Here is a 45,431-nt window from a genome sequence, read left to right as displayed (position 1 = left end):
CTGGCCGACGCCTCCTCACGCGGGGGCAGCGATCCGTGGCGCTCCGCGGTGCGCGGGGCGGCCCGGTCCCGGGAGGAGGAGCTGCCCGCGGCGCTGGACCAGGCGGTGGCGGGCGCGGATCTGCGGGCGCGCGGCCGTGCGTGGTGGTGGCCGGTGCTCGGGGCCCTGCAGTGGCTCGCGCTCGCGACCTGGGTCGTGGGGCTGGGCTGGCTGGCCGCGAACGCGGGGCTCGCCTTCCTGGGGCTGCCGGCCCTGCCGGTGCCGATGCTGGAGGACCTGCCGGTGCCCGTGCCGCTGCCGACCGCGCTGATCGTGCTCGGCGTGGCGGCGGGGCTGCTGCTCTCGGCCGCCGGCACCGGGGTCGCGGCGCTCGTCGGGGCGGCGCATCGCCGCCGTGCCCGGCGTCTGCTGGCCCGCCGGGTCCGGGCGGTCGGGACGGAGCTCGTGCGCGAGCCGGTCGAGGCGATGCTCGCCCGGGCGGCAGCCGTGGACGCCGACCTCGACGTGGCATGCGGCACGCGGGGTCCGAGCCATCAGCGCGGCCGTGTAAAATAGGGCGCTGACTGTGGCACGGACTCTCCGTCGCGTGCATCCGATCAACCAGCACCACCCGCAGGCCCGTGCCTGCAGAACTGAGGCATCGATGGGTTCTGTCATCAAGAAGCGTCGCAAGCGCATGTCGAAGAAGAAGCACCGCAAGCTGCTTCGCAAGACGCGCCACCAGCGTCGCAACAAGAAGTGACCTCGAGCCCCCGGACCGGCACCGCCGACCGGGGGCTTCGTGCATCCGGGCCGATCCGGTCGGAGCCGGGGGACTCGCGGCAGGAGGCGGAGGACCTGCGATAGGAGTCGGGGGACCCGCGGCAGGAGGCGGGGATGTCGGCGTGGAGGGGACGAGGGGCGAGGCCCGGTGCCGGTCAGCGCCGGGGCAGGAGGCGCCGCCACCACGGGAGCGGGGCGAGGCAGGCGCGCAGCCGTGCGGGGTCGACCTCGTAGCGGGCGTGGAGCTGCCCGTCGACGAAGACGACCGGGACGTCATCGTTCCAGTCCCGCACGAGCGCGGGATCCTCGTCGATGTCGCGCACCTCGAGCTCGGCTCCGGCGCGGACCGCCTCCGCGCGGACCAGCGGCAGGGCCACCTCGCACAGGTGGCAGCCCTCCCGCGTCAGGTACAGGATGCGGGCGTCGGAGGAGGGGGCGGCAGGAGTCGAGGAGGTCACCGGTGAAGCGTATCGCCGCCCCGGGACGGCGACGGCCCCGGGACGCGCGAGGCGTCCCGGGGCCGTCCGGAGGTCGGTGGGAGGGCGTCCGATCAGGACGCGGCGGGGGCCACGAACTCGGCCTCGATCGAGATGCGGACCTCGTCGGAGACCAGCACGCCGCCGGCCTCGAGGGCGGCGTTCCAGGTGAGGCCGAAGTCCTTGCGGGAGATCCGGGTCTCGGCGGTGAAGCCCGCGCGGTAGACGCCGAAGGGATCGGTCGCGGCGCCCTCGTAGGAGAAGCTCAGCGTCACGGAGCGGGTGGTGCCGCGGATCGTCAGGTCGCCCACGACCTCGTCGCCGTTGATCGCGGTGGAGACGAAGCGGATCTCCGGGAAGGCCTCGGCGTCGAAGAAGTCGCCGGAGCGCAGGTGGTTGTCGCGGTCGGTGTTGCCGGTGGTGATCGATGCCGTCCGGAGGGTCGCGTCGACGGCGAGATCCGTGGCGTCCGCGCTGACGACGAGGGTGCCCTCGACCTCGCTGAACGAGCCGCGGACCTTGGAGATCCCGGCGTGGCGGACGGTGAAGCCGGCGGCGGTGTGGCTCGCGTCGAGGGTCCAGGTTCCGGGGGTGAGGCCGGTGAATGCGGTCATGATGGTGCTCCTGCGTGATGAGTGCGGTTGCGTGATGTGCGCGGCGCGGCGGGCCCTTCGGCTCGCCAGGTCGATGCTTGAAAGCTAAACTAAAAGTGGGTCGGATGCAAGGGTCCGAGCCGGAACATGGCATGTGTGAGGGAGAACACGATGGAGTCGACGGATGGCAGGTCGGTGGAGCCGCGCTGGCTCAGCACCGAGGAGCAGGAGGCTTGGCGCAGCTTCCTGTACGGCGTGAACCTGCTGCAGGGCAGGCTGGGCGCCGCCCTCGAACAGGCGCCGGACATCGACCTCACGATGGGGGAGTACGAGATCCTGGTGCGGCTGTCCGAGGCCCCCGATCGCCGGATGCGCATGTCGGACCTCGCCGACCAGGTCGTGCACTCCCGCAGCCGCCTCACCCATACGGTCGCCCGCCTCGAGAAGCGCGGCATCCTCGCGCGGGTCCGCTGCGTGGCCGACGGGCGCGGGCGCGAGGCCCAGCTGACCGAGGAGGGCAGCGCGCTGCTCGTGCGCGCCGCGCCCGTCCACGTGGCCTCCGTGCGCGAGCACCTGCTCGACGTCATCGGACACGACGACCTGCTCGAGCTGGGCCGGATCCTCGCCCGCACCCTGCCCGATGGCGCGCCCGTGAGCCTGGGCACGAGCCCGGAGGATTCGGAGGTTGGATTGGTACCGTGAGCCGGTCCTCGGCCCGAGGGCCGGCGAGGGCTGCAGGGCCCCGTGCGAGGTGCAGGAAGGATCGCAGGCGCATGAGCACGACGACCGTTCACCTGGTCCGCCACGGCGAGGTCCACAACCCGGAGAAGATCCTCTACGGGCGCCTGCCCGGCTATCGGCTGAGCGAGCGCGGCCAGCAGATGGCGGCCCGCGTCGGCGAGCACCTCGCAGGCGCCGACGTCACCCTCGTGCGCGCCTCCCCGCTGCTGCGCGCGCAGCAGACCGCCGCGCCCATCGCCGCCGCCCACGGCCTCGAGGTCGCCGCCGATCAGCGGCTCATCGAATCCGGGAACGTCTTCGAGGGCCAGCGCATGGGCCACGGGTCCGCGCGCTTCACCGACCCTCGCAACTGGCGTCGCTTCGTGAACCCCTTCCGCCCCTCCTGGGGCGAGCCGTACGCCGAGCAGGCCGCCCGCGTGATCGCCGCCGTCCAGGACGCCCGTGCGCAGGCGGAGGGCCACGAGGCGGTCCTCGTGCTGCACCAGCTGCCCATCTGGCTGACCCGCCGCAGCGCCGAGGGCAGGCCGCTGTGGCATCACCCCGGGCGGCGTGAATGCTCCCTGTGCTCCGTGACGAGCCTGCATTTCGACGATGCGCGCCTGCGCGGCGTCAGCTACGCCGAACCTGCCGGGGACCTCGCCGCCGGCGCTCTCGACGCCACCGGAGGAAAGCTCGTATGACGCCCTCGCAGACGCGGTCCTCCCGCGGGCTCCCCAGCCGCCGGGCCGCCCTCGCCGCGGCCGGCGCCCTCGCCGGCGCGACCCTACTGGCCGCCTGCGGCTCCTCCGACGTCTCGGGCCGCTACCAGGGCGGCGACGAGGACGCCGGATACGTCTCCGGCAACGGCACGACCGCGGAGATCCCCGCGGCCGACCGCGGCGAGCCCCTCGACTTCTCCGGAACCACCTACGACGGCGAGGCGTTCGCGAGCGCCGATGCGCGCGGGAACGTCCTCGTCCTGAACATCTGGTACGCCTCCTGCCCGCCCTGCCGTGCCGAGGCCCCGGACCTCAGGGCCATCGCGGAGGAGTACGCCGAGAAGGGCGTGCGATTCCTGGGCATCAACGTGCGCGACGAGGCCGGGCCCGCCCGCGCGTTCGAGGACACCTACCAGATCCCCTACCCCTCGATCCCGGATCTGTCCGCGGAGATCATGTACGCGCTGCGGGGACAGGTCGCCCCGAACGCCGTGCCCTCGACCCTCGTGGTCGATCCCGAGGGCCGGGTCGCCGCTCGCATCTCCGGCGCGGCGGATCCCTCCGTGCTGCGCGCCATGATCGACACGGTGCTCGCCGGATGAGCTTCAGCGAGATCGGGCAGGCCTTCAGCGCCGCCGTGACGGGCGGCTCGCTGTGGGTCGCCGTCGCCGTCGCCGCCGCCGCGGGCCTGGTCGCCTTCCTCTCTCCCTGCGTGCTCCCGGTCGTCCCGGGCTACCTGGGGTACGTCTCCGGCCTCGGCGCCCAGAGCGCCGCCCCCGCCGGTGGGGGCACGGGACGCCTCGGCGCGGTCGCCGGGCCCCGGCCGGCCGGGGCCGCGCCTCCCGCACGCCGCATGCTGCTGGGCAGCCTCCTGTTCGTCGCCGGGTTCGCAGCGGTCTTCATGGTGCTCGGCGGCTTCGTCGGCGCGCTCGGCTACCTGCTGCAGGGGCACCAGGTCTGGGTCAACCGGATCAGCGGAGCCCTCGTGATCCTCATGGGCCTCGTCTTCCTCGGCCTCTTCCCCTCCCTGAGCGGGGAGCGGCGCCTCGCGCGACGGCCCGATGCCGGGCTGTGGGGGGCCCCGCTGATGGGGATGGTCTTCGGGCTCTCCTGGACGCCCTGCATCGGCCCCACCTATGCGGCCGTGGTCGCCCTCAGCCTCGACGGCGGCTCCGCCCTGCGCGGCGCGATCCTGGCGCTGGCCTACTCGCTCGGGCTGGGCATCCCCTTCGTGCTGTTCGCCCTGCTGTTCCAGAAGGCGCTCGGCGCGAGCCGCGTCCTCTCCCGGCACCGCCGCGGCATCGGCCTCGTCAGCGGCGCCCTGCTCATCGCGATCGGAGTTCTGCTCATGACCGGCCAGTGGACCGTGTGGATGTCCTCCCTGCAGGTCGCCCTCGCCGGATTCGAGCCGGTGGTCTGATGGCGAGGACACCGAGGACCGGGAGCGCGCCCGCCGCGCCGTCCCCGGACGGGCCGGGAGGCGCGCCCGTCCTGCCGCGCCTGGGCCTGCGCGGCACGCTGCTGTTCCTGTGGCGGCAGCTCACCAGCATGCAGACGGCGCTCGTCCTGCTGCTCCTGCTCGCGGTCGCCGCCGTCCCCGGGTCGCTGTACCCGCAGCGGAACGTCAACGCGAGCGACACCGCCGCGTACCTCGAGGAGCACGGCACCTCGGGGAAGATCCTCGATGCGCTCGGCATGTTCGACGTGTACTCCTCGCCGTGGTTCAGCGCGATCTATCTGCTGCTGTTCATCTCCCTCATCGGCTGCGTGATCCCGCGTCTGCTGGTGCACCTGCGGCATCTGCGCGAGCAGCCGCCGCGCACCCCGTCGCGCCTGACCCGCTTCGTCGGCCATACGCGCCGCGAGCTCCCCGGGGCCGATCCGGAGGCGCTCCTCGAGCAGGCCCGCCGCATCCTGCGCCGCCGCCGCTACCGGACCGTCCTCCAGGAGCAGAAGGGCTCCCGCTCCGTCAGCAGCGAGCGGGGCTACCTGCGGGAGACCGGGAACCTCCTCTTCCACGCCGCCCTGCTGGGCGTGCTCATCGGCGTCGCCGGCGGGCACCTGACCTCTTCCCATGGGCAGATCACGGTCATCGAGGGGGAGGGGTTCTCCAACTCGCTGACCCAGTACGACTCCTTCGACTCCGGTCCCTGGGTCGACCGGGAGGACCTGCCCGAGTTCCGCTTCACCCTCGACGAGTTCCGCGCCGAGTACTCGACCGCGCAGAACGAGCACCAGTTCGGCCAGCCCACGAGCTTCGAGGCGGACATCTCCGTGACCTCCCCGGGCGAGGAGACCCAGCCGCGCACCGTCCGCGTCAACCAGCCGCTGTCGGTCCCGGGCGCGAACATCTACCTCCTCGGCAACGGCTACGCCCCGGAGATCACCGTGCGCGACAGCACCGGCGCGGTCGTCGCCGAGGGCCCGATCATCACGATCCCGAGCGGCGACATGGGCTACACCTCCTCGCTCGTGCTGAAGATGCCCGATGCGAAGCCGGAGCAGATGGCGGTCGTCGGCTATTTCCTGCCGACCGGCGTGATCGACGAGAACGGGCCTCACTCGCAGTTCCCGGCGCTGATCGACCCGCAGCTCGCGATGACCGTGTACACGGGCGACCTGGGTCTGGACGACGGCGTGCCCCAGAACGCCTATCAGATCGACGTGGGCCGCCTGCAGGCGGTCGCCGGCGAGGACGGCGCTCCCGTGCTGATCCGTCTCTATCCGGGGCAGGAGTACGCGCTCGAGGACGGCTCCACGATCTCCTTCGACGGGGTGCGCCGCTACGCCGCCTTCGATATCAAGCACGACCCCTTCCAGACGTTCACCCTGGTCATGGCGTTGTCCGCGACGGCCGGCCTGATCCTGTCCCTCTTCGTGCCGCGCCGGCGCGTGTGGGTGCGGGTGACGCCCGGGGCCGATGGTGCGATCCTGGAGGTGGCCGGTCTCGCCCGCAGCGACGATCCCCGCCTGGAGGAGGACATCCGCGATCTCGCGGAGCGTCTCGCCGACACCGCGCCGCCGCCGGCGGCGCACCCCGATGCACAGGAGAAGAACCCGTGAACGAGCAGCTGGCCGAGGTCTCGAACCTCCTGATCGTGGTGTCGATCGTGGTCTATGTGCTGGGCCTGATCGGCTTCTCCGCCGACCTCGCCGCCGCCACCCAGCGGAGCAGCGATGAACGGCTGGCGCGGAAGGAGCAGGAGGGTGCAGCGATGCAGCTGGCCTCCGTCGGCGCCGTCGCGGGCGGTTCCGGCGCAGGAGCCGTGATCGCCGGTGCCGCGTCGGACGCGACCGGGACGGGTGCGCCATCCGGCGGACCGCTCTCGCAGCCGACCCCGCCCCGCACCGTCGGAGCCCGGGGCTTCGCCTACGCCATGACGGTCGTGGCGGTGCTCCTGCACGGATCCGGCATGGTGCTGCGCGGCGTCATCACCGGGCGCGTCCCGTGGGCCAACATGTACGAGTTCTCCATGAGCGGCGCCGCGGTGCTCGTGCTGCTGTTCCTCGCGATCTCCGTGCGCCGCAGGGATCTGCGGCTGCTGGGCACCTTCGTGCTGCTGCCCGCTCTCGTGGTCATGCTGATCGCCCAGACGTTCTGGATCGTCCCCGCCGCGGAGACCACCCCCAGCCTGCAGAACTCCCACTGGCTGGTCATCCACGTCGTGATCGCGATCCTGTCCACGGGCATGTTCGCCCTGGGCGCGCTCATCGCGATCCTGCAGCTGCTCCAGGGCCGGCACGAGACCCTCCTCGCGCGGCGCGCCGCGGACGGCGGCGACCTGCACGTATGGGGCCGTGCCGGGGCCGTCCTGGAGCGCCTGCCCAGCGCGAAGCAGCTCGAGGGCCTCAGCTATCGGATCCACGCGATCGCCTTCGTGGGCTGGACCTTCACGCTCATCTTCGGCGCGATCTGGGCCAGCCAGGCCTGGGGGCGCTTCTGGAACTGGGACCCCAAGGAGGTGTGGACCTTCATCACCTGGGTCGTCTACGCCTGCTATCTGCATGCCCGCGCGACCCGCGGGTTCCGCGGCGGCAAGGCCGCCTGGTTCGCCCTCGCCGGCTTCCTCTGCGTGATCTTCAACTACACGATCGTCAACACGGTCATCAACGGCCTGCACTCGTACTCGGGGCTCTGACCTGACCCTTCCCTCGGCCCTGCCCATCCCCGTCTCGGCCACCATCCCTCGCGCGGGCCCGAGCACATGAGCCTGGCGAGCCGAGATCTGCGGATCTCGGTTCGCCAGGCTCATATCGTCAGGGCGGCGATTGGCCGGGACCGGGTGGCGGGGGACGGCGCCGGGAGGCTGGACGGGGCGGTCTGGGTCGGGAGAGAAGGGGTCAGGGAGCGGGGGAAGAGCCGGGGGCGGGATCGCCGCCGCCGTCCTCGCGCCGGGACCGCTGCTCGCGCTCCCGGCGCTCGCGACGGATGTCCTCGTCGAGCTTGCGCAGGAACTCGGGATCCTCGTCGGGGGCGAGGGGCCGACCGCGACGCGCGCCGCCGTTCCCGTCCGCACCACGGGGGCCGAAAGCCCCGGCGAGCCCCTTCGACCCGGAGGCGCTGGAGCGGTCCTTGCCCACGAGCAGCCAGGTGATCGGACCCACCCACGGGATCAGCACGATCAGCACGATCCACGCCCACTTCGGGATGCCGCGCACGTTCTCGTCCTCGGTCTGGATGCAGTCCGCGAGGGCGAAGATCGACAGGCCGATGGAGACGAGGGCGATGAGCACGCGAGGCATGCCCCGAGTGTAGGCGTCCGGGATGAGAGCGCGGTCCGGATGCCGGTCCCGCCACGAGGGCGAGGGGCTCCGCAGCCGGAGACGGTCAGGAGGGGCCGGACGCGCGCCCGGCATGCGGGGCGAGGGCGGTGCGCAGACCCGTCATCTGCTCGTCCAGGTTCCGCGCGGTGAGCGCGATCTCGCCCATGGTGCGGGAGAGCTCCTCGGGCACCTCGCCGGCGAACTTGTAGCGCAGCTCGTGCTCGGCGCTGGCCCAGAAGTCCATCGCGATCGTGCGGATCTGGACCTCGACCGGCACCTGGAGGGTGCGGTCGGCGAGATACACCGGAACGGCGACCACGAGGTGCAGCGAGCGGTACCCGTTGGGCTTGGGATCTGCGATGTAGTCCTTGACCTGCAGGATCGTGAGGTCCTCCTGGCGACGCAGCGCCCCCGCGACCAGGTAGACGTCCTCGACGTACGGGCAGGTCACCCGCATCCCCGCGATGTCGAGGATGTTCGCGCGGATCGACTCGAGGCTCGGCTCGCAGCCGCGGCGCACGGTCTTCTCGAGCATCGAGTCGATCGACTTCAGCCGCGTCTTCACGTGCTCGATGGGGGAGTGGTCCTCCGTCTGGTCGAACTGCTCGCGCAGGATCGCGACCTTCGTGCTCACCTCGTCCAGCCCGAACTTGTACTCGAGGCGGAAGGAGACGAAGGTGCGCTGGATCTGCTTGAGCATCGCATCGACGTCGAGGGCGTCGGCCTCCGGACCGGCGAGGGCGCGGACGGCGTCGACGGCGTTCGCAGACAGCTGGGAGGGGACGAGGTTCATGGCTCGATTGTGCATGCTTCCCCGGGGAGCGCGCTGAGGGACAGGTCACGGCGGGATCGGCCTCCGGGCGGGCTCGGGCGGGGCGCTGCGCCCTTGCTGCTCCTGCTGCGGGGCGGGCTTCCAGGGGCCCCCGATACCCTGGGAGGATGCGAGACCTCCTCCTGTACTCGGTGCTGCGCCTGGGCATGTTCGCCGCCGTATGGCTGCTGCTCATCTACCTGGGCGGCATGCACTACCTGCTGGCCGGCGCGTTCGCGGCGCTGATCACGATGCTGCTGTCGATCCTGTTCCTGGGCCGTTCCCGCAACGGTGCGGCGCTGCGCTGGCAGGCGGCCGATGAGGCACGCCGCGCCCGTCGGGCCGAGCAGGTCCCCGAGTCCGAGGCCGACGCCGCCGAGGAGGACGCCCTCGTCGACGAGGCCGAGCATCGGGGCTCCGCCGAGCACGGTCCGGCGTCCGCGAGCATGGTGCCCCGGCAGGGGGCTCCCCGCCCCCGGCACGGCACCGGGCCGGATCGTCCAGACGGCGGGGCCGAGGCCTCGGATGGCGGAGCCGGGGCCTCAGGCCGCGGAGCCGAGGACGAAGCCGAGCAGCAGCAGGATTGAGAAGATCAGCTCGAGGCGTCCCGCCGCGCCCAGCACCGGGATGAGGCCGGCCCCGGAGGCGCCGCGCAGCACGACGCGCGCGGGCAGGATCGCGAGCGGCAGCGCGAGCAGCACGAGCGCCGTCCACGGCACCTGCACCATGACCGGTACGAGCAGCACGAAGGGCGCGAGCGTGACCGCGGCGAAGAGGATCCGGGTACGGCGATCGCCCAGCCGCACCGCCAGGGTCGTCTTGCCCGACTCGCGGTCGGTGGGGATGTCGCGCAGGTTGTTGGTGAGCATGATCGCCACCGCGAGCAGGCCGATCGCACAGGCGATCAGCACGGACAGGCCGGTCAGCTCGCCGGTGATCGCGTAGCTCGTGCCGCACACGGCGACGAGGCCGAAGAACACGAACACGAACACCTCGCCCAGTCCGAGATACCCGTAGGGCCGCTTCCCGCCCGTGTAGAACCAGGCGGCGAGGATCGCGGCGGCCCCGGCCAGCAGCATCCACCAGATCCCGGAGAGCGCCACGAGCACGATCCCGAGCAGTCCGCCCAGCCCCAGAGCCAGGAACGCGGCTCGCTTGACCGTCCGCGGGGACGCCGCCCCGGAGCCGACCAGGCGGAAGGGGCCCACGCGCTCGTCGTCGGTGCCGCGGATGCCATCGGAGTAGTCGTTCGCGAAGTTCACGCCGACCTGCAGGGACAGGGCGACCGCGAGCGCGAGCAGGGACCGGGGCACCACGTGCTCCCAGTACAGCCCGGTCAGATGGATCGCGGCGCCCGTGCCGGCGGCGACCGGGGCGAAGGCGGCGGGGAGGGTGCGCGGGCGCGAGCCCTGGACCCATTGCTGGAGCGTGGCCACGGACAGACCTTTCGACGGCGGGGCCCCTCAGGACGGGAGGGGGAGGGCTGCCTCGGCGATGCGGCGCGCGGCGGCCCGGTCGATCTTACCGATGCCCAGGAGGGGCAGCGCGGCGACGGCGAGGACGGCCTTGGGGACCGCGTGGGCCGGGAGGGGCCCGTCGCGGAGGGCGGTGCGCAGGCGCGCGGCGAGCACGGCCGAGGGGACGGCGGCTCCGGCGTCGACCGCCGATGCCGTGTCGTCTCGGACCGTGTCCTCCCGGCCCCTGTTCTCCTGGCCCCTGTCCTCCTGGCCCGTGCCGTCGTGGCCTGCACCGTCCCGACTCGTGACGGGATGAGGCACGACCAGCGCGGTGATCCGCTGTCCCCATTCGGCGTCGGGGACGCCGACCACCACCACGGCCTGCACCTGCCGCGCGAGCGCGGGGTGGGCGAGGATCGCGGCCTCCACGTCCTGGGGAAGGACCTTGCGGCCGCCGGTGATGATCACGTCATCGGCGCGGCCGAGGATCCGCAGGCGGCCGTCCTCGAGCCGGGCGAGGTCGCTCGTGAGGAAGCTGGGGCAGCGGTCCGGCTCCGAGGAGGCGGGGGAGAAGGCGCCGCCGTCCTCGGCCGTGCCGTCCCGGCGCAGGTAGCCGAGCGCGAGGGTCGGCGAGGAGATCCGCAGCCGGCCCGTCCCCGCCTCCCCGTCCTCGAGGAGGAGGTGCACCCCCGGCAGCGGGACGCCGTCGTAGACGCAGCCGCCCGCCGTCTCGGAGGAACCGTAGGTGGTGCGCACCGCGACCCCGGCCGCCCGGGCGGCGGTCAGATCCGCCGGCGCCGTCGCGGCGCCGCCCACGAGCACGCCCGCGAAACGGGCCAGCAGAGCCGTCGCCTCGGCATCGGCGAGGATCCTCACCAGCTGGGTGGGCACGAGGGACGTCAGAGCCGGGAGCCCGGCCGCCTCGGCGCGCACGAGGGCGGTGCGGGCCGCGCGGCGGAACATCTCGGTGCCGAAGCCGGTCGAGAGATCCGGCAGCGGGTCCGGGAGCGCGGCGGCGGCCAGATCCCGCAGCTGCGCGGTCCGATGGGCGCGGGCGATCACCTGGATGCCGGCGATATGGGTGGGCGGCAGCAGCGGGAGCCAGAAGCCGTGCCCGGACAGAGCGCCGGCCGGTCCGCCGAGCAGGGCGGCGGTCGCGTCCTGGGAGGCGAGCAGCGCCTCCCGGTCGAGGGCGACGGCCTTCGCGGCCCCGGTGGAGCCGGAGGTCGGCACGACGAGGACGGTCCGCTCGAGCCGCGGGGGCAGCTGCTCGGGCGGCTCGAAGGGGCCCAGCCACAGCCGCTCCGGCGGTCCGTCGGTCGGCCGGGCCATGATGCGGCCGATCGCCTCCGTGTGCTCCGCGAACGAGGCGGAGGAGCCGTCGAAGGGTCGGGGCCGCAGCCAGCGGACGGGACCGCTCATCCCTGCGGGTGCGGGAAGGCCGACCAGTCGGGGGCGCGGCGCTCGAGGAAGGCGTCGCGGCCCTCGACGGCCTCATCGGTCATGTAGGCCAGGCGCGTCGCCTCCCCGGCGAAGACCTGCTGGCCCATGAGCCCGTCGTCGGCCAGGTTGAAGGCGAACTTGAGCATGCGGATCGCCTGCGGCGACTTGGTCGCGATGGTGGCGGCCATCGCGAGGGCCTCCTCCTCGAGCCGCGCATGCGGGACGACCCGGTTGACGGCGCCCCAGTCGAAGGCGTCCTGGGCCGAGTACTCCTCGGCGAGGAAGAAGATCTCCCGAGCACGCTTCTGCCCCACCTGCCTCGCGAGATAGGCGGAGCCGTAGCCGCCGTCGAAGGAGCCCACATCCGCATCGGTCTGCTTGAACCGGGCGTGCTCGGCGGAGGCGATCGACAGGTCCGCGACCACGTGGAGGGAGTGCCCGCCGCCGGCGGCCCAGCCGTTCACGACGGCGATGACGACCTTGCCCATGGTGCGGATCAGCCGCTGCACCTCGAGGATGTGCAGGCGTCCGGCATGGCCGGCGCGGGCGGCGGCGGAGTCCTCGGCCTCGGCGTACTCGTAGCCGCCGCGGCCGCGGATGCGCTGGTCCCCGCCGGAGCAGAAGGCGTGACCGCCGTCCTTGGGCGAGGGACCGTTGCCGGTCAGCAGGATCACGCCGACCCCGGGGTCGAGGCGCGCGTGGTCCAGGGCGCGGTACAGCTCGTCCACGGTGGCGGGGCGGAAGGCGTTGCGGACCTCGGGCCGGTCGAAGGCGATCCGCACGCAGGGCAGGTCCGTGGCGGCGGCCGGATCGGAGCGGTCCACGGCCCGGTGGTAGGTGATGTCGGTGAAGGCGGGGCCGCCCAGCTCCGTCTCGCCGATGTCCCGCCAGCGCGACGGGTCGAAGCCGGTTGAGACGGGTGCGGGCAGGTCCGCGGGCATGCCGCGCATCCTCAGCTCCTCCACCAGGAGTCGAGGATGCTCACCGGGGTGGTGCGCTTGTGCCGCGAGAGCCGATGCCGCCGCTCGAGCGCCGCGGCGACCTCCTCCGGGATCTCGCGGCCCTCGAGATAGTCGTCGATGTGGTCGTAGGAGATGCCCAGCTCGTCCTCGTCCGCGCGGCCCGGGACGCCGTCCAGCAGATCCGCGGTGGGCATCTTCGCCCACAGCGGCTCGGGGGCGCCCAGGTGCTGCAGCAGGGCGCGGATCTGCCGCTTGTCCAGGCCGAACAGCGGCAGCACATCGGCCCCGCCGTCCCCGAACTTGGTGAAGAAGCCGGTCGTCGACTCGGCGGCGTGGTCGGTGCCCACAACGAGCAGGTTCTGCCCGCCGGCGAGGGCGTACTGGGCGACCATGCGCATGCGCGCCTTCACGTTGCCCTTGTCGAAGTCGCGGATCGGCGAGCCCTGGGCCTCGGAGACCTGGGCCGCGAGCGCATCGGTCGCGGGGGCGATGTCGATGGTCCGCTCGGTCCTCGCGGCGATCCAGTCCATCGCGGCCTGCGCATCGGCCTCGTCCCGCTGCACGGCATAGGGCAGGCGGACGGCGAGGAACTCCTTCTCCACGCCGCGGGAGGCGAGCTCCTCGATCGCGAGCTGGGCCAGGCGGCCGGCGAGGGTGGAGTCGACGCCGCCGGAGATGCCCAGGACGTAGCCGCCGCAGCCGGTCGCCTCGAGATAGTCGATGAGGAACGCGACGCGGTCGCGGACCTCCTGGGCGGGGTCGATGACGGGCCTGACGCCCATCTCCTCGATGATGGCCTGCTGGATCTCGCGCATGGGCTCAGCCTACGTCGTGACGCCGGGGCGGGCCCCGCCCCGCAGGCCCGCCGTGATCGTGCCGTGATCGTGCTGGCGCAGGGCAGGCGACGCGCCCGTACCCTGGAACGGTGACGTCCCCCGCCGCCGAGCCCCGCTCCTCCCGCCTGGTCGTCCCGGCCGCGCTGCGCGAGCGCGGCATCGAGGAGGCCCGGGTCTGGTCGATTCCGATGACGACCCGCTTCCGCCGGATCACGGTGCGCGACGGGGTGCTGCTGCGCGGCCCGGAGGGCTGGGCGGAGTTCTCGCCCTTCTGGGACTACGACGCGGCCGAGTCCGCGGCCTGGCTCGCCTGCGCCCTCGAGGACGCGACCCTCCCGCGGCCCGCGGCCCGGCGCGCGCGGATCCCGGTGAACGCGACGATCCCCGTGGTGGCTCCCGCGCAGGCACGGGAGATCGCCCGCACGATCGGTGCGGGCACGGCGAAGGTCAAGGTCGCCGATCCGGGCTCGAGCCTCGCCGCGGACGCCGAGCGCCTCGAGGCGGTCCGCGAGGCGCTGGGCCCTGCGGGCCGGATCCGCATCGACGCCAACGCCGCCTGGTCCCTCGAGCAGGCGATCGCGGCGATCCCCGTGCTGGACCGGGCCGCGGGCGGCCTCGAGTACGCCGAGCAGCCGGTCGCGTCCCTCGAGGACCTCGCCGCCCTGCGACGCCGCGTGCAGGTCCCGCTCGCCGCGGACGAGCTGGTCCGCCGCGCCGAGGACCCGCTGCGGGTGGCACGGGCAGGTGCCGCGGACCTGCTGGTCATGAAGGTCCAGCCGCTCGGCGGGGTGCGGCGCTGCCTCGAGCTCGCCGAGCGGGCGGGGCTGCCCGTGGTGGTCTCCAGCGCCCTCGAGACCAGCGTCGGCATCAGCGCGGGCCTCGGCCTGGCGGCTGCTCTCCCGCAGCTGCCGCACGCCTGCGGCCTCGCGACCGCCTCCCTGCTCACGGCCGATGTGACGGCGAGGACCCTGCGGTCCCGGGAGGGCAGCATCCCGGCCGAGCGGCCCGAGGTCGACGAGGAGCGCCTCGAGACGGCGGCCGCGACCGCCGGGCGGGCCCGCGCCTGGCAGGAGCGGCTCGAGGAGTGCTCCGACCGGCTCCTCGGCCCAGGGGCCGGGGAGCCCCCGTCCGCCCAGGTCCTACCCTGGTGAGCATGAGCTCAGCGCCCCGGAATCCTGCGCCTCCGATCCCTGCGCCTCCGATCCCCGCGCCTGCGGCGCCCGCAGCCGCAGCGCCCGGGATCCCGGGTCCGTCCCGGGTGGAGGCGCCCGCTCCCACCGGATCCGGCGCCGTCGACGAGGCCGTCGTCATCTGGCGGACGCTCGCGGCCCTGGGCGTGCGCGAGGTGGTGCTGTCGCCGGGATCCCGCTCCGCCCCGCTCGTCTACGCCCTCGCCGATCCGCAGGTCGCCGCCGGGATCCGCGCACACGTGCGGATCGACGAGAGGGCCGCCGCCTTCACCGCGCTCGGCATCTCCCGGGCGGATCCCGCGCACCCCGGGGTCGTCGTGACCACCTCCGGCACGGCGACCGCGCATCTGCACGCCGCCGTCCTGGAGGCGCATCACTCCCGCGTCCCGCTGCTCGTGCTCACCGCGGACCGGCCCGCGGAGCTGCGCGGCACCGGGGCGAACCAGACCACCCGGCAGGACGACCTGTACGGGGAGGCGGTCCGCTTCCGGGCGGACCTGCCGGCGCCCGACCGCGGATGTGCGAGCCCGCTCGCGCTGCGCACCGCCGCGAGCACGCTAGCCCGCGCCCTCGCGATCGCGACCGGCCCCGATGCGGGCCCGGTCCACGTGAACCTCGGCTTCCGCGACCCGCTCGTCCCCCGCGGAGGCTCCGTCCCGTCGCAGGATGCCGAGGAGCACGAGCGGATCGTCCTCTCCCGCCGCCCGCCCGCGCCCGCCCCGGAGCCGGTCCCGGTGCCGCTGCCCGAGCGCACCGTGGTCGTCGCGGGCGACGGAGCGGGACCGGCGGCCCGGGAGCTCGCCGCGGCGCATCGGCTCCCTCTCCTGGCCGAGCCCAGCTCCGGAGCCCGCGAGGGCGACTGCCTCGTGCCCGGCTATCCCGCCCTGCTCGACCGGGTGATGGCCGACCCCGCTCATCCGCTGCGCCCGCGGCAGGCGGTCGTGATGGGGCACCCGACCCTGTCCCGTCCCGTGGTCGGCGCCCTCCTCGGCGCGGACGACGTCGAGGTCGTCGTCGTCGATGCGACCGATCGCTGGGCCGATGCCGCCCGTCGCGCGGGGCTCGTGGTGCCCGCGATCCGCGCCGCGGAGAGCAGCCCCGACCCCGCGGCGGAGGACGGCGCCTACCTCGCCGCCTGGCACGAGGCCGCCCGCGCGCTCGCGGCTCCCGCCCCGGCGGAGCTCCCCTGGCAGACCCGGGCCGCGCTCGCCGTCTGGGAGGCGACCCGGGAGCAGGACGTGCTCGTGCTGGGCTCCTCGAGCCTCGTGCGGGACCTCGAGCAGCATGCCGGCCCGATGCGGGGCACGGTGATCGCCAACCGGGGCCTCGCCGGGATCGACGGGATGATCTCGACCGCGAGCGGCTGCGCGCTCGCCCGCCGCGGCGCACCCGGCCGGGTGCGCCTGCTGCTGGGCGACCTCACGGCGCTGCACGACCTGACTGGGCTGCTCATCGGCCCCGAGGAGGAGGAGCCCGCGCTCGACGTGATCGTCGTCGACGACGAGGGGGGACGGATCTTCACGGGCCTCGAGCACGCCGCCGCCCCGCCCGCCCTGCTGCGCCGCTTCTTCACGACCCCGCACGGCGCGGACATCGCCGGAGCCGCCCGCGCCCTCGGCGTCCGCAGCCGCGCCGTCGCCCCCGAGGAGCTGCCCGCCGCGCTCGCGGAGGACCTCGGCCGGCGCCGCGTCCTCGTCGCACAGCAGAGGCACAGCGGGATCGCATCGGACGCTGGGGATCCGGTGGTGTGATGACCGGCATGTGGAACCCAGACGATGCCCCCACCGGCCCCGGGCCCCGCCCGGAGGAGCCGGCCGCCCCCTGGTCCTCGGCGGATCCGGACCGGCCGCAGCAGCCCGCGACGCCGCTCCCCGCGTCCTCGCCGGGAGCGCCGCCGGCCGCCCCCGGAGGCCCGGACGATCGTCCCTCACCCTCACCCGCACCCGCACCCGCCGCGCGTCGCGGACCCGGCTGGGCGGGCGTGGTCGGTCTCGTCCTGGCCGGCGCGGTCCTCAGCTCCGGGGCGACCCTCGGCGGCGTCATCGCCTACGACTCCCTGCTGAGCCCCGATCCCGCCGTCCCCGGTCCTGTGGCCTCCTCCCGCACCGACCAGGAGACCGCGGCCGTGCCCGTCTCGAGCACGCGCGGCGGGCCCGACTGGGAGGCCGTCGCGGCCGCCGTGTCCCCGAGCACCGTCGCGATCACGGTCGCGAACTCCTCCGGCACCGCCGAGGGAACGGGCGTCATCTATGCCGCCGACGGCACGATCATCACCAACAACCACGTGGTCGCCGGTGGGACGCAGATCCAGGTCGCGCTGACGGACGGCAGCATCCATGCCGCGAGCATCGTCGGCACCGACCCCTCGACCGACATCGCCGTGATCCGCCTGGACTCCCCGCCCGACGACCTGCAGCCCGCCCAGCTGGGCGATTCGGAGGACGTGGCCGTCGGCGAGGGCGTCATGGCCGTGGGCACGCCGCTGGGCCTCGAGAACACGGTCACCACCGGCATCATCTCCGCCGTCAACCGACCCGTGACCACCGCCGGGGAGCAGAACCGGGAGCAGGAGCAGCTGCCCGGCATGCCCGGACGCAGCAGCGAGCAGACGAGCGCCGACGCCACCTACACCTCGGCCCTGCAGACCGACGCGGCGATCAACCCCGGCAACTCCGGGGGCCCGCTCGTGAACGCCTCCGGCCAGGTGATCGGCATCAACTCCTCGATCGCCGGTCTCGCGACCGAGGAGTCGGGGACGGCCGGGAGCATCGGGCTCGGCTTCGCGATCCCCTCGAACACGGCGAAGCTGATCGCGGACCAGCTGATCGAGCACGGCAGCGCCCAGCACGCCTTCCTCGGCGTGACGACCCAGGACGGCTCCGCCACGATGGACGGCGTGACCTCGACGGGCTCGAAGGTCGTCTCGGTCGAGCCCGGCTCCGCCGCGGCGGATGCGGGGCTGCGCGAGGGCGATCTCATCACGGAGATCGACGGGGTGCCGGTCGGCGGAGCCGCGGCGCTCACCGGCGTGGTGCGCGGCCTCGTGGTGGGGGAGAGCTACCCGGTCCGCTTCCTGCGGGACGGCGAGGAGCTCGAGACTCAGGTCGTCCTGGGCGCGGCCGCCTGAGATCCCTCAGACTGTGCCCATGGTCCGATCGGGGTCGCACCGTCCTGCGGGCCCGCTCGTTCCTCGCGGGTCCTCCGGCCGGAGCTCTCCTGCTCAGACTGTGCCCATGGTCCGATCGGGGTCGCACCGTCCTGCGGGCCCGCTCGTTCCTCGCGGGTCCTCCGGCCGGAGCTCCCCCGATCAGACTCCGCGGAGCGCGGAGAGCATCGGCCGGTACTTCGCGAGGACCTCGGCATGCTCGGTGACCGGGTCGGAGGCGGCCACGAGCCCGCCGCCGGCCTGGACCCGGACGGTGCACGGGTCCACCAGATGCGCCATCCGCAGGGCGATCGCCCACTGCCCGTCGCCGTCGGCGGTCATCCAGCCGACCGGCGAGGCGTAGCCGCCGCGGTCGCGGGGCTCGAGCTGGCCGATCAGCGCATCGGCCGCCTCCCGCGGAGTTCCGGAGACGGCCGCGGAGGGATGCAGCCGCGCCGCGACGTCGAGACTGGTCACGCCCGGATGCAGGCGGGCTGAGACGTCGGAGGCCAGATGCTCGATCCCGGGCAGGCGCAGGACGAAGGGCTCGGGGGAGGCGGTCAGCTCCCCGGCAAGGCCCGCCAGGCGCTCGGTGACGGAGTCGATCGCGAACCGGTGCTCCTCGACCTCCTTCGCATCCGTGCGGAAGGCCTGCCGGTCCTGCTCCGGCAGCTCCTCGCCCTCGGCGACCGGCCGCGAGCCGGCCAGGACGCGGCTGAAGACGCGGCCGTTCTCGGTCTGCGCGAGCATCTCCGGGCTCGCCCCGATCACATCGGAGACCCGATACACCCAGGTCGAGGGGTAGCGGGCGGCAAGCCGGCGCAGCAGGCTCGCCGTGTCGACGGGGGTCCGGGTGCGGGCGGTGGAGGATTCCGACAGCACGATCTTCCGGGCGTCGCCGGCGCGGACGTGCGCGACCGCGCGCGCGACCAGGCGCTGATACTCCTCGGGGGCATGATCGGGATCGAGCTCGAAGGGCACGGGCGGCGCGAGCGGGACGGTCGCGAACAGGCCCCTCCAATCGGGCATCTCCTCCTCCGGCGCCGACGGGTCCTCCGCCGGGGCGCCGATGCGGATGCGGGTGAGGAAGGCATCGCCGTCGACGCTCCCCAGCACGAGCCGGGGGATCAGCAGCTGCGAGGGCCGCGGCGAGGAGTCGCCGTAGGAGAAGGAGCCGAAGGCGAGCAGCCCGCTGCCGCGCACGAGCACCTCATCCTCGACCACCGCATGCTCCGCGAGCTCCCGCAGGATCGCGTTCGCGCGGGTGAAGCGGTCGGGTCCCGCGGTGCGGACCCGCACCGCCTCCCCGAGCGCGACCATGCCCTGGCCGTGGTGCAGCCAGACGGCGCTCGCGGCCGTGGGGATGCGCTGGACGAGGTCGACCGGGTCGTCGAGCCGGACGGTGCGCACGGACAGCGCGACCTCGCGTGCGCCGGGGACGGAGGTGAGCTCGATCGTGGACATCCCCGTCATTATGCGCCACGAATCCGGGCGGAGGACGGGCCGCGCGGCGCAGCCCACAGCTCGGCCTCCCCGCCGCGGGCGGGGCCGGGTGCGACGATGGACGCGGCCTCGCCGGGACCGGGACCCGGGTCGCGGCCGCGGAGACCTCCCCGCCTTCCCCGATCTCCCGACCAGGACGTGACGCCCGTGAGCAGCCTTCGCCACCGCACCCTCACGCCGGTGATGACCGGTGCCGTCGCCGGCCTCCTCGCCCTCGGCAGCGCGCTGGCGGTCGTGGTCGTGCCCGCGCTGATCGGTCAGCTCGCCGCGACCCGTTCGAGCATGGGCGTGCTCGAGGCCGTGCTCATCGCCCTGAACGTCCTGGTCATCGGCCATGGCGGGAGCTCGGTGCTCGACACCGGCGTGATCAGCGGCGCCTTCACCCTCACCCCGCTCGGCCTGATGCTCGTGTTCATCGCGCTGACCTGCGGCGGGATGCGTCGCGTGGGGCGCCGCCTCGAGCTGGTGGAGGCCTCGGGCAGCCTGCGGACCCGCGCCGTGCGCGATGCGGCCGCGGCGCTCGGCGCCCAGATCGCGGTGTACGCGGGAGGGCTGGGGCTGCTGGCCGCGCTCGGCCGCAGCACCGAGATGGCGCCCGTCGTGCCGAGCGCCGTGGTCTCCGGGGCGCTCGTGGCGACGCTCGGCGGGCTCGGGGGGCTCGCCCTCGCGGTGCGTCGCGACGGCTCCGACGGCACTGCCCCGGTCCGGATCGTCGACCTGTTCCCCCGGCCCTTCGACGCCATCGCACGGGCGGGCCTCATCGCGCTGCTGAGCCTGGGCGGACTGGGGCTGCTGGCCGTGGTCGCGATGATCTGCCTGCGCCTCAGCGCGGTCGCGAACCTGTTCGCGCAGCTCGAACCGGGCATCGGGGGAGGGATCGTGCTCACCCTGCTGCAGCTGGCGCTGCTGCCGCTCGCAGCCGTCTGGGCGCTCGTGGTGCTGCTGGGCGGCTCGGTCACGCTCGGCACCGGCACGGCCCTGTCGCTCGGCGGGTTCGACACCGGGGTGATGCCGCTCGTGCCGCTGCTGGGAGCGCTGCCCGAGCCGGGACGGGCACCCGCGGGCCTGCTCGCCCTCATGGCGCTGCCGGCGCTCGCCGTCGGCCTGGGCGCGGTGCGCCTGGCCCGGGACATGGCGGGGGAGCCGCTGCGCGAACGGCTCCTCGCCTTCTTCTCCTACCCGGTCGTGGTCGTGCTCGGGGTGCTGCTCGCGGCGGGCCTCGCGACCGGCGGGATCGGCGACGGCCGGCTCGCGCACCTGGGACCGCAGGTCCGCGAGCTGATCTGGCCGCTGCTGGGGATCACGGCCGGGGCGACGGCGCTCGTGCTCGGCGTCCTCGCGAGCGGACTGATCCCGGCCCTCCGCCGCGGCATGGCGGGTATGCGGCAGATGATCGAGGCCGCGGAGGCGAAGGAGGCCGGTGTCCCGACCGGCACCGAGGATCCGGCGGAGGCCGGGCCCGCGCACGACGGATCCTCGGACGGCGGGTCCGACGCGGACCCGTCCGGAGGGGACGAGCAGAGGGACACCGCGCAGGCCGCAGACGATGCCGAGCCGATCGCGGGCGACGCCGAGGACGCCGAGCCGACCGGCACCGAGCCGACCGGCACCGGGTCCGCGGATGCCGGACCCTCCGACCGCGACGAGCGCCCGCGCTGAGCCCTCCTCCCGTCGAAGGGTCTCCCGGGAGACGGATGCACCGGGCTCCGGGCGCCCGGAGCCTTCCTCCCCGCACGGGGCCCGCCCCTCCGCGTCGCCCAGGCGGATCGGATCCGACCAGGGCACAATGGGCCGGTGACCATGCAGACCCCCGCGCCCTCCCCGTCCCCCGCCCCTGAAGGCGCCGAGACCTCGTTCCGGCGCGCCCGGGTCGGGCTGGCGCTCAGCCTGCTGGCCTCCTGGCTGCTGATGCTCTCCCCGCTGCCGTACTCGCTCGCGACCGGGGCGACCGCTGTGGTCGCCGGATACTTCCTGGTGCGCGTCGTGATCGGATCCTGGCGGCGCGGACGCCGGGGGACCGTCGTGGTGGCCGCGCTCTTCGGGGTCCCCGCGGTCGCGCTCATGGTGCTCTCCACCGTGATCAGCGCGCTCTTCTACGGTCCCATGATCGAGCTGCAGGAGTGCCGGTCCCAGGCGATCACCTCGCAGGCCCGCGCCGCGTGCGACCAGCAGAGCCAGGAATCGGTCGCCCAGTGGATCGGCGGCCTGCTCGGCGGCTGACCGCCGGGCGCATCTCCTGTCGCCCCGCGGGAACGGCACCGGTTCCCTCTGCGAGCCGCGTCGCGGCGACACCAGCAGATTCCCGCCCCCTTCCACGATGCGGGACGGCCCCGACCAGCCGTCGGCCCCGGGCGCGAGGGCGCGGACCCCTCGACTAGTCTGGACCGGTGGCACCAGCACCCATCGTCGTCCTCATCTCCGGAACAGGCAGCAACCTCGCTGCCCTGCTCGACGCGTCCCGCGCGGAGGGCAGCAGCTACGAGATCGTCGGGGTGATCGCCGACCGGGAGGCGGCGGGCCTCGCCCATGCCCGGAACGCCGGCATCCCCACCGAGGTCGTGCGGCTGAAGGACTTCCCGGACCGGGACGCCTGGAACCACGGCGTGCGCCTCGCGGTCGACCGCTTCGCCCCGCAGCTGATCGTGCTCGCCGGCTTCATGAAGCTGTTCGGCCCCGAGCTGCTGGAGGCCTATCCCGACCGCATCATCAACACCCACCCCGCGCTGCTGCCCTCCTTCCCGGGAGCGCACGGGGTGCGCGATGCGCTCGCCTACGGCGTCCGGGTCACCGGTGCCACCGTCTTCGTCGTCGACGCCGGGATCGACACTGGCCGGATCCTCGCCCAGGAGGCGCTCACGATCCTGCCGGAGGACGACGAGACCTCCCTCCACGAGCGCATCAAGGCCATCGAGCGCCGCATGCTCGTGGACGTCGTCGAGCAGCTGACCCGCTGATCCATCCCGTGACCCCCTCCGCCCAGCCCACCCCCGCAAGGAGCATCGTGTCCGACAAGCAGCCCATCCGCCGCGCCCTCGTCTCCGTCTACGACAAGACCGGCCTGCCGGAGCTCGCCCAGGCCCTGTCCGATGCCGGCGTCGAGATCGTCTCGACCGGTTCGACCGCCGCGACGATCCGCGCCCAGGGCATCGAGGTGACCGACGTCGCCTCCGTGACCGGGTCCCCGGAGATGCTCGACGGCCGCGTGAAGACCCTCCACCCCCGCATCCACGGCGGCATCCTCGCCGACCGCCGGCTCGAGGACCACGTCGCCCAGCTCGAAGAGCACGACATCGCCCCCTTCGACCTGGTCGTGGTGAACCTGTACCCGTTCGAGGAGACCGTCGAGGCCGGCGGCACCTTCGCGGAGATCATCGAGAAGATCGACATCGGCGGGCCTTCGATGGTTCGCGGCGCCGCGAAGAACTTCGCCTCCGTGGCCGTGGTCGTGGATCCCGAGGACTACCGCACCGCTGCGGAGGCCGCGGTCGCGGGCGGCTTCAGCCTCGCCGAGCGCCAGGAGCTCGCCACCGTCGCCTTCACCCGCACCGCCGAGTACGACGCCGCCATCAGCGACTGGATGCTCGACCAGCTCGCGGAGCTCGACGACGAGGACCTGGTCGGCCAGGACGAGGAGATCCCCGAGACCGACATCCTCGACCTCGACGACGACGACGCGGAGGAGCTGGGCCTGCGGACCCTGCGCTACGGCGAGAACCCGCACCAGCGAGCCCGTGTGAGCGTCCTGGACGACGAGGAGCCGGGCATCGCCGGCGCCGAGCAGCTCGGCGGCAAGGCCATGAGCTACAACAACTACGTCGACGCCGATGCGGCGGCACGCGCCGCCTTCGACCACCAGCTGCCCTGCGTCGCGGTGGTCAAGCACAACAACCCCTGCGGCATCGCAGTGGTCGGCGAGGACGAGGACATCGCGCTCGCGCACGCCCGCGCCCACGGCACCGACCCGGTCTCCGCCTACGGCGGCGTCATCGCCGTCAACCGGACCGTCACCCTCGCGATGGCCCAGCAGGTCAAGCCGATCTTCACCGAGGTCATCCTCGCCCCGGGCTACGAGGACGAGGCCCTCGAGCTGCTGCGCACCAAGAAGAACCTCCGCATCCTGCGGCTGCAGGGCGAGTACCGTCGTCCCCTCGAGCTGCGGGAGATCTGGGGAGGCACCCTCATCCAGGACGCCGACGCGATCGACGCCGAGGGAGACGCGCCCGAGAACTGGACCCTCGCCGCCGGCGAGGCCGCCGATGAGGCGACCCTCGCGGATCTCGCCTTCGCCTGGCGCGCGATCCGCGCGGTGAAGTCCAACGCGATCCTGCTGGCCTCGGGCGGCGCCGCGGTCGGCATCGGCATGGGCCAGGTCAACCGCCTCGACTCCTGCCGCCTGGCGGTGTCCCGGGCCAACACCCTCGGGGAGCACGGCGAGGGCGAGACCGCTCCCGAGCGCGCCCGCGGAGCGGTCGCGGCATCGGACGCCTTCTTCCCCTTCGCCGACGGGGTGCAGATCCTCATCGACGCGGGCGTGCGCGCTGTCGTGCAGCCGGGCGGCTCGATCCGCGACGAGGAGGTCCTCGAGGCCTGCCGCGCCGCCGGGGTCACCCTGTATCTCACGGGGACGCGTCACTTCGCGCACTGAGCCGGAGAGCGGCATGACGCGGAATGGCGGAGTTCACCCCCGAGTCATCTGCGCACCGTAGTCTGATTCCGACAGATGGCAGCGATGGGTCGCCCCTGGGGCGACCCATCGCCGTTCCCAGCCCCCCGAGGAGAACGCACCGTGAAGATCCCCGACAACCAGAGCCTCCGGGAGTACATCGAGCATCTGCGGGAGGAGGGCTACACCGTCCAGGACGGCCATACGCCCGACCCCGATCTCATCGATCCGCAGGGCAATCCGGTGTACACGTGGCAGGAGGGGTATCCCTACGACACCCGTATGGACCGCGAGGACTACGAGCTCGAGAAGTACAAGCTTCAGGTCGAGCTGCTGAAGTTCCAGTACTGGCTCGAGGACAACGATCAGAAGGCGATCATCATCTTCGAGGGGCGGGACGCCGCGGGCAAGGGCGGCACCATCAAGCGCTTCACCGAGCATCTGAACCCGCGCACTGCCCGGACGGTCGCGCTGAACAAGCCGAGCGACCGCGAGCGCGGCCAGTGGTATTTCCAGCGCTACATCCAGCATCTGCCCACCGAAGGGGAGATGGTGCTGTTCGACCGATCCTGGTACAACCGCGCGGGCGTCGAGCGCGTCATGGGCTTCGCGAGCGACAGCGAGTACGAGACCTTCATGAGCCAGGTGCCGCATTTCGAGCGGATGCTCGTGGACTCGGGCATCCACGTCACCAAGCTCTGGTTCTCCGTCTCCCAGAAGGAGCAGCGCACCCGTTTCGCGATCCGGCAGCTGGATCCGGTGCGCCGGTGGAAGCTCTCGCCGATGGACCTCGAGTCCCTGGACCGCTGGGAGGCCTACACGAACGCGAAGGAGGAGATGTTCCGCCGCACGGACAAGAAGTACGCGCCGTGGACGATCATCCGCTCCAACGACAAGAAGCGCGCCCGCATCAACGCGATGCGCTACTTCCTGTCCCAGTTCGAGTACGAGGACAAGGACCACGAGGTGGTCGGCACCCCGGACCCGAAGCTGGTCATGCGCGGCAAGGCCGAGGAGGCGGACGAGTAGGTCCGGCCCTCCGGGCGCCGGACCCGCGGCCGGGTGGGGATCAGCCGTCCTCGCCGGGCCGCCGGTCCTCCGCCCCCGGGTGTCACGGGCCTGGCCGTGCGGACGGCGGCGCGGAGGAACCAGGCGAGTCCGCCCCGGGCTTCAGGGGCCTGACCCCGCCCACCGGCCGCCCCGGCCCGAACCGCGGGCGGCCGGGCTCCGCCTGCTGATCGAGCACGGACCGGCGGATGCGGGCCGGATCCGCGCGGGGTGGTTCGGGGCCGAGGCCGGGGAAGCGCTGCGCGACCGTGCCGTGGCTCACCGCGCTCCCGCTGCAGCCCGTGTCGCCGTCTCAGCGGACGTCCCGGCCCCGGCCATCGTCCACCCCGCCCGCTTCTGGCTCATCCGCGGTCAGCGGCGGTGGTGGTGGGGGCAGAGCTGACCGCCGATGAAGCAGCTCGTGGGGCTTCTGCTTCATCGGCGGTCAGCGGTGGCGGTGATGGGGCGGGGGTGACCGGGGATGGCGCAGATTGCGGGGGTTTCTGCTCCATCCACGGTCAGCGGATGACCGGGGCGGGCCTCTGCCTCATCGGCGGTCAGCGGTCGGGGGACGGGCTGACCGGAGACGGTGCAGACTATGGGCCTCTGCCTCATCCGCGGTCAGCGGCCAGCGGTGACGGGGCGGAGGCGACCGGGGATGGAGCAGATTGCGGGGCTTCTGCCTCATCCGCGGTCAATGAATGGCCAGGGTGGGTCTCTGCCTCATCCGCGGTCAGTGGCCAGCGGTGACGGGGCAGGGGTGACCGGGGATGGTGCAGATCGTGTGGGTCTCTGCCTCATCCGCGGTCAGTGGTGGCGGTTGTGGGGCAGGGGTGCCCGGGGATGATGCAGATTGTGGGGTTTCTGCCTCATCCGCGGTCAGCGGATGACCGGGACAGGCCTCTGCCTCATCGGCGGTCAGCCGTTGCCGTCCCCGGCGGAGCCTGCATCCTCGTCCTCGGCACCGCCGCCGTCGGAGGCCTGCCCTTCGGGGGCGACCGGCTCGCGCAGCTCGGTCTCCGCGGTGACCGGGCCGGTCATGTAGTGCTTGCCGGCGAACATCTGGTTCTGGCCCAGCTCCGAGCAGGTCAGCGTGGTCATCTCCTGCTGGCCGAACCATTCGAGGATCGCGGGGACCGCGTCGATCGTCGGCGCATGGATCTCGTGCATGAGGATGATCGAGCCCCGGCGCGTCGTCGAGGTGACCAGCTCGATGTTCTTGTCGCGGTCCTTGTTCTGCCAGTCCAGGCTGTCGACGTCCCAGATGTGCACGCTCTCGCCCTCGGCGCCGCAGGCGAGATCCGTCTTCTTGCTGCGCGCACCGTAGGGGGGACGCATGACGTAGGGGCGGCGACCGCTCGCCCCGGCGATCGCCTCGGCGGGCCGGGACAGCTGGCTGGCGAGCTTCTCCGGGCTCTGCCGGGTCAGCTGCGGGTGGGACCAGGAGTGCGAGCCGACCTCGTAGCCGTCCGCCGCCGTCTTCGAGACCAGGTCGGGCCACTCCGCGACGGACTGTCCGATCAGGAAGAAGGTCGCGGTGTCCCGGGTCTTCAGCAGCTCCTCGCGGAGACGCTCGTTGAGCTCAGGGGCGGGGCCATCGTCGAAGGTGAGGGCGACGGCCTTCAGCCGGCCCGCGTCGGGGGCGACAGCGGTCGCGGGACGCACGCCCGGTCCGGACAGGGGCGCCAGCTGCGAGACGGGACCGGCGCCGTCGCTCTCCCGGGCGGCCTGGCCCTGCGTGATCACGTCGGGCAGCTCGAACTCCTTCTTCCCGGAGGTCTCCTCGCCGCCGGGCACCGCGACCGCGGCCCGGTCGAAGTCGGCGGGGGAGGCGACGGCCTGGGCGACGGCCGTGCCGAAGTCCGACCACAGCGGCTCGGCATCGGCCGCGGGGATGGTCAGCAGCGCCTCGGCCCGCTTCTCGCCGATGGTCGCCGCAGGCATCAGCACCTGCAGGGACCCGTCCTGCGCCGGGAGCAGGGCGGGGCCGTTGCCCCAGGGGCGCGGCTGCTGCTGGAGCTGCTCGGCGGTCGCGGCGGGGTCCAGGCCCGCTGCGGTCGCGGCGGCATCGACGAGGCCTTCGAACGCCTGCCACTTCTCCGGGGCGATGAGGGCGGGGGAGGCGAGCGCGCGGTCGCCCTCGGCCCGATACCAGATCAGCGCCGTCGAGGAGCCGGCGGCGTCGGTCACGTCCAGGAGGATGCCCAGCACCCCGGCGCCCGCGGCGACGATCCGTCCCGTGACCGTCAGAGCCGCGGGATCGCCCGCGTACAGCGCCTCGCGCAGGAGCTTGTTCACGCACACGTCCACGGCCTCGTTCAGGCCGCGTGCCCCCGGCGCGAGCGGCACGGAGATCGTGCGCTCGATCGGCCCGGAGAGGTCCAGGACGGAGGCCTCGGGCACATGAGCGGCCTGATCGGGCAGCGCGCCGACGAGCGCGCGCAGGTCGCCGGTCGGATCCGGGGCGGGGGGATCCTCGGCCGCGCCGCCCTTCCCGCCGCCGTCGCTCCCGCCCGAGCCGGAGCCCCCGAGCAGCCCCGACAGCGGACCGTCGCCCCCGTCCATCAGCGCGCCGACTCCGACGGCGCCGGCGGCGCCGACCACCACCAGGGCCCCGGTCACCCCGATCACCAGTCCACGACGCGACGGGCCGCGCTCATGCCGTCCGCCCCCTGCATGCTGACTCACTGCCATCCCCCTCGGAGGTTGTCGATCCAGACCTCCCACGCTACCCCCCTCTCCCGGGCCCGATGCAAGGCGACATGCCTCCGCAGGGAGTCGGGGCGGGGGCCGGGAGGGAGGCTGCCGGGGGGCAGCGGGAGGGTCGGGCGGGCGCGGACTCCCACCGGCGCGATGGAGCGGCGGTCCGGGACGGGCTGCCGCGGCAGCTCAGACGGTGCCGTCCGGGTCGCTCAGATCATCCAGGACCAGATGCGACATCTCCCCGGACTCGGTGGCGGGGTCCGCGATCACCGGGATGGTGCCGGTGCGGGTCGCCCGATGCGGGGAGGTCATGCTCGCCGGCGACAGGACCGCCTCCAGATGCGCGGCGTCCAGCAGCCCGGCCTCGAGCACGAGGTCCGCGACCGGGCGTCCGGTCTCCAGGGCCCGGCGGGCGATCTCGGTGGAGGCGCCGTAGCCGATCACCGGCACGAGCGCGGTCACCACGCCGATCGAGCGCCGCACGTAGCCGTCGAGCACGTCCCGGTTCGCGGTGATGCCGCGGATGCAGCGCTCGGCGAGGGTCGTCATCGCCGTGGTCATCACCTGCGTCGACTCGAGGATGTTGTAGCAGATCACGGGCTCGAACGCGTTCAGCTGCAGCTGCCCGGCCTCCGCTGCGAAGGTGACCGTCAGGTCGTTGCCGATCACCTCGAAGGCGACCTGGTTGACGACCTCGGGGATCACCGGGTTCACCTTGCCGGGCATGATCGAGCTGCCCGGCTGCACGGCCGGCAGCACGATCTCGGAGAAGCCGGCGCGCGGTCCCGAGGACAGCAGGCGCAGGTCGTTGCAGATCTTGGAGATCTTCACGGCGATGCGCTTGAGCACGCCGGAGAAGGTGACGAAGGCGCCGGTGTCGCTCGTGGCCTCGACCAGATCGGCGGCCACGATGAAGCGGCTGCCGGTGATGCGGGAGAGCTCCGCGGTCGCCATCTGCGCGTACCGGGGATCGGAGGTGATGCCGGTGCCGATCGCGGTCGCTCCCAGGTTGATCTCCTGGAACAGCTTCGCGGTGCGGGTCAGGCGCTCCACGTCCTCGGAGATCGTCGTCGCCCAGGCCGCGAACTCCTGGCCCAGCGTCATCGGCACCGCGTCCTGCATCTGGGTCCGACCCATCTTCAGCACGTCCGTGAACTCCTCCGACTTCTCGCGCAGCGCCCCGATGAGGGTGTCCATCGCGTCGGCCAGGGCCGGGAACGACAGCATCATCGCCAGCCGCACCGCGGTCGGGTACACGTCGTTCGTCGACTGGCCCAGATTCACGTGGTTGTTGGGGTGCAGATGCTCGTACTGGCCCTTCTCGTGGCCCAGGATCTCCAGCGCGCGGTTCGCGATCACCTCGTTCGCGTTCATGTTCGTGCTGGTCCCGGCGCCGCCCTGGATCATGTCCACGACGAAGTGCTCGTGCAGGGCGCCGTCCGCGATCTCGACGCAGGCCTGCTCGATCGCATCGGCGAGCCGAGCATCCAGCGCGCCCAGGCGCCGGTTCGCGATCGCGGCGGCGCGCTTGACGTGCGCGAGGGCGACGATCAGCTCGGGGAAGTGGGCGATGGTCACGCCCGTGATGTGGAAGTTCTCCTGCGCGCGCAGGGTCTGGATGCCGTAGTAGGCATCGGCGGGGACGTCGCGGTCGCCGAGCAGATCGTGCTCGGTGCGGAACGCGGCGGGGGCGGACGAGGGGATGCTCATCGCGGGGAGTCTCCTGGTGAGGATGTCGACAACGCTGGTGACGCCCGCCAGCCTAGCGTCCCCGGGAAGGCGCCGTAGGCTGGCCCTGTGACCACCCCGCGCTCGCCCTACACCCTGCGTGCGGCCCTGCGCCGTCAGACGGTCCTCGTGCTCGCGCTGCTCGCGCTCGCCGTGGTCGTCGCGGTCGGCGCGAGCGGCCGGGCGCCGCTGGCCGGGCTGCTGCTCGCCCTGCTGCTGGGCGTCCTGGCGCTCCTGCGCGCTGTCGCGCCCACCGCCGTGGTCGGCGCGCTCGCGGTGCGGGGCCGGGTGACGGACGTGGCCGTGCTGGGCCTGCTCGCGGCGGGCGTCGCGGTCGTCTCGGGTGCGCCGAACCTCTAGACCCTCGCGGCCCTCCGCGCGGGTGTGACGAAGCCGTCGGAGGGCGCTGCCCCGCGGGCCCCCGTCCGGGTTCCGGGAGGCGGCGCCGATGTGACACGATCTCAGCCGTGTCCACCGACATCGCCCGACTCCACGCCGTCTTCGATCTCGCGATGAGGATCGGCGAGGGGATGCTGTCCAACGGCGCGGCCGCCTCCGAGGTCACCTCGACCGTGCTGCGCGTGACCAGCGCCGCCGGCCTGCGCAGCGTGGCCGTGCAGGTGACCTTCGACGAGGTCTCGATCTCCTATTTGCCCGATGACCGCTCGACGCCCTTCACCAGGATCCGCGCCGCCGGACACCGCGCCCAGGACTTCGCCCGCCTCACCGCCTTCGAGGAGGTCACCGAGGGGTACGTCGCCGGGGACATCCCTCTCGAGGAGGCGCGCGCCCGGGTCGCGGCGATCCCGCTGGAGAAGCCGCATTACCCGTTCCTGCTGGTCGCCGCGGGTTTCGCCGTCATGGGCGGGGGAGCGGCGCTGAGCTTCGGCACCGACCTGGTCGTCATCCTCTTCGCGACCCTCGCCGCCGGTCTGCTGACCGTCGTCGTGGACCGCCTCTCCCGGCTGCGGCTGCCGCTGTTCTACGGGCAGGCCGCCGGCGCCCTGGTCGGCATGCTCGTGGCCGCGGTCGTCTCCTTCGTCCATCCGGGCGTGAACTCGTCCGTCGTCACCGTCGCCTGCATCATCGTCCTGCTCGCGGGCCTGACCTCCATTGGCGCCATGCAGGACGCGATCACGGGCTGGTACGTGACCGCCTCGGCCCGCATCCTCGAGACGATCATGCTCACGGTCGGCGTGGTGATCGGCGTGCGCGCGGGCATGGTGCTCACGGACCTCATGGGCGCGGACCTCTCCGTGACCACGGCGATGCCCGTGACGCTGACCTCGGCGCTCATGGTGCTCGTCTCCGGTGCCGTGATGGGCCTCGGCTTCGGGGTGGCGACGTACGTGCCGCTGCGGCTGCTGGGCTGGGGCGCGGCCGGGGCGGCCGCCTCCTCGGTGATCTCGCACGGGATCGTGGGCCTCGGCATCGACCGGGTGTGGTCGGTCGCGGCGGCCTCGCTGGTGGTGGGCGTGATCTCGGTGATCCTCGCCCGTCGCCTGCGGGCCCCGGCGCTGCTGTTCGTGATGGCCGGCGTGGTCCCCCTGGTCCCGGGCAGCCGCATCTACCGCGGGCTGCAGGGCCTGGGGAGCGATGTGGTGGAGGGATCCGTCGAGCTGATGAGCGCGGCCGGGATCGCGATCGCCATCGCCGGCGGGGCCGTGCTGGGCCAGCTGCTGGCCTCCCGCCTGCTGCGCCCGCGCACCCGCTCCGCCGTGTCCTTCACCCCGGTGATCGCGGCGCCGTTCACGACCCTGCGTCGGCGCCGCCTGTCGATGGTGCCGCGCCGTCGGCGCCTGCGCACCGCCCCGGAGATCAGCGTCGAGCCCTCGACCATGACGGGGGAGATGACCAGTCTGCCCCCGGAGATCGCCGATGCCCTCGAGGCCGACCTCGATCCGCCCGAGCACGCCGTCCGCACGACTCCGGCGCCCGGACAGGGCTGGGAGCCCCGGCCGCCCGGCAGGCGCCCTGAGGACGGGACGGCGGAGGCCTCGGGCCCGTCCGCGGACCAGCCGCCCCAGCACCGCTGACCGCGTCCGCGACATACTGGAGGACAGGGGAGCTGCCCGGTGCGGCCCCTGCCCGCCCCGACCGGAGCCCCGGCCGGGCCCGCCCGCCTCGGCACGGCCGCTGACGCCGTGCCGTCGCCCCCCTCTCGTCCCGGAAGGACCCCGATGAGCGCGCACGCCACCCCCCGCCCCGACCTCCTCTCCGCCGCCCCGGAGCGGGCCGACGCGCTCGCCCGGGTCCGCACGCTGTTCGAGGAGACCTTCGGCTCGGCTCCCGACGGCGTGTTCTCGGCGCCCGGCCGCGTCAACATCATCGGCGAGCACGTCGACTACCAGGACGGGCTGTGCCTGCCGATGGCGATCTCGCATCGCTGCTTCGTCGCCGCGGCCCGGACCTCCACGGGACTGCTGCGCATGCGCTCTGCGCAGGCCGAGGGCGTGCTCGAGGTCCCGATCGCGGAGCTGGACCCGGCGCGGGCGGGCGGCTGGACCGCCTACGTCGAGGGTGTCGTCTGGGCTCTCGCCGCGCGGATCGCCGAGACCGAGGGGACCAGCGGCGCGGGGCTCGACCTCGTCGTCGACGGCTACGTGCCCCTGGGGGCGGGGCTGTCGAGCTCGGCCTCCCTCGAGTGCGCGGTCGCCGAGGCGGTCACGGCCCTGCTGGACCTGGGGACGACGCCGCTCGAGCGGGTCCGCGCCTGCATCACCGCGGAGACCGACTATGCGGGCGCCTCGACCGGAGGCCTGGACCAGTCCGCCTCGGTGCTGTGCCAGGCGGGGCACGCCCTGCTCCTGGACTGCCGCGACTTCTCGACTCGTCCGGTGCCGTGGGACCTCGCGGGCCAGGGTCTCGCGCTGCTGATCACCGACACGCGGGCAGAGCACTCCCATGTCGACGGCGAGTACGTGGCCCGCCGCCGGGACAGCGAGACGGCCGCGCGCCTGCTGGGCGTCCCCACCCTGCGCGATGCAGAGCACGCCGGGCCCGAGCAGCTCGCCGACCTCCTGGCCCGCATCGACGACGCGACGATCCGCCGTCGTGCGCGCCACGTGCTCACGGAGATCGAGCGGGTCCGCGAGTTCGACCGCGTCCTCGCCTCCGGCGGCGTCCGCGAGAACGTCGCGCGGCTGGGAGAGCTGCTGAACGCCTCGCACGACTCGCTGCGCGAGGACTACGAGGTCACGGTGCCGCAGCTCGACGTCGCCGTCGACGCCGCCCGGGCGGCGGGAGCCCACGGCGCGCGCATGACCGGCGGCGGCTTCGGGGGCTCCACGATCGCGCTGGTCGAGGCCGATGCCGCGCTGGACGTCGCGGCCGCGATCGAGGCCGCCTTCGTCGAGCAGGGCCTCGCCGCGCCCGTGTTCTTCCTGGCCCTCCCCTCCGCCGGCGCCGGCCCCGAGGTCTGATCCTCAGGTCGGCCGGTTCCGTGCCCGGGTCGGAGCGAGGGAGACCACCGGTCGGTCCTCGCCCTCTGCTCCGTCCTTCCTGGGGTCCGCGGGCCGCGCCGGCTCAGGGCGGGGCGTCGAGCCAGGCGGCCACGCCGGCCAGAAGACGATCCCGGGTGGCCTGATCCGCGCGGCTGATCCGGATGGAGGAGGCGGCGAGGGCTGCGAGCTCCGCGTCGTCGAAACCGATCCGGCGCGCCGTCTCGTACTGGTCCAGCAGCCGGGAGCCGAACAGCAGCGGGTCATCGGCCCCCAGGGCGACCTGCACCCCGGCCTCCACGAGGCGGCGCAGCGGAACGTCCTCCGGTCGAGGGCACACGCCGAGCGATGCATTCGATGCCGGACAGACCTCGAGCCCGATCCCGGCCTCCGCGATCCGCGCGAGCATGCGCGGATCCTCGGCGCTGCGCACGCCGTGGCCCAGCCGGTCGGGGCGCAGGTGCGCGATCGCCTCGGCGACGTGATCGGGCCCCAGCAGCTCGCCGCCGTGCGGGAACGATCCGAGACCGGCCTCACGGGCGATGCGGAAGGCGGGGGCGAAGTCGGAGGTCGTGCCGCGCCGCTCGTCGTTGGAGAGGCCGAAGCCGATCACGCGGCCGGTGCTGCGGGCGGCGAGGCGCGCGAGGGTGCGGGCGTCCAGGGGGTGCCGGGTGCGGGAGGCGGCGACGATGACGCCGATGCTCACGCCCGTGGCGCGCTCCGCGGCCGCGGCCTCGTCCAGGACGATCTCCAGCGCTGGGGTCAGGCCGCCGACGAAGGGGGCGTAGCTGGTGGGGTCGATCTGCAGCTCGAGCCGACCGGAGCCCTCGGCGGCGTCGTCCTCGGCGGCTTCGCGGACGATCCTGCGCATCGCCTCCTCGGAGTCGACGACCGCCCGCGCGGTGTCGTACTGGCGCTGGAAGCGGAACCAGCCGCGACGGGTCGGCTCGACGTGCAGCGCCTGGTCGTCGACGAGGCTCGCGGGCAGGCGGAGGCCGCGGGCCCGAGCCATCTCCCGCAGGGTGCTGATCCGCATCGACCCGGTGAAGTGCAGGTGCAGATGCGCCTTGGGCAGGGCGGCGAGGTCGCGCCCGGGAGCCGCCGTGCCGGGCGACCCGACGTCCGACCTCCCCGCTCCTGCCACGGCGCGGGGGATGCTCACGTGCCGGAGGGGGATGGGCGCCTCACTCGGCCAGCAGGGCGGCGAGGCGGTCGACGCCCTCGACGAGGTCGGCATCGGCCAGGGCGTAGGAGAAGCGCAGGTGCCCGGGGGCGCCGAAGGCCTCGCCGGGCACGGCCGCGACCTCGGCGTGCTCGAGGACCGCGGCCGCGAGCTCCGCGGAGGTCTCCACCCGGGTGCCGCGGATCTCGCGTCCCAGCGCACCGGTGACGTCCGGGAAGGCGTAGAAGGCCCCGGTCGGGGTGGGGACGGCGAAGCCCTCGATCGCGGAGAGCTTCTCGAGGATCAGCCTCCGGCGCCGGTCGAAGGCCTCGCGCATGGCCACGACCTCGTCCATCGGCCCGCTGAGGGCGGCGAGGGCCGCGCGCTGGGACACGTTCGAGACGTTCGAGGTGAGATGCGACTGCAGATTGGCGGCGGCGGCGATGACGTCGCGGGGCCCGATCATCCAGCCCACCCGCCAGCCGGTCATCGCGAAGGTCTTGGCCACGCCGTTGAGCAGCACGGTCTGATCGGCGAGCTCCGGGACCACGGACAGGATGGAGGTGAAGAGCACGCCGTCGTAGGTGAGGTGCTGGTAGATCTCGTCGGAGATCACCCAGATGCCGTGCTCGAGCGCCCACCTGCCGAGCTCCTCGATCTGGGCGGCGCTCATCACCGAGCCCGTCGGATTCGAGGGCGAGCACAGCAGGATCGCCTTGGTCCGCTCGGTGCGGGCGGCCTCGAGCTGTTCCAGGGTGGGCAGGTAGTCCTGGTCCGCGCCGGCGAGGACCGGGACGTCGACCGCGCCGGCGAGGCGGATCGCCTCGGGGTAGGTCGTCCAGTACGGCGCGGGGAGGATGACCTCGTCGCCGGGGTCCAGCAGCGTCGCGAAGGTCTGGTAGACGGCCTGCTTGCCGCCGTTGGTGACGAGCACCTGGGCGGGCTCGGGAGTCCAGCCGTCCGTGCGCGAGGTGGCCTCGGCGATCGCGGCACGCAGCTCGGGGAGGCCCGCGGCGGGGGAGTAGCGGTGGTTGCGGGGATCGGCCGCGGCCTCCTGGGCCGCCGCGACGATGTGCGCGGGCGTGGGGAAGTCGGGCTCCCCGGCGCCGAAGCCGATGACGGGACGTCCGGCGGCCTTGAGCGCCTTCGCCTTCGCGTCCACGGCGAGCGTCGCCGACTCGGAGATCGATCCGATGCGGCGCGAGACGCGGGCGCGGGGAGCGGAGGACGCGGAGGAGGGCGAGGGGCTGGCGGCAGCGGTGTTGTCGGTCACGGGAGCTATCGTCTCAGAGCGCCGGGCGCCGTGCCAGGTGTTCCGTGTGAAGGGACGGGAGGGGACGTGGAGGGGCTGTGCCCGGCTCCGGGGGAGCCGGGCGGTCGGCGCGAGGCGGGAATGTGATGTGCGCCGTGATCCGCGGTCGACGGATTCGCACCGGACGCTCGGCGTGGGTATGCTGGTCGTCGGCCCAGCGCGGGCCGCTGCTCCGGTAGGGGCGGCGGGATGCGAGGGGCTCCTCGCCGGATCCCGGTCCGGTGGAGGGCAGTGGCGCAATTGGTAGCGCAGCGGTCTCCAAAACCGCAGGTTGCAGGTTCGAGCCCTGTCTGCCCTGCTCGTCCGATCAGGTGGCCCTGGTCGGATGCGGATGACCACGACGAGATCGGACAGTCCACACGTGAGTGCCAGCCAGCAGCATCCCGAGACCGCCGAGCGCGGTCCGGATCAGGGTTCCTCGAACCCCATCCTGGCTATCGGGCTGTTCATCCGTCAGGTCATCGCCGAGCTCAAGAAGGTCGTCGTCCCGACGCGCACGGAGCTGATCGTGTACTCGATCACCGTGCTCGGCTTCGTGTTCGCGATGATCATTCTGATCTTCGGCCTGGATTACGTCTTCGGCGCCCTCGCGCGGATCGCCTTCGTGGCCCCGGATCAGTGAGTCCGCGCCGGGCGTGATCGGGCAGGAGGGGCCGGGCCCGATCCACAGCCAGAAGGAAAGCAGGTTCACGGTGGCGAACGAGCAGTCCACTGACTCGCAGCAGGACTCCTACGACGACGTCGACGACACCCTCGCCTTCTCGTCGTCCGCTCCGGCGACCGATGAGCGCTCCCTCGACGCGGATGCCGCCGAGGTCGAGGACATCGAGGTCTCCGGCGAGGACGAGGTCGACGGACCCTCCCTCGAGGATGCGCCCGAGGACGCGGACGTCCAGGACGCACCCGCGGCGGAGGACGTCTCCGACGAGGACGAGCCCGCCGCCGAGGCCCTCGAGGAGCCCGAGGCCGAGGACCCCGCCCTCGCGCTGAAGCGCCAGCTGCGCTCCGCGATCGGCGAGTGGTACGTCGTGCACTCCTACTCGGGTCATGAGAACCGCGTGAAGTCGCAGCTCACCACCCGTATCGAGACCCAGAACATGGAGGACTTCATCTTCCAGATCGAGGTCCCCATGGAGGATGCCGCGGAGATCAAGAATGGTCAGAAGAAGATCGTCCGTCGCGTCCGCGTCCCCGGGTACGTCCTGGTGCGCATGGACCTGACCGACGAGTCCTGGCGCGTGGTCCGCGACACTCCGGGCGTGACCGGCTTCGTGGGCAACGCGACCGATCCGACCCCCCTGACCTTCGACGAGATCTACTCGCTCCTGGTGCCCTCGCTGGGTCTGCCGGAGAAGAAGCGCTCCTCGTCCTCCGCCGCGAAGAAGGCCGAGCAGAAGATGCCGGCCTTCGAGGTGGGCGAGTCCGTGACCGTCATGGACGGTCCGTTCGAGACCATGCCCGCCTCGATCTCCGAGATCGATCCGGTGCATCAGAAGCTCCGGGTCCTCGTGTCCATCTTCGGACGCGAGACCCCGGTGGAGCTGGGCTTCGACCAGGTCGCCAAGATCTGATCGGAGCCCCGGCTCCGGCGCCGTGAGGCGCCGCCCGTGGGAGGAGCACTGATGAGCTCCGCCCGAACCACGACAGAACGAAGGAGGAGCAGATGGCTCCCAAGAAGAAGATCGCGAGCATCATCAAGCTCCAGATCCAGGCCGGCCAGGCCACGCCTGCGCCGCCCGTGGGTCCGGCGCTCGGCGCCGCCGGCGTCAACATGATGGAGTTCGTCAAGGCGTACAACGACCGGACCGCCGACCAGCGCGGCAATATCATCCCGGTCGAGATCACCGTGTACGAGGATCGCTCGTTCACGTTCATCACGAAGACCCCGCCGGCCGCGCAGCTCATCAAGAAGGCCGCCGGCCTCCAGAAGGGCTCGGCGACCCCCCACACCGACAAGGTCGGCAAGGTCACCCAGGCGCAGGTCCGCGAGATCGCGGAGACCAAGATGCCTGATCTGAACGCGAACGACATCGAGGCCGCGGCGAAGATCGTCGCCGGCACCGCTCGTTCCATGGGCATCACGGTGGAGGACTGACGACAATGGCATTCCGCAGCAAGGCTTACCAGGACGGCGCCGCCAAGATCGAGGCCGGCCGCCTGTACTCCCCGCTCGACGCTCTGCGTCTGGCGCAGAAGACGTCCCCGGCGAAGTTCGACGCGTCCGTCGAGGTCGCGATGCGCCTGGGCGTCGACCCCCGCAAGGCGGACCAGATGGTCCGCGGCACCGTCAACCTGCCCAACGGCACCGGCAAGACGGCCCGTGTGATCGTCTTCGCCGTCGGCGCGCAGGCTGAGGCCGCCGTCGCCGCCGGTGCGGACGAGGTCGGCGACGACGAGCTCATCGAGAAGGTCGCCGGCGGCTGGACCGACTTCGACGCGGCCGTGGCCACGCCGAACCTCATGGGCAAGGTCGGCAAGCTGGGACGCGTGCTCGGCCCCCGCGGCCTCATGCCGAACCCGAAGACCGGCACCGTCACGATGGACGTCACCAAGGCTGTGAACGACATCAAGGGCGGCAAGATCGAGTTCCGCACGGACCGCGCGGCGAACCTCCACTACCTCATCGGCAAGACCTCGTTCACCGATGCGCAGCTGGTGGAGAACTACGTGGCCGCCCTCGACGAGATCCTGCGACTGAAGCCGTCCTCCTCGAAGGGCCGCTACATCACCAAGATCACGGTGTCCACCACCATGGGCCCCGGCATCCCCGTCGATGTCAACCGCACCCGCAACCTGACCGAGGACACCGACGAGGCCTGATCTCACGCCTCCGGGTTCCCCGGACCGCGCGGGCCGGACCCCAGGCTCCCGCGGATCAGCGCCCCGCCCACCGCACGGTGGGCGGGGCGCTGCCGTGTCCCGTCCCTCCCGTGCCAGCTGGGCAGGTCCCGCGCGACGCGGGCTGCATGCCCACGTCGGCGTCCGGACACCGTCGCCACCTTCACGGCTGGTCGACGATGCCCGGACACCGGCCGTGCGCAGCGCGGGCTGTGACGCATCCCGCGCCCTCCCGCGTGGACCGGGGCACCGGCTCCCGGTACTCTGGACCTACCGAAGACCGCCGGTCGTCGTCCTCGCCACCGAGGCCGACCGAAGAATCCCGTACGGGAGAGCCTGCGCAGGTGAACCAAGGACCCCCGCGGTCCGCTCCGCCCCTCCCGGGGGTGGCATGCGGCCGCGATCGGAGCCCGGGCGCCTGCGCGTCCGGGCTCTTTCGTCATGCGCATGCAGATGCGCGGGGCCTCTTCCAGCCGGCGACCGAGACCTCTGGAAGGAGGGCCATGGCGAAGCCCGAGAAGGTGTCCGCCGTTGCCGAGCTCACGGACCTGTTCCGTGAGTCCGACGCAGCGGTGCTCACCGAGTACCGCGGTCTCTCCGTGCAGCAGCTGAAGACGCTGCGTCGTGCACTGGGAGCCGATACCACCTACGCCGTGGTGAAGAACACGCTCACGGAGATCGCCGCCCGCGAGGCCGGCATCGACGCGTTCGAGGGCAAGCTGGCCGGTCCCACGGCCATCGCCTTCATCAAGGGCGAGCCGGTCACCCCGGCCAAGGCCCTGCGTGACTTCGCCAAGGAGAACAACCAGCTCGTCGTCAAGTCCGGGTACTTCGAGGGCAAGGCCCTCACCGAGGACGACGTCAAGAAGCTCGCGGACCTCGAGTCCCGCGAGGTGCTGCTGGCCAAGGTCGCAGGCGCCCTCAAGGCGAACCTGTCCAAGGCTGCCGCCGTGTTCCAGGCGCCGCTGTCGAAGACGGTGCGCACCGTGGACGCGCTGCGGGAGAAGCAGGAGGCCTGAGCTTCGGCTCGGAGCATCACGCTTCCCCGCTCAGCGCGTCAGCGCTGAACACGGTCCGCCCGCCCATGCGGCGGACCGGCAGGACCAGGCGCTCCCCGCGCCGCACACAAGCCCCCGGGGCGACACGCCCTGAACAGGAAGGAACGTCATCATGGCGAAGCTCAGCAACGACGAGCTCATCGAGGCTTTCAAGGAGCTCTCCCTCATCGAGCTGTCCGACTTCATCAAGCAGTTCGAGGAGGTCTTCGACGTGACCGCCGCTGCCCCCGTCGCGGTCGCCGCGGCCGGTGCCGCCGGTGGCGAGGCCGCCGCCGCCGAGGAGGAGCAGACCGAGTTCGACGTCATCCTCGAGTCGGCCGGCTCCGCGAAGATCGCCGTCATCAAGGAGGTGCGCGCCCTCACGAGCCTCGGCCTGAAGGAGGCCAAGGAGCTCGTCGACGGCGCCCCCAAGGCGATCGTCGAGAAGGTGGCGAAGGACGCGGCCGAGAAGGCCAAGGAGCAGCTCGAGGGCGCCGGCGCCACCGTCACCATCAAGTGACCCTCTCGCCGGGGGCATGACCGCCCTCGGCATCGGCGTCGGAGGTACCGGCCACGGCCGGAGCTCTTCGATCACGGGCCGTCCCGCTCACGCGGGGCGGTCCGTTCCGCGTCTCCGGCGCCCGGACCGGGGGCGAGGTCACGATCCGTGACAGAAGCTCGTGTTCCCCTGTGCAGGGGCTGGGATTCGGATAGCCTGCGGAAGCCCGTGTCACCCTCATGCAGGGAGCTTCCGTGACCCCCCATCCCTTCCGTCGCGCCGGTGCTCTGACCGGTGCGCTCCTCCTCGCCGCGGTCGGTCTGGTGGGCCCCGCGGCCCTCGCCGATCCCGGCGACGACGACCCCGGGACATCGGCCGACGCTCCCGCAGAGCCCGGCGCGCAGCCGGCCTCGCCGCGGGTTCCCGTGATCGTCATGATGAAGCATCAGCCCGATGCTCCCGGCAGCGACGAGGAGAAGCGCAACCTCGCCGCCCAGGACCAGCTGCTGTCCTCGTGGACGCAGACCTACGGGATCGAGCTGGACTCCCAGTTCGGCTATCTCGTCAACGGGTTCTCCGCGACGATGCCGGCGGATCAGATCACGCTGCTGTCGACGCAGCCAGAGGTCGCCTCGGTGCGGCGCGAGCGCATCTACGAGCCTGCTGAGCACAGCGCCCGGCAGCTCGAGGGCGTGCCGACCGCCTTCGCGGAGCACGGCGCCGACGGGACCGGCACGGTGGTGGCGATCATCGACTCGGGGATCGATCCGAGCCATCAGGACATGCGCCTGGACGACTGCGCGGACGCGAAGATCCAGGAGATCGATCCCTCGCCGGAGTCGGAGTTCTCCTGCAAGGTCCCCACCGGGTACAACTACGCCGACGAGAACATGGTCGTCAAGGACCTGACCTCCTCGCAGCACGGCATGCACGTGGCCGGCATCGTCGCCGCCAACGGCTCCGAGGGCGAGGACCCCTCCGACGTGGTCGAGACCGGACGCGTCGACGGGGTCGCCCCGAACGCACAGCTGCTCGCGATGAAGGTGTTCTCCAACACCGGCGACCCGGGCGCGCGCGACTCCGACATCATCGCGGCGATCGAGGATTCGGTGAAGCTCGACGCCGACGTCATCAACATGTCGCTCGGCTCGCCGAACGGCTTCAAGAACGCCTCGGACGGCACGGCGCGGGCGATCGAGGCGGCGCGCGACGCCGGCGTGATCACGGTCGTCTCCGCCGGGAACGACGGCCAGAACTTCTCGCTCACGGGCGAGGACGACGACTACCTGGGACTGCTCGACGACGGCACGGTCGGCGCGCCGGGGACGCAGGGCAGCGCCTTCACGATCGCCTCGATCGACAACTCCGTCCAGACCAGCTTCGTGACGAAGGTGACGGGCCCGGACGGGGTGCAGGACGTGCCCTACGAGGCGGCCACCGGCACCTTCGACGACGCCGAGCATCCGCTCGTGGACGTGGGTCTCGGCCGGGTCGAGGACTACTCGGCCGGCCAGGACCTGGGCGGCGCATGGGCGCTGATCGAGCGCGGCGAGATCGCCTTCACGGAGAAGTATCAGAACGCGATCGACCATGGCGCCGGCGGAGTCGTCGTCTTCAACTCCGCCGAGGGAGGGGACGTCGTCTTCGGCATGGCGGGCGTGGAGGAGTTCAGCCTGCCCGGCATCGTCATGACCCACAGCGACGGGCTCGCGGTGCGCGCCTCCGTCGCCGCAGGGCCCTCCACGATCCGCGTGACCGAGGAGGTCGTGGTCTCGCAGCTGGACACGGCGCTGCAGCCCTCCTCCTTCACCTCCTGGGGCACCACCTCGAACCTGGACTTCGAGCCGGACGTCGCGGGCATCGGCGGCAGCGTCTACTCCACGCTGAACGATGATCGCTACGGCACCAAGAGCGGCACCTCCATGGCCGCGCCGAACGTGGCCGGCATGTCCGCGCTCATGGTCGAGAAGCAGCGCGAGGCCGATGCGGGGCTCGACGGTCCCGAGCGCGTGGACGCGGTCCAGGTCTCGCTCATGAACACGGCGCAGGTGCCGGTGGACGCCTCCGGCGTGCCGGCCTCGCCCCGGCAGGTCGGCGCCGGGCTCGCCCGCGTGGACCGGGCGCTGGACACCGAGGTCCTCGCGACCGTGGACGGGAAGGCCTCCGTCGCCCTGCGCGAGATCTCGGGGGAGCGCAGCTTCACGGTGACCCTCAGCAACACCGGCGACGAGGATCGCGACTACACGGTCCCCGCGGGACAGAAGGTCCTCGCGGAGACGAACGCGGCGGGGGAGCCGACCGCGGTGCGCGTGACCTCCGGGACCCTCTCGGCCGATGCCTCCACCGTGCACGTGCCCGCCCACGGCTCCGCGGAGGTCACCTTCACGCTGACCCCCGAGGGCGGGGCGGACCACTTCCTGGGCGGCTGGGCGAGCCTCACGGCCGCGACCCCGGACGAACCGGACCTGGCGATCCCGTACCTGGGCTTCCATGGCGACTGGAACGCCGAGCAGATCGTGACCCCGGACGGGGAGGAGCTCGTCGAGGGCCTCGGCGTGAGCACGCAGCTGGTCGGCTCGGCCGACGGGGCGACCTATCCGCTGCAGCAGGAGGGCTTCCGCCTCGCTCTGTCGCCGAACGAGGACGGCGCGCTGGACGCGATCTCGCCGCAGCTCGCGCTCCAGCGCAACGCCGCGGACCTCCGCTACGAGATCGTGCGCGCCGACGGCTCGCGCGTGAAGACCCTCGGGATGGAGCAGAACGCGTACCGCACGACGCTCGGCGACTATCTCGCGGCCGCGGACCCGCAGGCGGAGACGTGGACGGGGGCGACCTTCGACGGCACCGTCTGGGACGCCCAGGCGGCGGACTTCGCGGTCCTGCCCGACGGCGACTATGTCTACCGGGTCTCGGCGCGGCTCGCCGAGGACTACGCGTGGCAGAGCACCGACCTGCCCTTCCGCATCGACGCGACCGCCCCGACGGTGAGCATCGGAGCCCTCGAGGGGACCGTGCTGCCGGTGACGGTCGAGGAGACCGGCTCGGGGCTGCTGGGCGGCGTGGAGGCCGTCGCGGCCGACGGCACGGCGCTGCCGGTCGCGGAGGTGTCCGCGGGCCGCTACACCGTGCAGGTCGAGGACCCGGGAAGCATCCCGTACGTGACCGTGAGCGCCTCGGACCTGGGTCTGAACACGGGCACGGCCACGCGCGTCCTCTCCGCCTCGCCACTCGTGCTCGAGGACGAGGCGGCGCTGACGGCGCCCGGCGCGGTGCTCGGCGAGTCCTCGGACCTGATCACCGACGGAGTGCTGTCGCTGCGCGGCTTCGCGGCGGCCGATGTCGCCTCGGTCGAGGTCGCGGGCGAGGAAGCCGCCCTGGAGGACGGCAGCTTCGCGGCGGAGGTCGAGCTCGCCGAGGGCGCGAACAGCATCGTGCTGGTCGCCCGCAGCGCCGAGGGGACCGAGCTCGCCCGGACCACGCTCTCGCTGACCTATGACGCGACCGCGCCGCGGATCACGCTCGCCGACGGGATCGTGGGCGCGCAGGGGACGGTCGCGCTGGACGACTCCGGCTCGGTCACCCTGTCCGGCACCGTGGCCGATGAGCGCCCCGGAGCGCCGCTGTCGCTGCGCGCCGACGGCGAGGAGGTGCCGCTGGATGCGGAGGGGGTCTTCTCCACCACGATCACGCCGTCCGCGGAGCAGTCCGTCATCGTCCTCGAGGCGAGCGACGGCGCGACCGGAGGCACGCTGACCCTGCCGATCGAGGGCCGCCAGGCGACCGGGAGCACCGACCCCGGCGTGCAGCTCACGAACGTCGACTGCCTCGACGCGGCACGGGCCTGCTTCATCGCCGGGGACAGCCCGGACCTGGATGCGGAGGGCACCGGGTTCACCCTGCGCGGCACGGCCGATCCCTCCGTGACCTCGATCGTCCTCAGCCCGGCCCGGACCACGGCCGAGGAGGGCGGCTGGGCCGAGCGGAAGGAGATCGCCGCGGACATCGCCGCGGACGGCACCTTCGCGGTGACCTTCCCGGTGGCGACGGGACAGACGCATGTGCGGCTGGTGGCGACCGCGGAGGACGGCACCACGGTCCTCGACACCGGGCTCGCCTTCTACTCCGACGCCGTCGCACCGACCCTGCAGGTCGACGAGCCGGTGCTGCGCGGCGGCACCCTGTTCACCGCCCACGAGGACGTCCGCTTCGCCGGCACCGCGGAGGACGACGGCTGGGGCTATGCCTTCGCCCTGAACGAGTCGGTGGTCGCGGAGGTCTACGAGGGCACCGGGCTCGGCCCGGACTCCAACCGGCGCAGCTTCGAGACGGAGCTGCGGGTCGCCGACGGCGACATGCTCCTGGTCCGTCTGGACGACATGAACGGCAACACGCTCCTCGGCGTGATCCCGGTGGTCCTGGACGCGATCGCTCCGGAGCTGGGGATCGAGGGTCTGGCGGCGCAGGAGACGGTCCCTGCGGAGCGAGCGGTGACGGCGCGGGCCAGCGACGAGAACCTCGCGGCCCTGCGCGTGAGCGTGGACGGCGAGGTCGTCTCCGAGCAGGACACCGAGCTCGCCCTCGAGGAGGTCTCCGTCGAGGACGTCCTCTTCGACACCCGTGATCTCGGCGGCGATGCCGCGGAGGAGCCCGCGGGCGCGGGCTCCGACACGAGCTCCGATGCCGCGCGCGCCCCGGCGGCGCAGTCCTCGGACGGGGGCGGTGAGCAGGCGGCGCAGCCCTCCGACGGGGGCGGCGAGCAGCCGGCGACGGCCGAAGAGGCCGAGGAGGCCCCGGCGGAGCCGGTCACGGCGGCGGAGGCCGCGGCGGCGGAGGGCACGGCGCTCTCCGCGGCGCAGACGGAGCTGGAGGCGCGGGTCGATCTCTCCGATCTCCCGGCTGGCGCGCACAGCCTCACCGTGGAGTCCACGGATCTCGCGGGGAACGTGACCGCGCGGACCGTGCCGTTCGCGATCGCGGAGGACACGCTCGCGATCACCGGCCCGGATCAGGCCGTGCTGGAGGTGCACCGCGAGGTGCTCGGCGACCAGGCGTCGCTGGGGCGGCAGCTGCTGGCCTCCTACGCGGTCACCGCGGACGGGGAGCCCGCGGACGGTGCGCAGCTCGCTCTCGCCCCGGGCACGGTCCTTGTCGAGGGTGAGAACGCCGTGACCCTGGTGGCGACCGCGCCCGGACAGCAGCGCGTGGAGCGGACCGCGGCCGTGACGGTCGCGCTGAAGCAGGTCACGCTGCGCGACGGAGAGGTCTCCGCCACGAGCACCTTCCGCTCGGACGACGCGCTCACCGCGAGCAGCTCCGCCGGAGAGGACGGGGCCACCTGGACGCTGTCGAACCGGCCGGAGTTCGCGGTGCTCGAGGCGCAGATCGTGCTGCCGGCGCCCGAGGGCTCCGCGGTCGTCCGGGTCCTCGAGGACGGCACGCGGGTCTCGCTCGCGGCCACCTGGGCCGATGGTGCGCTGACGTTCTCCGGCCCCTCCCGCGGCACGTATCTGGTGCTCGCGCCCGCGGACGACGGCGACGGCGGCCCGGGCGATCCGGGCGAGGGGCCCGGCGACGGTCCGGGCGGCCGGCCCGGGACAGGCGCTCCCGGGACGGGCGGCGAC

39 protein-coding genes, 1 tRNA gene and 1 pseudogene are annotated in these 45,431 nt (G+C 73.0%); 28 read left to right on the top strand and 13 right to left on the bottom strand.

Annotated elements, in window-relative coordinates:
* Window positions 1-555 (top strand): annotated as a pseudogene (locus ACFFF6_RS17945) (hypothetical protein); the annotation flags it as partial.
* 88 nt (window positions 556-643) lie between these two features.
* Window positions 644-742, top strand: coding sequence for a 30S ribosomal protein bS22 (locus ACFFF6_RS17940; RefSeq protein WP_005504750.1), 99 nt, complete (start codon window positions 644-646; stop codon window positions 740-742).
* A gap of 175 nt (window positions 743-917) precedes the next feature.
* Here ACFFF6_RS17940 and ACFFF6_RS17935 read toward each other — a convergent pair whose 3' ends face one another.
* Together ACFFF6_RS17935 and ACFFF6_RS17930 are read right to left on the bottom strand one after the other, a co-directional pair.
* Window positions 918-1,220: a glutaredoxin family protein gene (locus tag ACFFF6_RS17935; RefSeq protein ID WP_376982868.1), complete on the bottom strand. Its 303-nt coding sequence runs from the start codon at window positions 1,218-1,220 to the stop codon at window positions 918-920.
* Between the two features lie 92 nt (window positions 1,221-1,312).
* Window positions 1,313-1,852: a YceI family protein gene (locus ACFFF6_RS17930; protein ID WP_376982866.1), complete on the bottom strand. Its 540-nt coding sequence runs from the start codon at window positions 1,850-1,852 to the stop codon at window positions 1,313-1,315.
* 150 nt (window positions 1,853-2,002) lie between these two features.
* Here ACFFF6_RS17930 and ACFFF6_RS17925 point away from each other — a divergent pair, with 150 nt between their 5' ends.
* From ACFFF6_RS17925 to ccsB, 6 genes are all read left to right on the top strand, one after another.
* Window positions 2,003-2,533, top strand: coding sequence for a MarR family winged helix-turn-helix transcriptional regulator (locus ACFFF6_RS17925; protein ID WP_376982865.1), 531 nt, complete (start codon window positions 2,003-2,005; stop codon window positions 2,531-2,533).
* A gap of 71 nt (window positions 2,534-2,604) precedes the next feature.
* The gene (locus ACFFF6_RS17920) at window positions 2,605-3,252 is read left to right on the top strand and encodes a histidine phosphatase family protein (RefSeq protein ID WP_376982864.1); all 648 of its coding nucleotides are present in this window, start codon (window positions 2,605-2,607) and stop codon (window positions 3,250-3,252) included.
* Window positions 3,249-3,872 carry a TlpA family protein disulfide reductase gene (locus ACFFF6_RS17915; RefSeq protein WP_376982863.1) on the top strand — a complete coding sequence of 208 codons (624 nt, stop codon included), beginning with the start codon at window positions 3,249-3,251 and terminating at the stop codon, window positions 3,870-3,872. The genes ACFFF6_RS17920 and ACFFF6_RS17915 overlap by 4 nt, the downstream gene beginning before the upstream one ends.
* Window positions 3,869-4,690, top strand: coding sequence for a cytochrome c biogenesis CcdA family protein (locus tag ACFFF6_RS17910; RefSeq protein ID WP_376982862.1), 822 nt, complete (start codon window positions 3,869-3,871; stop codon window positions 4,688-4,690). Before ACFFF6_RS17915 ends, ACFFF6_RS17910 begins: the two co-directional genes overlap by 4 nt.
* Window positions 4,690-6,333: a cytochrome c biogenesis protein ResB gene (gene resB / locus ACFFF6_RS17905; protein ID WP_376982861.1), complete on the top strand. Its 1,644-nt coding sequence runs from the start codon at window positions 4,690-4,692 to the stop codon at window positions 6,331-6,333. The genes ACFFF6_RS17910 and resB overlap by 1 nt, the downstream gene beginning before the upstream one ends.
* Window positions 6,330-7,409 carry a c-type cytochrome biogenesis protein CcsB gene (gene ccsB / locus ACFFF6_RS17900; RefSeq protein ID WP_376982860.1) on the top strand — a complete coding sequence of 360 codons (1,080 nt, stop codon included), beginning with the start codon at window positions 6,330-6,332 and terminating at the stop codon, window positions 7,407-7,409. The genes resB and ccsB overlap by 4 nt, the downstream gene beginning before the upstream one ends.
* A gap of 202 nt (window positions 7,410-7,611) precedes the next feature.
* On the opposite strand, the gene ACFFF6_RS17895 is transcribed toward ccsB, so the two are convergent.
* Together ACFFF6_RS17895 and ACFFF6_RS17890 are read right to left on the bottom strand one after the other, a co-directional pair.
* Entirely contained in the window at window positions 7,612-8,013 is a 402-nt protein-coding gene (locus ACFFF6_RS17895; RefSeq protein ID WP_376982859.1) for a PLD nuclease N-terminal domain-containing protein, read from the bottom strand.
* Between the two features lie 85 nt (window positions 8,014-8,098).
* The gene (locus ACFFF6_RS17890) at window positions 8,099-8,827 is read right to left on the bottom strand and encodes a GTP pyrophosphokinase (protein WP_376982858.1); all 729 of its coding nucleotides are present in this window, start codon (window positions 8,825-8,827) and stop codon (window positions 8,099-8,101) included.
* A gap of 146 nt (window positions 8,828-8,973) precedes the next feature.
* Between ACFFF6_RS17890 and ACFFF6_RS17885 the strand changes: the two genes are divergently transcribed.
* On the top strand, window positions 8,974-9,432 hold the full coding sequence (locus tag ACFFF6_RS17885) for a DUF4229 domain-containing protein (RefSeq protein WP_376982857.1): 459 nt from the start codon (window positions 8,974-8,976) through the stop codon (window positions 9,430-9,432).
* Here ACFFF6_RS17885 and ACFFF6_RS17880 read toward each other — a convergent pair.
* The 4 genes from ACFFF6_RS17880 to nadE are packed head-to-tail and all read right to left on the bottom strand — an operon-like array spanning window position 9,388 to window position 13,522.
* Window positions 9,388-10,281 carry a 1,4-dihydroxy-2-naphthoate polyprenyltransferase gene (locus ACFFF6_RS17880; RefSeq protein ID WP_376982856.1) on the bottom strand — a complete coding sequence of 298 codons (894 nt, stop codon included), beginning with the start codon at window positions 10,279-10,281 and terminating at the stop codon, window positions 9,388-9,390. The two genes, ACFFF6_RS17885 and ACFFF6_RS17880, sit on opposite strands and share 45 nt — an antisense overlap.
* A 27-nt stretch (window positions 10,282-10,308) precedes the next feature.
* Window positions 10,309-11,724: an AMP-binding enzyme gene (locus ACFFF6_RS17875; protein WP_376982855.1), complete on the bottom strand. Its 1,416-nt coding sequence runs from the start codon at window positions 11,722-11,724 to the stop codon at window positions 10,309-10,311.
* Complete coding sequence (locus tag ACFFF6_RS17870; protein ID WP_376982854.1) at window positions 11,721-12,686, bottom strand: 1,4-dihydroxy-2-naphthoyl-CoA synthase; 966 nt, start codon at window positions 12,684-12,686, stop codon at window positions 11,721-11,723. The genes ACFFF6_RS17875 and ACFFF6_RS17870 overlap by 4 nt, the downstream gene beginning before the upstream one ends.
* Window positions 12,687-12,697: 11 nt before the next feature.
* Window positions 12,698-13,522, bottom strand: coding sequence for an NAD(+) synthase (gene nadE / locus ACFFF6_RS17865; protein WP_376982853.1), 825 nt, complete (start codon window positions 13,520-13,522; stop codon window positions 12,698-12,700).
* Window positions 13,523-13,668: 146 nt separating this feature from the next.
* On the opposite strand from nadE, the gene ACFFF6_RS17860 reads away from it, so the two are divergent.
* The 3 genes from ACFFF6_RS17860 (at window position 13,669) to ACFFF6_RS17850 (ending at window position 17,860) form a co-directional block, all read left to right on the top strand.
* On the top strand, window positions 13,669-14,694 hold the full coding sequence (locus ACFFF6_RS17860; protein WP_376982871.1) for an o-succinylbenzoate synthase: 1,026 nt from the start codon (window positions 13,669-13,671) through the stop codon (window positions 14,692-14,694).
* A gap of 2 nt (window positions 14,695-14,696) precedes the next feature.
* The gene (menD, locus tag ACFFF6_RS17855) at window positions 14,697-16,484 is read left to right on the top strand and encodes a 2-succinyl-5-enolpyruvyl-6-hydroxy-3-cyclohexene-1-carboxylic-acid synthase (protein WP_376982852.1); all 1,788 of its coding nucleotides are present in this window, start codon (window positions 14,697-14,699) and stop codon (window positions 16,482-16,484) included.
* A gap of 230 nt (window positions 16,485-16,714) precedes the next feature.
* Window positions 16,715-17,860, top strand: coding sequence for a S1C family serine protease (locus ACFFF6_RS17850; RefSeq protein ID WP_376982851.1), 1,146 nt, complete (start codon window positions 16,715-16,717; stop codon window positions 17,858-17,860).
* A gap of 180 nt (window positions 17,861-18,040) precedes the next feature.
* On the opposite strand, the gene ACFFF6_RS17845 is transcribed toward ACFFF6_RS17850, so the two are convergent.
* Window positions 18,041-19,342 (bottom strand): isochorismate synthase, encoded by a 1,302-nt coding sequence (locus tag ACFFF6_RS17845; RefSeq protein ID WP_376982850.1) that lies wholly within the window; start codon window positions 19,340-19,342, stop codon window positions 18,041-18,043.
* Between the two features lie 186 nt (window positions 19,343-19,528).
* On the opposite strand from ACFFF6_RS17845, the gene ACFFF6_RS17840 reads away from it, so the two are divergent.
* The 5 genes from ACFFF6_RS17840 (at window position 19,529) to ppk2 (ending at window position 25,073) form a co-directional block, all read left to right on the top strand.
* On the top strand, window positions 19,529-21,040 hold the full coding sequence (locus ACFFF6_RS17840; RefSeq protein WP_376982849.1) for a cell division protein PerM: 1,512 nt from the start codon (window positions 19,529-19,531) through the stop codon (window positions 21,038-21,040).
* A gap of 141 nt (window positions 21,041-21,181) precedes the next feature.
* Window positions 21,182-21,601: a hypothetical protein gene (locus ACFFF6_RS17835; RefSeq protein ID WP_376982870.1), complete on the top strand. Its 420-nt coding sequence runs from the start codon at window positions 21,182-21,184 to the stop codon at window positions 21,599-21,601.
* A gap of 167 nt (window positions 21,602-21,768) precedes the next feature.
* Window positions 21,769-22,335 (top strand): phosphoribosylglycinamide formyltransferase, encoded by a 567-nt coding sequence (gene purN / locus ACFFF6_RS17830; protein ID WP_376982848.1) that lies wholly within the window; start codon window positions 21,769-21,771, stop codon window positions 22,333-22,335.
* 44 nt (window positions 22,336-22,379) lie between these two features.
* On the top strand, window positions 22,380-24,026 hold the full coding sequence (gene purH / locus ACFFF6_RS17825) for a bifunctional phosphoribosylaminoimidazolecarboxamide formyltransferase/IMP cyclohydrolase (RefSeq protein WP_376982869.1): 1,647 nt from the start codon (window positions 22,380-22,382) through the stop codon (window positions 24,024-24,026).
* A 141-nt stretch (window positions 24,027-24,167) separates the two neighbouring features.
* Entirely contained in the window at window positions 24,168-25,073 is a 906-nt protein-coding gene (ppk2, locus tag ACFFF6_RS17820) for a polyphosphate kinase 2 (RefSeq protein WP_376982847.1), read from the top strand.
* 936 nt (window positions 25,074-26,009) lie between these two features.
* On the opposite strand, the gene ACFFF6_RS17815 is transcribed toward ppk2, so the two are convergent.
* Window positions 26,010-27,713 (bottom strand): polysaccharide deacetylase family protein, encoded by a 1,704-nt coding sequence (locus ACFFF6_RS17815; protein WP_376982846.1) that lies wholly within the window; start codon window positions 27,711-27,713, stop codon window positions 26,010-26,012.
* A gap of 267 nt (window positions 27,714-27,980) precedes the next feature.
* Window positions 27,981-29,504, bottom strand: a complete 1,524-nt coding sequence (locus ACFFF6_RS17810; RefSeq protein WP_376982845.1) for an aspartate ammonia-lyase — start codon at window positions 29,502-29,504, stop codon at window positions 27,981-27,983.
* An 87-nt stretch (window positions 29,505-29,591) separates the two neighbouring features.
* On the opposite strand from ACFFF6_RS17810, the gene ACFFF6_RS17805 reads away from it, so the two are divergent.
* The 3 genes from ACFFF6_RS17805 (at window position 29,592) to galK (ending at window position 32,944) form a co-directional block, all read left to right on the top strand.
* Window positions 29,592-29,882 carry a DUF3017 domain-containing protein gene (locus ACFFF6_RS17805; RefSeq protein ID WP_376982844.1) on the top strand — a complete coding sequence of 97 codons (291 nt, stop codon included), beginning with the start codon at window positions 29,592-29,594 and terminating at the stop codon, window positions 29,880-29,882.
* Between the two features lie 107 nt (window positions 29,883-29,989).
* Entirely contained in the window at window positions 29,990-31,558 is a 1,569-nt protein-coding gene (locus tag ACFFF6_RS17800; protein WP_376982843.1) for a threonine/serine exporter family protein, read from the top strand.
* A gap of 144 nt (window positions 31,559-31,702) precedes the next feature.
* Complete coding sequence (gene galK / locus ACFFF6_RS17795; protein WP_376982842.1) at window positions 31,703-32,944, top strand: galactokinase; 1,242 nt, start codon at window positions 31,703-31,705, stop codon at window positions 32,942-32,944.
* A gap of 103 nt (window positions 32,945-33,047) precedes the next feature.
* On the opposite strand, the gene ACFFF6_RS17790 is transcribed toward galK, so the two are convergent.
* Window positions 33,048-34,124 carry an adenosine deaminase gene (locus ACFFF6_RS17790; RefSeq protein ID WP_376982841.1) on the bottom strand — a complete coding sequence of 359 codons (1,077 nt, stop codon included), beginning with the start codon at window positions 34,122-34,124 and terminating at the stop codon, window positions 33,048-33,050.
* Window positions 34,125-34,146: 22 nt separating this feature from the next.
* The gene (locus ACFFF6_RS17785; RefSeq protein ID WP_376982840.1) at window positions 34,147-35,397 is read right to left on the bottom strand and encodes a pyridoxal phosphate-dependent aminotransferase; all 1,251 of its coding nucleotides are present in this window, start codon (window positions 35,395-35,397) and stop codon (window positions 34,147-34,149) included.
* A 264-nt stretch (window positions 35,398-35,661) separates the two neighbouring features.
* Between ACFFF6_RS17785 and ACFFF6_RS17780 the strand changes: the two genes are divergently transcribed.
* The 8 genes from ACFFF6_RS17780 to ACFFF6_RS17745 form a co-directional block, all read left to right on the top strand.
* Window positions 35,662-35,734: transfer RNA gene (locus ACFFF6_RS17780), tRNA-Trp, on the top strand.
* Between the two features lie 63 nt (window positions 35,735-35,797).
* On the top strand, window positions 35,798-36,058 hold the full coding sequence (gene secE, locus ACFFF6_RS17775) for a preprotein translocase subunit SecE (protein WP_376982839.1): 261 nt from the start codon (window positions 35,798-35,800) through the stop codon (window positions 36,056-36,058).
* Between the two features lie 70 nt (window positions 36,059-36,128).
* Window positions 36,129-37,007: a transcription termination/antitermination protein NusG gene (gene nusG / locus ACFFF6_RS17770; RefSeq protein WP_376982838.1), complete on the top strand. Its 879-nt coding sequence runs from the start codon at window positions 36,129-36,131 to the stop codon at window positions 37,005-37,007.
* 92 nt (window positions 37,008-37,099) lie between these two features.
* On the top strand, window positions 37,100-37,531 hold the full coding sequence (rplK, locus tag ACFFF6_RS17765; protein ID WP_376982837.1) for a 50S ribosomal protein L11: 432 nt from the start codon (window positions 37,100-37,102) through the stop codon (window positions 37,529-37,531).
* Window positions 37,532-37,536: 5 nt separating this feature from the next.
* A complete protein-coding gene (gene rplA / locus ACFFF6_RS17760; protein ID WP_376982836.1) occupies window positions 37,537-38,256 on the top strand; it encodes a 50S ribosomal protein L1 in 720 nt (239 codons plus the stop codon).
* A 521-nt stretch (window positions 38,257-38,777) separates the two neighbouring features.
* On the top strand, window positions 38,778-39,293 hold the full coding sequence (gene rplJ / locus ACFFF6_RS17755; RefSeq protein ID WP_376982835.1) for a 50S ribosomal protein L10: 516 nt from the start codon (window positions 38,778-38,780) through the stop codon (window positions 39,291-39,293).
* Between the two features lie 151 nt (window positions 39,294-39,444).
* Window positions 39,445-39,831 carry a 50S ribosomal protein L7/L12 gene (gene rplL / locus ACFFF6_RS17750; protein ID WP_376982834.1) on the top strand — a complete coding sequence of 129 codons (387 nt, stop codon included), beginning with the start codon at window positions 39,445-39,447 and terminating at the stop codon, window positions 39,829-39,831.
* Window positions 39,832-40,064: 233 nt separating this feature from the next.
* The coding region (locus ACFFF6_RS17745) for a S8 family serine peptidase (protein ID WP_376982833.1) at window positions 40,065-45,431 on the top strand (5,367 nt) is incomplete at its 3' end.

It is taken from the genome of Brachybacterium hainanense, from assembly GCF_042434575.1.
GTDB classification, from domain to species: domain Bacteria; phylum Actinomycetota; class Actinomycetes; order Actinomycetales; family Dermabacteraceae; genus Brachybacterium; species Brachybacterium hainanense.
Note: the sequence above shows the minus strand (reverse complement) of the source record. Positions and strands in the feature narration are given on the sequence as shown.

What these genes read in the sequence shown, in the direction of transcription:
- ACFFF6_RS17940 (WP_005504750.1), top strand. Translation starts at nt 644, where the DNA reads ATGGGTTCTGTCATCAAGAAGCGTCGCAAGCGCATGTCGAAGAAGAAG.
- ACFFF6_RS17930 (WP_376982866.1), bottom strand. Translation starts at nt 1,852, where the DNA reads ATGACCGCATTCACCGGCCTCACCCCCGGAACCTGGACCCTCGACGCG.
- ACFFF6_RS17925 (WP_376982865.1), top strand. Translation starts at nt 2,003, where the DNA reads ATGGAGTCGACGGATGGCAGGTCGGTGGAGCCGCGCTGGCTCAGCACC.
- ACFFF6_RS17920 (WP_376982864.1), top strand. Translation starts at nt 2,605, where the DNA reads ATGAGCACGACGACCGTTCACCTGGTCCGCCACGGCGAGGTCCACAAC.
- ACFFF6_RS17915 (WP_376982863.1), top strand. Translation starts at nt 3,249, where the DNA reads ATGACGCCCTCGCAGACGCGGTCCTCCCGCGGGCTCCCCAGCCGCCGG.
- ACFFF6_RS17910 (WP_376982862.1), top strand. Translation starts at nt 3,869, where the DNA reads ATGAGCTTCAGCGAGATCGGGCAGGCCTTCAGCGCCGCCGTGACGGGC.
- resB (WP_376982861.1), top strand. Translation starts at nt 4,690, where the DNA reads ATGGCGAGGACACCGAGGACCGGGAGCGCGCCCGCCGCGCCGTCCCCG.
- ACFFF6_RS17895 (WP_376982859.1), bottom strand. Translation starts at nt 8,013, where the DNA reads ATGCCTCGCGTGCTCATCGCCCTCGTCTCCATCGGCCTGTCGATCTTC.
- ACFFF6_RS17890 (WP_376982858.1), bottom strand. Translation starts at nt 8,827, where the DNA reads ATGAACCTCGTCCCCTCCCAGCTGTCTGCGAACGCCGTCGACGCCGTC.
- ACFFF6_RS17885 (WP_376982857.1), top strand. Translation starts at nt 8,974, where the DNA reads ATGCGAGACCTCCTCCTGTACTCGGTGCTGCGCCTGGGCATGTTCGCC.
- ACFFF6_RS17875 (WP_376982855.1), bottom strand. Translation starts at nt 11,724, where the DNA reads ATGAGCGGTCCCGTCCGCTGGCTGCGGCCCCGACCCTTCGACGGCTCC.
- ACFFF6_RS17870 (WP_376982854.1), bottom strand. Translation starts at nt 12,686, where the DNA reads ATGCCCGCGGACCTGCCCGCACCCGTCTCAACCGGCTTCGACCCGTCG.
- nadE (WP_376982853.1), bottom strand. Translation starts at nt 13,522, where the DNA reads ATGCGCGAGATCCAGCAGGCCATCATCGAGGAGATGGGCGTCAGGCCC.
- menD (WP_376982852.1), top strand. Translation starts at nt 14,697, where the DNA reads ATGAGCTCAGCGCCCCGGAATCCTGCGCCTCCGATCCCTGCGCCTCCG.
- ACFFF6_RS17845 (WP_376982850.1), bottom strand. Translation starts at nt 19,342, where the DNA reads ATGTCCACGATCGAGCTCACCTCCGTCCCCGGCGCACGCGAGGTCGCG.
- ACFFF6_RS17835 (WP_376982870.1), top strand. Translation starts at nt 21,182, where the DNA reads ATGCAGACCCCCGCGCCCTCCCCGTCCCCCGCCCCTGAAGGCGCCGAG.
- ACFFF6_RS17810 (WP_376982845.1), bottom strand. Translation starts at nt 29,504, where the DNA reads ATGAGCATCCCCTCGTCCGCCCCCGCCGCGTTCCGCACCGAGCACGAT.
- galK (WP_376982842.1), top strand. Translation starts at nt 31,703, where the DNA reads ATGAGCGCGCACGCCACCCCCCGCCCCGACCTCCTCTCCGCCGCCCCG.
- rplK (WP_376982837.1), top strand. Translation starts at nt 37,100, where the DNA reads ATGGCTCCCAAGAAGAAGATCGCGAGCATCATCAAGCTCCAGATCCAG.
- rplA (WP_376982836.1), top strand. Translation starts at nt 37,537, where the DNA reads ATGGCATTCCGCAGCAAGGCTTACCAGGACGGCGCCGCCAAGATCGAG.
- rplJ (WP_376982835.1), top strand. Translation starts at nt 38,778, where the DNA reads ATGGCGAAGCCCGAGAAGGTGTCCGCCGTTGCCGAGCTCACGGACCTG.
- rplL (WP_376982834.1), top strand. Translation starts at nt 39,445, where the DNA reads ATGGCGAAGCTCAGCAACGACGAGCTCATCGAGGCTTTCAAGGAGCTC.